Raw genomic sequence first — 56,318 nt, 5'->3', positions numbered from 1 at the left:
GGGCCGGGAGCGCGCGACGCTGGAGGCCAGCCTGGAGGCGCTCGGCGTCGAGCACGTGGACCTCTGGCTGATCCACTGGCCGCCGTCGTCGCCGGGGGACAGCATCCCGCTCTGGCGCGAGCTGCTCGCCGCCCGCGACGAGAACCTGGCCCGGGCGGTAGGGGTGAGCAACTACAGCACCGCGGAGATCGACGAGCTGATCCAGTCCACCGAGGAGAACCCGGCGGTCAACCAGATCCGGTGGAGCCCGTCGCTGTACGACCGGCAGCGGCACGCCGAGCACCGGGACCGGGGCGTGGTGTTGGAGGGGTACAGCCCGTTCAAGACCAGCGACCTCAGTGACCCGGTGCTGACCAGGATCGCCGGCGCGCACGGCGTGTCCCCGGCGCAGGTGGTGCTGCGGTGGCACATCGACCACGAGATCGTGGTGATCCCGAAGTCGGTGACCCCGGAGCGGATCACCGCCAACTTCGACGTCTTCCACTTCTCGCTCACGGCGGAGGAGATGCGCGACATCGACGCGCTCGGCGAGGTCTGAATCGGCGAATTCCTTCAACCCGTGAACCGGCAATGAAGGGTATCGACATCGACGTACGTGACGGTATAGCGTCCCCGTCATCACGTTCGTCGATCCGTTCGTACCCGCCGTCGCTGGAGGATCGCCATGGCCCGAACCCCGTCCATCCGTCTGCCCCGCCGTGGGGTGCTCGGCATCCCCGCCCTGGTGGTCGCCGCGCTGACAGTCGTCGCCCGACCCGCCGCCGCGAGCGCCGCGCCGAAGGCCGAGTGCCTCGCCGACCTGCTTCAGGACGCCTGATGGCGACCATTCCCTGGCTGGTGGACGTGCTGCGCGCCGCCGGGGTCCAGGTAGTGGTCGAGGGGGACTGGCTCAACCGGATGCGGCCCGGCTCGTTCGACCCGATCGGGGTGCTCTGGCACCACACCGCCTCGACCTCCAGCGCCAGCAACCCGCACCCGGCGCTCGGCATCTGCATCAACGGCCGGTCCGACCTGCCGGGCCCGCTGTGCCAGGCGCTCGTCGACTACAACGGTGTCTTCCACGTCATCTCGGCCGGCCGGTGCAACCACGCCGGGGTCAGCGGCGGCAGCGGGCCGATCCCGGCCGGTGACGGCAACACCCTGATGGTCGGGTGGGAGATCGACTACAACGGCGTCAACCAGGAGATGACCGCCGCGCAGTACAACGCGTCGCTCGCCGCCACGGCCGCGGTGCTCACCCGGCTCGGCCGGGACAGCAGCTACGCCCGGGGCCACCGGGAGACCAGCACCAGCGGCAAGATCGACCCGTCCTTCATCGACCTGAACGTCATGCGCGCCGACGTGGCGGCGAGAATGGCCGGCGGCGGCACGGCCTGGTCCTCCACTGTCGACAACACCACCAGCGGTCGGTTCACCGCCAGCGCCAACTGGGGCGTGTCGTCGTACTCCAGTCAGCGCTACGGCGCCGACTACCGCTACGCGGACCCGGTCGCCGCCAGCGACGTCGCGTGGTACCGGTTCAACGTCCCGGCCACCGCCAGCTACCGGGTCGAGGCCTGGTGGCCGGCGAACTCCGGCTACAACAGCGCCGCCCCGTACATCGTCGCCACCAGCGCCGGCAATCAGACCGTCCGGGTCGACCAACGGGCCACCGGTGGGCAGTGGCGGGTCCTCGGCACGTTCACACTCCCGGCCGGTGACGCCAACCGGGTGGGCGTGAGCCGGTGGAGCAACGCCACCGGCCTGGTCGTCGCCGACGCCGTACGCCTCACCCGCGTCTGACGACGGTTCTGGTTTCACGGAACCCGAGGGTTTGCGAGGGACGGTGCGACGTGCCCATGCGCATCCGAAGACTGGCGACCCCGAGCCACGCACGGGGAGGTGCGTTTGCCGGTACCGAGCCCGTCGGTGCCCGCACGGTGCAACCACGAGCCGTGTACCTCGTCGACCTGGACGGTGCCGCCGGACCGCGTGTAGGACGCCTGCCAGTCGCGGATGGTCTCGTAGGCGCCGTGGTCGAGATAGTCCAGGTGTAGTTCGAGGACGACGTGCTGCCCCGGGGGCAGGGCGGCGAGCCGGCGGGTGAGTCGTCCGGAGGCGACGAAGGCGAGTGTTCCGATGATCGACACGAGCCAACTGCCGGAGTTCGGCTCGGTGACGTGGATCTCGCACCGGGCAAGCCGCCACAACATGAAGAGCACCGCCGTCGCCATGCCGAGCCCGACCCCGATGAGCAGGTCGGTCGCGGCAACGCCGACCGCGGTGATCACGTAGATGGGCAGTTCCCGGTGCCGGGCGTACGTGCGGATCTGGGCGAGGCTCACCAGTCGCAGGCCGACCACCACGAGGACGGCGGCGAGCACGGCCATCGGGATCATTTCCAGCAGTACGGCGCCAGCCATCACGAACCCGGCGATCCAGACTCCGTGCAGGATGGCCGAGGCGCGGGTGCGTGCCCCAGCCGCGACGTTGGCTGAGCTGCGCACGATGACGCCGGTGACCGGGAGGCCGCCGAGCGTTCCGGACACGGCGTTCGCGGCGCCCTGAGCGATGAGTTCGCGATCGAGGTTCGCCCGTGCGCCGTGGTGCATGCGGTCGACGGCCACCGCCGAGAGAAGAGATTCCACGCTCGCCACCAGGGCGATGGTGATGACTGCCGGGAGGACCTCCCACAGCGGTGAATCGGGCCAGCGGGCGAAGGTGAGCGCGTTCAAGGGGTTGGCGGGCAGGTTCACCCGCTCCACGTCGGCACCGAGGGCCGTCGCGACCACTGTGGCAACCACCACCGCCACCAGGGTCGCCGGCAGCATGGTGGTCTTGACCAGCCGTGCCCAGACCAGCAGCAGGGTCATGGTCAGCGCGCCGAGCAGCACGGACACGCTGTGGTAGTCGGCGACCTGGCCGGGTAGGTCGCGGAGATTCGCCCACGCCGAGCTCTGGGGCGCGCCGCCGAGCGCTACGTGGACCTGGCTCAGCGCGATGACCAGGCCGATGCCGGCCAGCATCCCGTGTACGACAGTCGGCGACAGGGCGAGCGCGGCCCGCCCGAGGCGGGTGATGCCCAGCAGGATCTGCAGCAGCCCGGCGAGGGTCACGATCGCGGCGGTGCCGGCGAAGCCGAACTCGGCGATGGTGCCCGCGACGATCACGGTGAGCCCAGCCGCCGGTCCGCTGACCTGGAGCGGCGCGCCGCTGAGCGCGCCGGCGACTATCCCGCCCACGACGGCGGCGATCAGCCCGGCCAGCAGGGGTGCTCCGGAGGCGGCAGCGATGCCGAGGGACAACGGGATGGCGATCAGGAAGACAACGATCGACGAGGGGACATCGTGCCGAAATAGGGCTTTGACCGACATGTTCGGAAGGTACTCAAATAATATTAATGCATAGTTAAGCGTGATTCTTTCACCCGCGACCAACGACGTGCGGGGGCGTGACCGACCAGGTCACGCCCCCGCACATCGTGGTGTCGGCTCAGTTGCGGGAGCAGGTTGCCCCGTTGAGCGAGAAGCTGGTCGGCGACGAGTACGAGCCGCTCAGCGTCCCCTGGTAGCCGAAGCTGGCCGTGCCGCCGGGTGCTACCGATCCGTTGTGGCCGGTGTTGCGGGCGGTCACCGTCGACCCGCTCTGGCTCACAGTGGCGTTCCAGGCGTTGGTGACCTGCTGCCCACCGGGCAGGCTGTAGGCCAGCGTCCAACCGTTGATCGCGCTGGACCCGGTGTTGGTGATCTGCACGTCGGCCGTGAAGCCGTTGTTCCACGAGTTCGCCGTGTACTTCACGGCGCAGCTCGCGCCACCGCTCGGCGGCGGGGTCGTCGGGTTGGTCGGCGGCTGGCCGCCACCGTTGACGTTTGCCGAGAACGAGGTCACCGCGAGGCCGGCGCCGCCCTGCCACGGCTCGAAGCCGGCCTGGATGCTGGTCAGGTACCAGGAGTTGGTGATCGCACCCCGGTTGCGGGTGTCGTTGATGAAGTCCAGCACGCTGAAGTTCAGGCTGGAGATCGCCGACGACGCGACGTAGGAGATGACGTTGTTGGAGCCGTTGCTGCCCCGCCAGACCTCCCAGGTGCGGCCGGCCAGGTTCGTGGTGCCGACGACCGATCCGATGGGCTGAATCGGGCCCTGCCGGTTGAGCCAGATCATGATCTCCATCTGGTTCACCCCGTCCCGCTTCGGCGACGGGTCCAGCCAGATGTCGTACGACGCGTTGTACGTGGCGCCGCTGACGTAGCGGTAGGAGATGCTGCTGGTGGCGCTGCTGATCTGGCTCACCTGGATCGGCAGGTTCGTGCCGGGGGAGCAGTTGGTGTAGTGACAACCGAGGAACACCGAGGGGTACGCCGTGGGCGCGCCGTTGGTGGGGCTGCTGCCGTTCTGGGTGATGATCTCGAAGCCGTTGTTGGTGGCGTTGATGCACTGCTGGGCGGTGGTGCCCCAGCGGTTGTTCTGCACCACGTAGCGGCCCCCGATGACTGTCGAGCCGTACTGTTCGCAGATCTGCGTGTCGGCGGAGGCGCTGCCTCCGAGGGCTACTGCCACCAGCGAACTGGCGACCAGCAACCCGGCGGCGGCCAGGGCCCGAAGTTGACGTTTCATGACACTCCTCGACTCGGCGCGTGCCGGGCGCCGGATGTGGTGGGGCAGTGCGGGAGCGCTCCCACGCTCAACGACACATTTACATGTCTGAAACTGCTGCGCAACCGTCCGCGTCGAACTGGTGAATTGTGAGGATTGCCATGCCCCGCCGGACGGCTGGCCACGGACGGCCAGCCAAGCGGCGCGGGCCACCGACGAGCGGCGGGGTGCGGGCCGATTGGGCCTGGTGTGCGCCGATCGCTCCGAGTAGCGTGTTGCCTCCAACGCGTGCCGCTCCCCCTCCGGAGGCGTACACCACCATGGGTGGCTCCCCCCTGCGCATCCTCGTCGTCGGCGCGGGCATCGCCGGCCTGGCCGTAGCCCGGGCGCTGCGCCTGGCGGGCTTCCGGCCCGACGTCACCGACAAGCTGCCACCTGGGGAGTCCACCGAGACCGGTCTCTACCTGCCCGGCAACGCCGCCCGCGCCCTACACCGGCTCGACCTGCACGACCCGGTCCGGCCGATCGGGCAGGTGATCCGCCGGCAGCGGTTCTTCGACGCCGCGGGCGCGCAACTCTGCGAGGTCGACCTCGACGCACTCTGGACCGGCGTCGGCGAATGCCGGGCGCTGCCCCGGGCCGACCTGCACCGGGTGCTGCTCAGTGGTGCCGGTGGCGCCGTCCGGCACGGCGCCGAGGTCCGCACCCTGGACCTGCTCCCGGGCGCTGTCGGCGTCACCTTCACCGATGGCACCACCAGCGAGTACGACCTGGTCATCGGCGCCGACGGGCCACGCTCCTCGGTCCGCGCGCTGGCCGCGCTCGGCGGGCCGCCGCGCCCGGTGGGGCAGGTGGTCTACCGGGCCGTCCTGCGCGACGGTCCACCGGTCACCGAGTGGACCGCACTGCTCGGCCAGCGCTCCGGGTTCCTGATGGTGCCGATCGGTGCCGGGCGGCTGCACCTCTACGCCGACGAGGCCGGCACCGAGGAACCCGCCGACCCGCTGGCCCGACTGCGGGACCTCTTCGCCGACTACCGCGGCCCGGTACCCGAGGTGCTGGCGGCCCTCGACGAGGTGCACGTCGGGATCACCGACGAGGTGGAGTTGGGCCGCTGGTACCGGGGGCGTGTCCTGCTGGTCGGCGATGCCGCGCACGCCACCGCGCCGACGCTGTCGCAGGGTGCGGCCATGGCCTTGGAGGACGCCGTGGTGCTGGCCGAGTCGCTGCGCGCCGCCAACAGCGTGGAGGCGGCGCTCGTGGCGTACGAGAGTCGTCGCCGTCCGCGTACCCGATGGGTGCGGGACCGGACCCGGGACCGCAACCGCACCAGGGACGTCCCGCCGGCGCTGCGCGACCCGTTGCTGCGCGGACGCGGCGACCGGATCTTCGGGGAGCACTACCGGCTCCTGCTCGGCCCGCTGTAGGCCCGTAGTAGATCGTGTCACGCCACCCCACGCGGCGCTGCGACCTGCCGGGGACTATCCTCCTTGCGGATGACGGCCCGCCGATAAACAGCGTGTGCCGAGCGGGACAACCGAGAACCGGAGGCCACTCGTGACCACCGTCGCACCCAAGCCGGTCGTGACCCGGCCCTGGCCGGTCCGGGAGCCGGTCAAGGGGTCGGCCATCGCGCGGCTGCTGCGAACCACGGACGCGAAGCAAATCGGGATCATGTACATGATCACCGCGTTCGCGTTCTTCATGATCGGTGGCCTGATGGCTCTGGTCATGCGTGCTGAGCTGGCCCGACCCGGGCTGCAGTTCCTGTCGCCGGAGCAGTACAACCAGCTCTTCACGATGCACGGCACGATCATGTTGCTGTTCTTCGCGACGCCGATCGTGTTCGCGTTCGCGAACTACATCGTGCCGATCCAGATCGGCGCGCCCGACGTCTCCTTCCCCCGGCTGAACAGCTTCGCCTACTGGCTGTACCTGTTCGGCGGGACGATGGCGACCGCCGGATTCATCACCCCGGGCGGCGCCGCCGACTTCGGCTGGTTCGCGTACGCGCCGCTGAGCAGCGTCGAACACTCGCCTGGCGTCGGCGCGAACATGTGGATCATGGGTCTGGCCATCTCCGGCCTGGGCACCATCCTCGGCGCCGTGAACATGATCACCACTGTGCTGACCCTGCGCGCGCCCGGCATGACCATGTTCCGGATGCCGATCTTCACGTGGAACATCCTGGTCACCAGCCTCCTGGTGATCCTGGTCTTCCCGCTGCTGGCCGCCGCGCTGTTCGCGCTCGCCGCGGACCGGATCCTCGGCGCGCACGTGTACGACCCGGCAACCGGTGGGCCGATGCTCTGGCAGCACCTGTTCTGGTTCTTCGGGCACCCCGAGGTCTACATCGTGGCGTTGCCGTTCTTCGGCATCATCAGCGAGGTCATCCCGGTCTTCTCCCGCAAGCCGATCTTCGGCTACAAGGGTCTGGTCGCCGCGACCGTCGCGATCGCCGCGCTCTCCATGAGCGTCTGGGCGCACCACATGTTCGCCACCGGCCAGGTGCTGCTGCCGTTCTTCAGCTTCCTGAGCTACCTGATCGCCGTGCCGACCGGTATGAAATTCTTCAACTGGATCGGCACCATGTGGCGGGGCCAGATCAGCTTCGAGACCCCCATGCTCTGGGCGGTCGGCTTCCTGGTGACCTTCCTCTTCGGTGGTCTCACCGGTGTGCTGCTGGCCAGCCCGCCGATCGACTTCCACGTGTCGGACTCGTACTTCGTGGTGGCGCACTTCCACTACGTGCTCTTCGGCACCATCGTGTTCGCGGTCTTCGCGGGCATCTACTTCTGGTTCCCGAAGATGTTCGGCCGGATGCTCGACGAGCGCCTGGGCAAGGTGCACTTCTGGCTCACCATGATCGGCTTCCACACCACGTTCCTGGTGCAGCACTGGCTCGGCAACGAGGGCATGCCCCGTCGGTACGCCGACTACCTGCCCAGCGACGGCTTCACCACGCTGAACACGATCTCCACGATCGGCGCGTTCATCACCGGTATCTCCACGCTGCCGTTCATCTACAACTGCTGGAAGTCGTACAAGACCGGCCCGGTGGTCGAGGTGAACGACCCCTGGGGTCACGGCAACTCGCTGGAGTGGGCGACCAGCAGCCCGCCGCCGCTGCGTAACTTCGACCGGATGCCGCGGATCCGCTCCGAGCGGCCGGCGTTCGACGCGAAGTTCCCGGAGTTGGCGGCCGGTGGTCAGAGCCTGGCCGGCCCGCCGGAGGGTGGCGCCAAGCCGCTCACCAGCGAGTCGGACGGCGGGGCCAGCTACCGCGAGGACACCGCGAGCGACGCCGACAGGCACTGACGCTCAGCTCAGCAGTACGACGGGCGCCGCCCCCGGGACACCGGGAGCGGCGCCCGTCGCCATGCCCAGCCCACTGTCACTCGCGCGTCTCGCCGCGTTCCAGCCGCTCCGCGTCGCTCACCGGCGGGCTGTCTACCGCAGTTCCGCCTGCCCGCCTGCCCGCCCTGCCCGGCCTGGATCGGCCCTGCCCGCCCTGCCCTTGCTTGGCGCGGCTGGGCTGCGGAGCATTTCCCTGATGACCCTGACGGCTGTATAGCCTCGGCTCCAGTCCGCCAGGCCGGCCTGACTCGGCCAGCCCGGCTTGGGTCCGTCTAGCCCTGGCCTGGTCCCGCCGGTTGGCCTGCTTCGGCTGGATCCGCTTGGCCCTGCCGGCCGGGCCCGCGTGGCACCAGCGTGGCCGGATCTCCAGGTGACGGTAGTGCTGACGAGCGATATACCTGTGAGTCATAAATATGCCTCACAGGTATATCTGCCGTCAGCATGTGTGCCGGCTGTCGGTGCGGTCGAGGTGGATCGCCTACCAGTGTGGCAATGCGTCGTTCCGGCAGAGCAGGGACGCCGACCTTCAGCTTCGCGCGACGGCGGGGTGGTCAGCGGGCGGCGGGGGAGAGGTCGGCCTCGGCGGGCGGCGGGGTGGCCGCCTCGGCGATGCGGCGGCGGCGCAGCTCGATCGGGAGCACCACCACAGTGACCAGCGCGCCGAGCGCACCGGTCACCACGAAGCCCCAGAGTGGCGCGCTGGCGTCGATCACCGCGCCGGCGAGCGGCGCACCGACCGCGATGCCGACGGTGACGGCGGAGCCGTGCAGACCCATCGCCTCACCGCGTACCTCGGCCGGAACCAGGCGGCTGACGGCGTCCGAGCCGGCCGCGATGGTCGGCGCGCAGAGCGCTCCGGCGGGGATCAGCGCCAGGCACAGCAGCCACCAGTGCGCGCCGCCCAGCCCCACCGGAATGGTGCACACTGCCAGCGCGGCGGTCAGTGCCAGCGGGGAGAACGAGCGGTGTACGGCCCCGTACGCGAAACCGCCGGCCAGCGAGGCGACCGCCCAGATGGCCAGGACCGCGCCGGTCCACCCGACCTCGCCGCTGGCCCGCAGAACGGCAACCACCGCCACGTCGGTGCCCCCGAGCACCAGGGTCGCCGCGGCGCTGAGCGCCAGGACGGCGAGCAGCCGGGGGGTCAGCCACTCCCGGCGCGGCACGCGGCGTTGTGGGCCGGTGGGCTCGGTGGCCTCCCGGATGGGTGGGTTGACCACCCACAGGGCGATCCCGGCGGCGACGATGCCGCCACCGACCAGGTACATGGTGGTCTGCGCGGAGATCGCGGTGACCAGGGCCACCGCCAGCGCCGGGCCGATCATGAAGGACAGCTCCACCGACATCGAGTCCAGTGCGTAAGCCGGGCGGCGTTGGTCCTCGGGGACCAGCGCGGCGATCGACTGACGGACCACGGAGAAGATGGGCAGGGCCAGGGAACCGGCCACGAAGGCGGCAGGCAGGAGCACCGGGTACGCCAGCGTCGGCGCGGTGGACCAGAAGATCGCCTCGGCGATCGCGGTGAGCACCAGGACCGGGCGCAGTCCACGCCGGTCCACGAGTCGGCCGAGCAGCGGCCCGCCGATCGCCGCGCCCACTGTGACCGCCGCACCCACCAGCCCGGCCGCCCCGTAGCCCCGATCAAGATCGAGCACCACGTGGAAGGTCAACGTCACCCCGGTCGCGGTGAGCGGGATGCGGGCGAGGACGGCAACCAGTAGCAGCGACCGCAGACCGGGCAGGGCGAGCGCCCGCCGGTAAGGCTTCATGTTCACGTGGGTCCGTACCTCCGGCGCCATCTTCGACCGGCGGCGGCCCCTTGGCCAACCAATTAGCGCCTCATGCGGCCCTGATCACAGGCTGACCCTGCATGATCACCCCCGCGCCCTCCATGGCGCGCAGGGCCACGTCGGTGGTCGCCGGGGCGACGGCGGCGGTCAACTCCAGCAGCACTGTGGTGGCGAAACCCTCCCGGGCGGCGTCCAGCGCGGTCGCCCGGACGCAGTGGTCGGTGGCGATGCCGACCACGTCGACCCGGTCCACGTCGCGCTGGCGCAGCCAGTCGGCCAGGCACTCGCCGTCGTCGGCATGCCCCTCGAAACCGGAGTACGCCGCCGCGTGCTCGCCCTTGTGGAAGATCGCCTCGACCCGGGCGGTGTCCAGTTCCGGGTGGAACTCCGAACCGGTGGTGCCGACCACGCAGTGCCGGGGCCAGGACTCCACGAAGTCCGGCGGATCGCCGAAGTGGGCTCCCGGGTCGACGTGGTAGTCCTTCGTGGCGACCACATGCGTCCACCGGTCCGGCTCGGCGGCGAGCAACCGGGAGATGCCGGCGGCCACCCCTGCGCCGCCGGCGACGGCCAGCGAACCGCCCTCGCAGAAGTCGTTCTGCACGTCCACGATGATCAGCGCGTTGGCCATGGGGGTTTCCTCTCTCCGCACTGTTGGTCGGTGGTGCTCGGGGATGCCTCAGCCAGCGGGTACGACGGTGACCGGCACGGCCGGATCGCCGGCCGAAAGTTTCAGCCCTTCCCACGGGATGGAGATCAGACACTCCCGCAGGTGCTCCCGAGACTCGTCGAGGGTGGGCAGCGACACCGACTCGCCGGCGACCACGTACGACTGCTGGAGCAGGCGGTCGTTGGGCTGCCGGTCGGGAACGCCCTGCGGGACGATGACCTCCTCGGTGGCGGTGCCGGTCGGCTTGTGCCGGCGCACCGCCACCTTTCGGCCGCCGATGGTGGCCTTGTGCTCGGAGCGCTTCACCACCGGCCGTCCCTCGACCTCGACCAGTTTGTAGACCAGCCCGGCGGTCGGTGCCCCGGAGCCGGTGACAACGGCCGTGCCGGCGCCGTACATGTCCACCGGTTCGGCGGCCAGCGAGGCGATCGCGTACTCGTCCAGGTCACCGGAAACGATGATCTTGGTCTCGGTGGCGCCCAGCGAGTCGAGCAACTCCCGGGACTGCTGAGCGATCACCGCGAGGTCGCCGGAATCGATTCGTACCGCCCGCAGGTCCGGCCCGGCCACCGCGATGGCGTTGCGGATGCCCTGGCTGATGTCGTACGTGTCGACCAGCAGCGTGGTGTCCTTGCCCAGCGTGGCGACCTGCGAGGCGAACGCCGCCCGCTCGTCGTCGTGCAGCAGGGTGAACGCGTGCGCAGCGGTGCCCGCCGTCGGGATGCCGTAGCGCGCGCCGGCGGCGAGGTTGGACGTGAACCGGAACCCGGCCAGGTACGCGGACCGCGCCGCGGCCACCGCCGCCTCCTCGTGTGCCCGGCGCGACCCCATCTCGATCAGCGTCCGGCCCCGCGCCGCTGTCACCATCCGGGCCGCCGCGGCGGCCACCGCGCAATCGTGGTTGAGCACTGACAGCGCCAGCGTCTCCAGCACCACACATTCGGCGAAGCCGCCGGAGACGGTGAGGATCGGTGAACCGGGAAAGAACAGCTCACCCTCGGCGTACCCGTCGATGTCGCCGGTGAAGCGGTAGTCGGTGAGCCACGCCGCCGCCGTCTCGTCGACCACACCGGTCCGCAGCAGGAACTCGACCTCGGTGGGGTCGAACCGGAAGTCGCGGATCAGCTCGATCAGCCGGGCCGTCCCGGCGACCACGCCGTACCGGCGGCCGCTGGGCAGCCGGCGGCTGAACACCTCGAAGACACACCGGCGGTCGGCGGTGCCGTCCTTCAGTGCCGCGCTGACCATTGTCAGCTCGTAGTGGTCGGTCAGGAGCGCGGGGCGGTGGATGCTCACCGCCCCAGCCTAAGGTTCAGCTCGGGTCGCCGCCGTCGTGGCCCGGGATCGAGCGCAACGCCGCCCACAGCTCGGCCCGGCCGGTGACGCCGAGCTTGGCGTAGATCCGCTGGAGGTGGTTCTCCACCGTGCGCGCCGACAGGTAGAGCCGTTCGGCGATGGCCCGGCTGGGAGCGCCGTGCGCGGCGAGGCGCGCCACCTGCCACTCCCGCTCGGTGAGCACTGGCGCACCGGCCTGGAGCGCCGGCGTCCGGATCAGGTCACAGCGCCCGAGCAACCCGGCGAGGCGCTCCCGGGCGTCGTTGGCGGCAGCCGAGTGCTGCCGACGCAGCCGCTGGACGGCCTGGGAGGTCGCCTCGGCGGCGTACACGGTCAACTCCAGGGCGGCGTAGTCGTCGGCGACCGCGAGCAGATCGGCGGCGGAGTCGGTCACCGCGGCGCGGGCGTGCCGGGCCAACAGCGGCGGGAGCACCCCGTCGACCCGCTCGGAAAGCTCGGCGAGGCGCTGCGCGACGGTGCGCCGACCACCGTCGGAGCAGGTGGGACCGACCGCCATGCCCGCCTGGTCGAGTCGGACGAGGTCGTGCAGGACATGCACCTCGTGCCCGGCGAAGCCGTCCGAGCGCAGCCGATCCACCAGGTCACCGAGGTGTTTGACAGCGCCCGGCAGGTCGCCCGAGACGGCGAGCGACGCACCCCGGGCCTGCTCCAGCCACGGGTAGAGCACCGCCATGCCCGGCGCGTGGGTGCGGTCGGCTTCGGCCATCGCCGCAACCGCCTGCGCGGCGTCACCGCGCAGCGCCGCCGCCTGGGCGCGTTCGGCCTGGGCCAGACCGGCGTAGACCCGACTCGTGGCCAACACCGCGCAGGCGCCCAGCGAGGTCCGCATGGCCGCGTCGCTCTGCCCGCGCAGCCGGGCCGCGTACGCCTGGAGGATGGCCAGGTAACCGGTGCCGAGGCGGAAGTCGCCGGCTCCGGCGAGGTCGGCGAACTCGTCGGCCACTATCGCGTCGATCCCGGCCAGGTCGCCGGTGAGCATGAGCCGGGTGCCTCGGGCCAGCTCCAGGGCCAACTGGAGGTACGGCATGTCGGTGCGCCAGCTCGCCGCGGCCGAGTGCACCTGGGCGATCGCCGTACCGCTGCGGGCCAGCTCGCCCTGCGCGGCCTGGACGTACGCGATGGTCGATCGGGCCAGCTCGCGGGCGGCGACGCCGGCCGCCGGCCGGTCCAGTACCCGTCGGCTGAGCTGCACCGCGGTGGCCGTGTCCAGTCGGTGCAGGCGCATGATCGCCTCGAAGGCGTGCACGCGGGACCGGTCGGCGGAGTCGCTGAGCTGCTCGACGCGGCTTGCGATCTCCTCCACCGTGGACTCCCGGCTCAGCCCCCAGTAGCTGACCATGCCGCGTACGGTCAGCCAGCGGCAGAGCCGCCGCTCGTCGCCGGGTTCGGGGGTGACCGCGTCGAGGACGTCGATCGCCTCTTCGGGCCGGTCGGCGAACATCAGGATGGTGGCCAGCAGCTCCGCCGCGTCGTAGCCGCCGTCAGCGTGCAGCGCGGCCCGCGCCAGGCGGGTCGCCAGCGGCACGTCGTAGCGGGTGAACGCCTGCACCGCGGCGTCCAGCAGCAGAGCCGGATCCTGTGCGGTGCCCGAGTCGAGTCGCCAGACGGCCACCCGCAACAGGTCGTCGCGTCGGCGTTTGCCGACCTGCTCAAGCAATTCGGCGAGGTGCGCCTGAAGTCGGCGGGTGCGGCTGACCGGGCAGCGACGGCGCATCACCTCGCCGTAGAGCGGGTGCGCCAGCCGGACGTCGGTGCGCCGGTCGTGCTGCACGACGGTGATCAGCCCGCGTTCCTCGGCGGTCTCCACGTCCGACTGTTCGGCGGCCTGCCTGAGGAGGTGCAGGCCCAGTGGTTCGCCGAACGCGACCAGCTCGACGACCGCGCGGACGCCGTCGGTGAGCTTGCCGACCCGGGTGTCGATGAGGTCGGTCAGGTTGGGCGCCAGTTCCAGTCGCCCGGTCCACTTCCAGATCCCGTACGCGCGTTTCAACTCGGCGCTGCCGTTGGCGGCGTGCACCAGCTCGCGCAGCAGCAGCGGGTTGCCGGCCGACAGCCGGCCGAGCCGGTCGGCGGAGCCGGCGTCGACCGGGCCGCCCAGGATCGCCGCCAGCAGGTCGGTGGTCTCCTCCTGCGGCATCGGGGTCAGCTCGACGTGCTCGACCAGGTCGTCGGTCCAGAGTGCGCGGATCGGCAGCGGGATCTGCTCGCCGTCGCGCAGGGTGCCGACCACTGTGGCGTTTTCGGCACGGGCCACCAGATGCACAAGTGCGGCCGAGGGGGGATCGAGCAGGTGGGCGTCGTCGATGGCGAGCACGATCCGCCGGCCGGCCGCCTGCTGTTGCAGCACGTTGAGCGCCCAGCGCAGGATGCCCGCAGGGGAGAGGCCCTGGGGCTGCTCGGCGGGGAGGACCTGGACCAGCCCACCGAACGGCAGCGCCGCGGTGGTGGCGCTGGCGGCGATGGACCAGATCGCGAACCGGTCGGTGGGCAACGCGCCCACGCCCTCGCGCAGCAGACGACTCTTGCCGATGCCAGCGCTGCCGCTGAAGAAGAGCCCACGGCCGGCCTCACCGGTCACCGCCTCCAGCAGGCGGTTGAGCTCAACCGTGCGGCCGACGAACTCCCATCGACTCATTCGCGCAGCATATCGACCGGAATCCGTCCGCGCCCGTACCGTCACCGTGCGAAGTTGAGTAATCGCACAATTACCGGTGAGTATTCGAGGTGTTCCGCCCGGTTGCCAGCCCGCCCGTAGTCTTCCGACATCCGGGTTGACGTACCGGAATTTTCGCGACCGGACCCACGGTCACCTGCAATGGGAGGCACCTGATGAAGCAGGGCCCTCTCCCCTCGGTCGATTCGCCGGGCGACATGACCGGCCCGGCCGACCTACCCACCTGCGGCCCTCTGCCCACCAGGGTCGGCGTGTCGGGCGCCGCCCCGGACGAGCCGCTCGGTGTGGTCGCCGTCGGCCCGGCCGGTGCCGAGCGGCGCGCCGTGCTCGCCACCCTGCTCGGGCTCGACCCGGTCATGCTCACGGTGCCGGCGGGCAGCTGGTTGGTGGTGCGCGACGCCAAGGTGCCCACCCGCGCGGCGTTCGTGCCCGGTTACCGCCAGCCACACTCGTACGGCGCGGACCGGGACGCGGCCGGTCCGGCGTTGGCCCGCCCGCCCCGGCGTGTCGAGCTGAGCGTGCCCCAGCCGCTGCTGCGGCACTTCACCCTGGTCGACGTTCCGGACACCGCCACCCTCGGCGTGTCCGGCACCCGGGTGCTGCTCGAAGCGGCGGGCCGAGCTGGCGCGCTGCTCTTCGTGATCGCCGCCGACCAGGCCTTCACCGCCGCCGAGTTGAACCTGCTCGCCGAAGTCGCCCCGACCTCGGTGGAGGTCGTCTTCGCGGTCACCCCCGGCGCGGCGGGGTGGGCTCCGGTGTCCGACGGCACGGCGACTACGGAGGGCGCGGGGGCGTCCGTCCCGCCGGTCGGGGGTGCGGAGACCGAGGTGGACGCGGTCGCGGTGACGGTGGAGGCGCATCGGGCGGCCCTCCTGGCCGCGGTGCCGGCGCTGGCCGGCGCGCGGTGGTTCCCGGTCGACGGCGCCGACACCGCCGCCGACCCGCGGCGGGCGTTGGTGGGTTGGGCGTCGCGTGAGGGGTTGCGGCGGGCCAGCGTCGACCCACCGGTCCTGCCGGGCCAGCAGGGCCGCGTCGCCGTGGCCGCCGATCCGGGTGACTGGTCCGAGCGGCTCGACCGTCAGGCCCGCTCGTGCGCTCAGCGGATCCGCCAGCACCTCGCCCTGGAGTTGGCGAACATCCACCTTCGGGCCGTTCAGGAGATCGTGTTCGGCGTCGGCTGTGTCGGCCTAGCGGATCTCCTCGACCGGGAGATGGCGGCGTTGTCGTTGTTGGCCACCGCGCAGTGCGACCAGGCGGTGCGCGGCATCATGACCGACGTCGCGTCCCAGGTGCTCGGCGCGACGCCGGACGAAGGCGTGCGACGCCGGATCGCCACCGCGGTGCAGTTCGGCCTGGCCGATCACCGGCCCGGCCACGAATTGGACAAGGTGCTGTTGATCACCAGCACGGCCGGCGTGGCCGAGTTGACCGGCCTGGAGGCGATCGACGCCGCCGCCAGCTATCCGGTCGCTTACCGGGACGAGGTGCTTCCGCCCATTGCGGTGGCTCTCTCCGGCGGGTGTTGGCAGCAGTGGCGTACGCCCGGCAACGGCGACCACAGCGCGGCGCGGGCCTGGTCACAACGGGCGGTGCGCGAGGTCGAGTTGGGGTTGTCCAGGGAGATCTCCCGACGGTTCGAGGTGATCCGCCTCTCGCTGGGCGTGGTGCTCTCCGATGCAGTCGATCACGGCATTCTGCTCGCCTGACGGCGCGCCCACCGGTTGGTCCGGGTCCGGGCCGGACCCCACCTCCGATGGCGTCCGGGGCGGGTCGGGAGGGCCCGGGGTGGGTGATCCGCGCCGGGCCGGCGTTCCGGTTCCTCGGTTCCGGGAAACCGGTGGCACGATGGGGGGCATGGCGGCTCCGCAGGTTGCACCGGTCGAGACGCCGGACACTGACGAGGTGCCGGCGTCCGACCGGCAGTGGGTGACGATCGTGTGGGACGACCCGGTCAATCTGATGACGTACGTGACCTGGGTCTTCCAGAAGCTTTTCGGCTACAGCCGGGAGAGGGCCGAACAGCTGATGCTGGACGTGCACCACAAGGGCCGTGCCGTGGTCTCCACCGGCGCCCGCGAACGGATGGAGCACGACGCGTCGCAGCTGCACGCGTACGGGCTGTGGGCGACGGTGGACAGATCATGAGCATGTTCCATCGCCAGGCGGGTCACTACGTCGCCGTCTTCGCCGTCGACGAGGTGCGGGTGCTGCGTAAGGTCGCCTCCGAGGTGGTGGGTCTGCTCACCGATGGCTTCGACCACACCGACCCGGTGGTCGGTCGGCTCTTTCCGGCGGTCTACCCACAGGACGCCCCGGGCACCGCCGAGTTTCGCCGCTACACCGAGGGCGACCTGAAGACCGCGAAGATCGATCAGGCGGGGGCGATCCTGGCAGCGTTGCCGGACGACGCCGGTGGCGAGGTGCGGCTGGACGCCGAGGCCGCCGAGGCGTGGTTGCGGGCACTGAACGACGCCCGGCTCGCGATGGGCGTCCGCCTGGAGATCAAGGACGGCACGGATCTGGGCGAGGAGTTGGACGACGCGGTCGCCGAGGACCCGGGTTCCAGCCGGGTGTTCCAGCTTTCGGTCTACGCCTATCTCGGGTATCTACAGGAGTCGCTGCTCAACGCCTTGATCGACTAGGGGTGACCGGCACCACTTCGGCCCGTGCCCGGCAGGCGTTAGGCTGGTGCACGTGCTGAGCATCGACCGGTCGATCATCGACGCGATCGTCGCCCACGCGCGCCGGGATCACCCTGACGAGGCGTGCGGCGTGGTCGCCGGTCCCATCGGCAGCGACACCCCGACCCGGCACATCCCGATGGACAATGCCGCGCGGTCGATGACCTTCTACGAGTTCGACTCGATGGAGCACCTGCGCGTGTGGCGGGAGATGGACGACCGGGACGAGGAGCCCGTCGTCATCTACCACTCGCACACCGCCACCGAGGCGTACCCGTCACGGACTGATGTCTCCTTCGCCGGTGAGCCGGGGGCGCACTACCTGCTCGTCTCGACCCGTGAGCCCGACTCGGAGGAGATCCGGTCGTTCCGGATCGTCGACGGCGTGGTCACCGAGGAGCCGGTCCGTGTCGTGGAGGCCGGTGTCGACCCGCACGCCGTCCAGTCCTACATGTTCGGGCAGAGCCCGGCGACGGTCGATTACGAGTGTTCCGGCCGCTGACTTGTCAGCGCCGCAGCCGTCTCGTCCCGTCACCGTAGGCACACCCGATCGAGGAGTTCCCATCATGGCCATTGAGGTTCGCATCCCCACCATCCTGCGCAGCTACACCGGCGGCGCCAAGGTCGTCGACGGCTCCGGCGACACGCTCGCCGATCTGCTCACCGACCTGGATTCCCGGCACGGCGGTCTGCGCGGCCGGCTGATCACCGACGCGGGCACGCTGCACCGCTTCGTCAACGTCTACGTGAACGACGAGGACGTCCGCTTCCTCGGCGCGCTCGACGCGAAGCTCTCCGACGGCGACAGCGTCACCATCCTGCCGGCGGTGGCAGGTGGCGCGTTCGGCTTCGCCGCCGCAGCGGCGATCAGCTCGCACAGCGCGGCGGCAGCGGCGATCAGCTCGCACAGCATCAGCTCGCAGAGTGTCGCCGCCGCGGTGGCTCGCGACGCCGTCGCGGCTCGCTGAGGTCGGCCGCCATGGCGCGGTACGACAGCCTGCTTGACGCCTGTGGGGGTACGCCGCTGGTCGGCCTGCCCCGACTCTCCCCGACGGTGCCCGACGGGGCCCCTCCGGTGCGGCTCTGGGCCAAGTTGGAGGACCGCAACCCCACCGGCAGCATCAAGGACCGGGCGGCGCTGTTCATGGTCCGGGCGGCGGAGGAGGCTGGCCGGCTCCGCGCCGGTGACACCATCCTCGAGCCGACGAGTGGCAACACCGGCATCTCGTTGGCCATGGTGGCGAAGCTGCGCGGCTACCGGCTGGTCTGCGTGATGCCGGAGAACGTCTCCACCGAGCGGGTGCAGCTGCTCCGGATGTACGGGGCCGAGATCATCTTCTCGCCGGCGGCGGGTGGTTCCAACCAGGCGGTCGCCACGGCGAAGCAGATCGCCGTGGAGCACCCCGACTGGGTGATGCTCTACCAGTACGGCAACGAGGCGAACGCGCGGGCGCACTACGAGACGACCGGGCCGGAGCTGCTGCACGACCTGCCCAGCATCACGGATTTCGTGGCCGGGCTGGGCACCACCGGCACCCTGATGGGCACCGGGCGTTACCTGCGGGAAAAGGTCGAGGGCATCCAGATCGTGGCCGCCGAGCCGCGCTACGGCGAGTTGGTCTACGGCCTGCGCAACATCGACGAGGGGTACGTTCCGGAGCTCTACGACGCCTCGGTGCTCTCCCGGCGGTTCTCGGTCGGCACCAGGGACGCGGTGTTGCGCACCCGCCAGCTCGTGGAGGTGGAAGGCATCTTCGCCGGGTTCTCCACCGGTGCGATCCTGCACGCCGCGCTGGCGGTGGCGCACGAGGCGGTGCGCGACGGCCGGCGGGCCGACGTGGCCTTCGTGGTCTGCGACGGCGGGTGGAAATACCTGTCCACCGGCGCGTACGGCGGCACACTCGCCGATGCCGAGGACGCCCTGGAGGGGCAGCTCTGGGCCTGACCGATCTGGTCTGCCGACTACGGGCCGTCGACATTCGTCGGCGGCCCGTACGCATCGCGGCGTACCGCGAGCGTGTGTCACGTTCGTGACAACTTCCGTTGGATGATTCTTGCTGCCGGGTGCGCCAGCGTAGGCTGCGCAGCGTGGCGTACGCGTCGGTAGAGATCATGGCCGGGACCATCGCCGGTGCGGGTGCTACTGATAGTGACAGCGAGACCACTCGATGCGACTGACCGTTCTGGGAAGTGCCGGCAGCTTCCCTGGCCCCGAGTCGCCCTGCTCGGCCTACCTCGTCGAGGCCGACGGCTTTCGGCTCCTGGTCGACTTCGGCTCGGGGTCGCTGTCCAGCCTCCAGCGGTACGCGGGGCTGCACGCCCCGGACGCCATCCTGCTGACCCACCTGCACTGCGACCACATGTTCGACGCCGTGCTGTACGTGGTGGTGCGCCGGTACGCCCCGGACGGCCCGTACCCGGCGCTGCCGGTGTACGCGCCCGCCGGCGCTCCGGACCGGCTCAGCGCCGCCTACGGCGACGACGGTTCGGTGGAGGACGTGTACCAGTTCTACGCGCTCCAGCCGGGCACGTTCCCGATCGGTCCGTTCGCGGTCACCGTCGACCGGGTCAATCACCCCGTCGAGACGTACGGTGTGCGGCTGGAGCACGACGGCCGTTCGCTGTGCTACTCGTCGGACACCGCGCCCTGCGAGTCGCTGCTGCGGCTGGCCCAGAACGCCGACGTGTTCCTCTGCGAGGCCAGTTACCTCGACGGCATGGACAATCCGCCGGATCTGCACCTGACCGGTCGGGAGGCCGGCGAGGCGGCGACCAAGGCAGCGGTGGGTCGGCTGCTGCTCACCCACCTGGTGCCCGCCTGGGGCAGCGAGGCGCACACGTTGGAGTCGGCCGCTTCCGCGTACACCGGGCCGCTCGAGGTGGTTCGGCCCGGCGCCAGCTACGAGGTCTGACGCAGCACGCCCGGTTCACCGAGGCCGGGCCGCGGTCGCCGGGTTCCCCGGTGTGTGCGGCGCGGACGTTCCCCGGGGCACCGCGAGCGAGGTGGATTGCCGTACCGCATAGGGTGCAGGCATGGCGCGACCTGACGGGCGAGGGCCCTCTCAACTTCGACCGGTGACCCTGACCCGAGGCTGGAGCACCCATCCGGAGGGCTCGGTGCTCGTCGAGTTCGGCGGCACCCGGGTGCTCTGCACGGCGAGCGTCACCGAGGGGGTGCCCCGCTGGCGCAAGGGTTCCGGGCTCGGTTGGGTGACCGCCGAGTACGCGATGCTGCCCCGGGCCACCAACACCCGCTCCGACCGGGAGAGCGTCAAGGGTCGGGTCGGTGGCCGTACCCACGAGATCTCCCGGTTGATCGGCCGTAGTCTGCGGGCCAGCATCGACCTCAAGGCGCTCGGCGAGAACTCGATAGTGCTCGACTGCGACGTGCTGCAGGCCGACGGCGGCACCCGCACGGCCGCGATCACCGGCGCGTACGTCGCCTTGCACGACGCGGTGGGCTGGCTTGCCGCCCGCAAGTCCTTGGCCGGCAAGCCGGACAAGGTGATGCACCGCTCGGTGGCCGCGGTCAGCGTGGGGATCATCGCCGGGGAGGCCCGGCTCGACCTCTGCTACGAGGAGGACGTCGCCGCCGAGGTGGACATGAACGTGGTCTGCACAGGTGCGGGCGACTTCGTCGAGGTGCAGGGCACCGGCGAGGCGGGCGTGTTCGCCCGCGACCAGCTCGACGCCCTGCTCGATCTGGCCGTCGCCGGCTGCTCCGAGTTGGCCGAAGCCCAGCGGAAGGCACTCGCATGAACAAGGTCCTGCTCGCCACCCGTAACCGCAAGAAGCTCATCGAGCTTCAGCGGATCCTGGACGGCGCGCTCGGCGCGCACCGGATCGCCCTGCTCGGGCTGGACGACATCGAGCAGTACGCGGAGCTGCCGGAGACCGGCCTGACCTTCGGCGAGAACGCGCTCATCAAGGCGCGGGAGGGTTGCCGGCAGAGCGGCCTGCCGACCATCGCCGACGACTCCGGGCTCGCTGTGGACGCGCTCAACGGGATGCCGGGGGTGTTCAGCGCCCGCTGGTCGGGCCAGCACGGCAACGACCAGGCCAACCTTCAGCTGGTGCTGGACCAGATCGGCGACGTGCCCGACGAGCAGCGGGCGGCCTCGTTCGTCTGCACCGTCGCGTTGGTGCTGCCGGGCGGCAAGGAGCATCTCGTCGACGGGCGGCAGTCCGGGCGGGTGCTGCGCGCGCCTCGCGGTGACGGTGGGTTCGGCTACGACCCGATCTTCCTGGGCGACGGACAGGACCGGACCAACGCGGAGCTGACCCCGGCGGAGAAGGACGCCATCAGTCACCGGGGCAAGGCGCTGCGCGAGCTGGCGAAACTGATCGCCAAGGTGCTGCCGCCCGCCGCCTGACGGGCGTACCAGGTGCTGTCGCCCGCCGCCTGACCCGCGGCGGACGACAGCGACCCGCCGGAGATCAGCCCAGCGGGCCGACCTCCCGTTCGATGGCGGCGCGCAACTCCGGCCCGGCGACGACGGCACGGGCCGCCTCCATCACCGGGGCGAGGAACACGTCCGGGCCGGGCTCGCCGGCTGCCGCACCGAGCGCGGCGACGGCCGCCCGACCGGCCGGAGACGGCTCCAGCGGGGCGCGCAGCTGGAGGCCGCGTACGCCGGCCAGCAGCTCCACCGCGAGCAGGCTGGTCAGGTTGTCCAGGACGGTACGCAGCTTCTTGGCCGCCGCCCAGCCCATCGAGACGTGGTCCTCCTGCATTCCGCTGGTGGGCAGCGAGTCCACCGAGGCGGGGGCGGCCAGTCGACGGTTCTCGGCGACGATCCCGGCCGCCGTGTACTGGGCGATCATCAGCCCGGAGTTCACCCCGGCGTCGGGGGAGAGGAACGCCGGCAACTCCCGGGAGCGGGTGACGTCGAGCAGCCGGTCGACCCGCCGCTCGGCGATCGCGCCCACCTCGGCGGCGGCGATGGCGAGGAAGTCCGCGGCGAAGCCGAGCGGTGCGCCGTGGAAGTTGCCTGTCGACTCGACCCGGCCGTCCGGCAGCACCACCGGGTTGTCCACAACGGACACCAGTTCCCGGCCGGCGACGGTGCGGACGAAGTCCAGGGTGTCGCGGGCCGCGCCGGCCACCTGCGGCGCGCAGCGCATCGAGTACGCGTCCTGCACGGCGTGCGCCAGGTCGTCGCGGTGCGAGTCCATCACCCGGGAGTCCTGCAACAGGCGGTGGATGTTCGCCGCCGACGCCGCCTGTCCGGGGTGTGGCCGGATCGCGTGCAGCTCGGGCAGGAACGGCCGCTCCGAGCCGAGCATCGCCTCGATGGCCAGCGCCGCCGTCACGTCGGCCATGGCGAACAGGTGCGCCGCGTCGTGGATGGCCAGCAGCAGCATGCCGAGCATGCCGTCGGTGCCGTTGATCAGCGCCAGCCCCTCCTTGGCGGCCAGCTCGATGGGCTTGAGCCCGGCGGCGGTCAACGCGTCCGCCGCGTCCTGCCGCTCGCCGGCCGGGCCGAGCACCCAGCCCTCGCCGAGCAGCACCAGCGCGCAGTGTGCCAGCGGCGCCAGGTCACCGGAGGCGCCCAGCGAGCCGTGCTCCGGCACCCAGGGGGTGATGTCGTGGTTGAGCAGGTCGACAAGGGCCTCCGCGACCAGCGGCCGGACCCCGGATCGGCCCAGGGCGAGGGACCGGACCCGCAGCAGCATCATGGCCCGGACCACCTCGCGCGGCATCGGGGCGCCCACCCCGGCGGCGTGCGAGCGGATCAGCGCGTGTTGCAGCTCGGCCCGCCGCTCCGGTGCGATGAAGGTGTTGGCCAACGCGCCGAACCCGGTGGAGACCCCGTAGACGGGACGGCCCGACGACTCGATGCCGTCCACGATGGCCCGGCTGGTCGCCATCGCGTCGATGGTGGCCGGAGCGAGGACGACAGTGGCGGTGCCGCGGGCCACCGCGAACACGTCGTCGGCGGTGATCCCGGTGGGCTGGATGGTCACGTGCGTCATTGCGGAACTCCGTTGCGTATTACCTGGCGGATCAGGGGGACACCGGGCCGGTAGGCCAGGTGCAGGTACGACGGCGCGTCGAGGACGACGAGGTCGGCCCGCGCGCCGGGGGTGAGGACACCGACGTCGTCGCGGCGCAGCGCCCGTGCGCCACCGGCGGTGGCGGCCCAGACCGCCTCCGCCGGGGTCATCCGCATCTCGCGGACCGCGAGGGCCACGCAGAACGCCATCGACGAGGTGTACGACGAGCCCGGATTGCAGTCCGTCGCCAGCGCCACCGTGACACCGGCGTCGAGCAGCCGGCGGGCGTCCGGGTACGGCGAGCGGGTGGAGAATTCCGCGCCGGGCAGCAGTGTCGCCACCGTGCGGGTGCCCGATCCGTCGCTGTGGGCCGTGTCGGCCAGCGCGGCCACGTCGGCGTCGCTCAGGTGGGTGCAGTGGTCGACGCTGGCCGCGTCCAGCTCCACGCCCAGCTGCACCCCGGGGCCGGGGCCGAGCTGGTTGGCGTGCAGCCGTACGCCCAGCCCGGCGGCCTGACCGCAGGCCAGGATGGCGCGGGCGTGGTCCACGTCGAAGGCGCCCCGCTCGCAGAACACGTCGATCCACTTCGCGTACGGGGCGGCGGCGGCCAGCATCGGCCCGCAGACCAACCCCACGTAGTCGTCGGGGCGGTCGGCGTACTCGGCGGGCACCACGTGCGCGCCCAGGAAGGTGGTCTCGGTGCTGGTCTCGGCGGCGATCCGCAGCGAGCGGGCCTCGTCGGCGACGGTCAGGCCGTACCCACTCTTGATCTCCATGGTCGTGGTGCCCTGGCGCAGCGCCTCCCCGCGCAGCCGCCGCACTGTGGCCCGCAACTCCTCGTCGGTGGCGGCCCGGGTGGCACCGACGGTGGTCCGGATGCCGCCGCCGGTGTAGGGCTGACCCGCCATCCGGGCGGCGAACTCGGCGGCCCGATCCCCGGCGAAGACCAGGTGGGCGTGGCTGTCCACGAAACCGGGCAGCACGGCGGCCCCACCGGCGTCGACGTGATGGTCGGCGGCCGGCGCGTACGCGGACGGCCCGACCCAGACCACCCTGCCCTCCTCGACCAGCACCGCGGCGTTGCGGCGGATGCCGAGCGGGCCGTCGCCGGCGCCGTTGGTGACCAGCTCACCGATGTTGTCGACCAGCAGACTGCCGCTCATGCGGGTGTCACCGCCTCGATCGCGGACGACAGTTCGGCCGGCACGTCGACTGTCAGGTGTCGGCCCTCGGCCACCACCACCCGGCCGTCCACCACCACCTGCTCGACGTCCGCCGCGCCGGCGGCGAAGAACGCGCCCACCGGCGGCACCCCGGCGGTGCGGGCGCTGTCCAGGCGTACCGTCACCAGGTCGGCGCGGGCACCCACCGCGATCCTCCCGGCGTCGGCCCAGCCCAGCGTGGCGTGCCCGGCGACGCTGGCCGCCTTCAGCAGGTCGAGTGGCGCGAAGTGACCGCGCCGGCGGGTACGCAGCCGCTCGTCCAGCTCGACCGCCCGAGCCTCCTCGAAGAGGTCGATCACGGCGTGGCTGTCGCTGCCGAGGCTCAACCGGATGCCCGCGTCGGCCATCAGCCGGGCCGGGCCGATGCCGTCGGCGAGGTCCCGCTCGGTGGTCGGGCAGAGGCACACAGCGGTCTGGCTGTCGGCGAGCACTGACAGGTCCGCGCTGGTGGGGTGGGTGGCGTGGACGGCGGTGGTGTGCGGCCCGAGCACGCCGTGCTCGGCGAGCAGCCCGGTGGGCGAGCGCCCGTGCACGGCCCGGCACTCGTCGTTCTCGGCGGGCTGCTCGGAGAGGTGCACGTGCAGCGGCGCCTGCCGCTCCCGGGCCCAGTCGGCGACAGTGTGCAACTGATCGGCCGGGACGGCCCGCACCGAGTGCACGGCAGCGCCGACCCGGGCGTGCGGGTCCGCCGGCTGGAACGCCGCGGCCCGCTCGGCCCAGCGGGCCGCGTCACCGTCGCCGAAGCGGCGCTGCGGGCCGGTGAGGGGCCGACCGTCCACGCTGGAGGTCAGGTAACAGGTGTCCAGCAGTGTGAGCCGGATCCCGGCGTGCGCGGCGGCCTCCACCAGCGCCGCGCCCATCGCGTTCGGGTCGTCGTAGGCGCTGCCGTCCGGTCGGTGGTGCAGGTAGTGGAACTCGCCAACGCAGGTGATGCCGGCGAGCGCCATCTCGGCGTAGACGGCCCGGGCCAGCGCGAGGTAGGTGTCCGGGTCCAGCCGGTCCGCGACGGCGTACATCTGGTCCCGCCAGGTCCAGAAGTCACCCCGCCCACCGTGGGTACGCCCGCGCAGCGCCCGGTGGAAGGCGTGCGAGTGCCCGTTCGCGAGACCGGGCACTGTGAGGCCGGGCAGCGGCACCGCGTCGGCGTACACCTCGACCCCGGCCGGTGGTCTGCTGCCGGGGGTCAGCGGCGTCACCGCGGCGATCCGGCCGTCCTCGACCTCGATGAGCACGTCGGGCGTGGGCTCGGCGTGCTCGGGCAGCCAGGCGTATTCAGCGAGCCAGCGGGCGGTGGTCATACTCCTCGCCTCCTTTGGAGCTGAATCGTCTGCGACATCAGCGGCCGTGGTGACACCGGCGGCCGGGGTGACACCGGCAGTTGGGGCGCTTCGGCTGATTCGTTTACGACATCAGCTCCAAAGGACGACAACAGGAGATGCGGCACCTCGCCACGCCGGAGACTCCGCACCCACCGACGCCGCGGCTCCGTGCCGTCCGAGGGGCGGCTCGACACGTCGTTCACCGGCATGTCAGCTCCTCCAGCACCCGGGCCAGCGCCCGCACCCCGGCAGCGCAGTCGTCGTCGGTGGCGGCCTCGGCGGGGGAGTGCGAGACGCCGGTCGGGTTGCGCACGAAGAGCATCGCGGTGGGCAGGTACGCGGCGAGCACTCCGGCGTCGTGCCCCGCGCCGGTGGGCAGCACCGGCGCGTCGAGCAGTGTGGCCAGGCGGTTGGCCAGCCCGCCGTCGAAGGCGACCACCGGGGTGGCCGACTCCTCGGTGACCGTCACCGTCGTACCGTCGCGGCGGGCCCGCTCGGCGAGCTTGCCGCGTACCGCGTCGACCAGCCCGGTCAGCGTCTCCGGGTCGGCCGCCCGGGCGTCCAGCCAGCCGGTCACCCTCGACGGGATTGCGTTTGTGGCGTTGGGTTCGACGGCGACCCGGCCCACAGTGGCGTGCGCGCCGCGCAGCCGGGCCTCCTTGTTGGCCGCCAGCACGGTGAAGGCGTAGGTCAACATCGGGTCGCGGCGGTCGGCCATCCGGGTGGTGCCCGCGTGGTTGCCCTCGCCGACGACGTCGAAGCGCCACCGGCCGTGCGGCCAGATCGCGCTGGCCACCGCGACCGGCGCGTCCGTGTCGACGAGCGCGCGGCCCTGCTCGACGTGCAGCTCCACGAAGGCGCCGAACCGGCCCAGCAACTCCGGGCGGGCACCCGCCGGCCGGTCACCGAGCGCCTCGGCGAAGCTCACCCCGGCCGCGTCGCGCAGGCCGGCCGCCCGTTCGGCCGACAGCGCCCCGGTGAGCAGCCGCGACCCCAGACACGGTACGCCGAAGCGCGCCCCCTCCTCCTCGACGAAGGCAGCCAGCACCAGGGGTCGGCCAGGGGTGACGCCCGCGGCGCGCAGCTCGTCCACGGCGAGGAACGCGCTCACGATGCCGAGCGGCCCGTCGTACGCCCCGCCGTGCGGCACCGAGTCGAAGTGGCTACCGGTGAGCACCGCGTCGGACGCTTCCGGGTCACCCCAGTGGGCGAAGAGGTTGCCGTTGCCGTCCTCGGTGACCGGCATGGCACGGCGCTCGGCCTGCGCCCGGAACCAGGCGCGCAGCTCCCGCTCCGGCTCGGTCAACGCGTACCGCAGATAGCCGCCGCTGTCGGCGTCCCGCCCGACCGGCGCGATCTCGTCCCACAGCGCCCGGAACCGGGCGGAAAGGTCGTCCGTCACGCGGGTCCCTCCGTCATGGGGACCCGGACCCCGGTGCGGTCGGCGACCTCGCGGGCGCTCTCGTAGCCGGCGTCGACGTGCCGGATGACGCCCATCGCCGGGTCGTTGGTGAGCACCCGCTCGATCTTCTGCCCGGCGAGGGCGGTGCCGTCGGCCACGCACACCTGCCCGGCGTGGATCGACCGGCCGATGCCCACCCCGCCGCCGTGGTGGATGGACACCCAGGAAGCCCCGCTGGCCGTGTTGACCAGGGCGTTGAGCAGCGGCCAGTCGGCGATGGCGTCGGAGCCGTCGGCCATCCCCTCGGTTTCCCGGTACGGGCTCGCGACGCTGCCGGTGTCCAGGTGGTCCCGGCCGATCACCACCGGGGCGGAGAGTTCGCCGGAGGCGACCATGTCATTGAACCGCACGCCCGCCCGGTCCCGTTCGCCCTGACCGAGCCAGCAGATCCGGGCCGGCAGGCCCTGGAACGCGACCCGCTCACCGGCCAGCTTTATCCAACGGGCCAGCGACTCGTTCTCCGGGAACAGGTCGAGGATGGCCCGGTCGGTGGCCGCGATGTCGGCCGGGTCGCCGGAGAGCGCCGCCCACCGGAACGGACCCCTGCCCTCACAGAACAACGGCCGGATGTACGCGGGCACGAAGCCCGGGAAGTCGAAGGCGCGCTGATAGCCGCCGAGCTGCGCCTCACCCCGGATCGAGTTGCCGTAGTCGAACACCTCGGCGCCGGCGTCGAGGAAGCCGACCATCGCCTCCACGTGCGTCGCCATCGACGCGCGGGCCCGGTCGGTGAACTCGGCCGGCTTCGCGGCGGCGTAGTCCCGGGCCTCGGCCAGCTCCACTCCCACCGGCAGGTAGGCCAGTGGGTCGTGCGCGCTGGTCTGGTCGGTCACGATGTCGATCTCGACGCCCCGGTTCAGCAGCTCCGGGAAGACCTCGGCGGCGTTGCCGACCACGCCCACGCTCAGGGCGCGGCGCTCCCGCTTCGCGGCGCGGACCCGGGCGATCGCGTCGTCCAGGGAGTCGGCGACCTCATCCAGGTAGCGGTCGTGCACCCGACGGTCGAGCCGGGTGCGGTCCACGTCCACGATCAGGCAGACGCCGCCGTTCATGGTGACAGCGAGTGGCTGCGCGCCGCCCATGCCGCCGCAGCCGGCGGTCAGCGTCAGCGTGCCGGCGAGGGTGCTGTCGAACCGTTTGGCGGCCACCGCCGCGAACGTCTCGTAGGTGCCCTGGAGGATGCCCTGGGTGCCGATGTAGATCCACGAACCGGCAGTCATCTGCCCGTACATGGTCAGGCCGAGCTGTTCGAGGCGGCGGAACTCCGGCCAGGTCGCCCAGTCGCCGACCAGGTTCGAGTTGGCCAGCAGGACCCGGGGCGCCCACTCGTGGGTGCGCATCACCCCGACCGGGCGGCCCGACTGCACCAGCATCGTCTCGTCCTCGCGCAGGTCGGTCAGCGTGCGGACCAACGCGTGGTACGACGGCCAGTCCCGCGCCGCCTTGCCGGTGCCGCCGTAGACCACCAGGTCGTCGGGGCGTTCGGCCACCTCGGGGTCGAGGTTGTTCATCAACATCCGCAGGGCGCCCTCCTGCTGCCACCCGCGGGTGGTGAGCTGGCTGCCCCGTGCGGCACGAATGGGCTGGGTCATCTCTGGTTCTCCTCCGGTCAACCGAGGAACAACTGTCGGCGGGCCGCGGAGGCTTCGAACGCCTCCAGTCGGCGCTGGGTGTCGGCCGGGGTGGCGTCGCAGATCGCCTGCAACAGCACCATGGCCAGGGTCATCGGGGCGGTGTGCAGGTCGAAGACGAGTTGCGCGCCGACCGCGGCGGCGAGCACCACGTCGGCGTGCTCGGTGGCCGGGCTGACCGGGGAGTCGGTGATCGCCACCACTGTCAACCCGGCGTGGCGGGCGTCGCGCAGCGCGTCCAGGGTTTCCCGGGGGTAGCGGGGCAACACGAAGGCCAGGACGGCGGACGCCCCGGCCTCGGCCGCCTGCTCCAGGCGGTCGGTGAGCAGGCTGCCGCCGTCGTCGAGGACCCGTACGTCCGGGTGCACCTTCGCCGCGAAGTAGGCGAAGTACGCGGCCAGCGGCGCGGCGGCGCGCAGGCCGAGCACCGGCAGTGGGCGACTCTCGGCGAGCAACCGTCCGGTCTCGGCGATCCGGTCCCGGTCGGCGAGCTGACCGGCCAGTCGTTCCAGGTTGCCCATCTCCGCGCGCACCGCCTGCTGGAGTTCATTGCCGGCGTCCGTCGATCCGCCCGGAGTCGAGCCGGTGAGGTCTCGCAGCCGGCGGCGCAGCGCCGGATAGCCGTCGTGGCCGAGCGCGACGGCGAACCGGGTGACCGACGGCTGACTCACGCCGGCCAGCTCGGCGACCTCGGCGGCGGACAGGTATGCCACGCCGGGGGCGTGCTGCACCAGACAGTGCGCGATTCGGCGCTGGGTGGGGGTGAGTCGCACCCCTTGGAACAGGTCGAGCACCCGGTCAGCGGGTGCCGCGACAGCTCCTTCATTCATGAGCTGACTCTATGCATAGAAACTTTCATAGACAACCACCTCGGGTCACCCCCGCCCCCCGCTCAGCCGTCACGACTCGTAACATGCGGGCGTCCAGCGCGAGCAGGATCGCGCCAGCGAGAAGGAGCGTCGTGGTCGCAGTCGAGGACGCCCCGCCCATTCGCGTCACGCCGCCGGCACCCGCCCGGCGCGTCCGGGCGACGGTCGGTGAGGCGCTGCCGATCATCGCTCTCGTCGGGGCCTTCTTCGTCGTCAACGACATCCGGTCGTGGCTCACAGCCCAGTACTGGGGCGACGAGGCGTGGGTCGCGCTCTCGGTCCGCTTCCCCCTCGCCGATCTGCCGGTGACGACCTCATCGAGCCCGATCGGGTGGAGTTTCCTGCTCCGACTGGTCCCGGACATCGACCACCTCCGGGTCGTACCCCTGGGTTTCCAACTGCTGACAGTCGTCGCGGCCTACCTTCTGGGCCGCTCGCTGGCGTCCGAACGCGCTCGGGGCATCCTCATCGGCGTCGTCACCGGGCTCGCCGTCCTGCTCCTGCCGGTCCAGCAGACCCGCCACGACCTGAAGCAGTACACAGCGGACGCCGCCGTGGCGGTCTGCCTGCTCGCCCTGGCCACCTGGACGGAACGCTCCTGGTCTCGGCGACGACTCGCTGTGGTGGTGGCCGCGGTGGGCCTGGGCATGCTGCTGAGTCACACCACCGCCATCGTCGCGGTCTGCGTCCTCGGAGGGCTGCTGCTCTCCGTCGCCGTGCGCCGGGAGTGGGCGAGGACGGCCGAGGCGACCGTCGCCGGCCTGGTCGCCGGCGTGCTCGTCGCCGCCGTCTACTTCGGAGTGTCCGCCCGGGGCAACAACGACGCCATGCGGGACTACTGGGACGCCTTCCTGCCGAGCGTCTCCGAACTGCCCGCACACCTCGTGCGGCAGGCCAAGGCCCTGTCGCCGATGCTCGGCGCACCAGTGCCGATCCTCGCCGTCCTCCTCGTGCTCGGCGTCCTCACGCTGTTCCGACGCGGACACGCCGCCCCGGCGATCGCCGTCCTCCTGCTGCCGGTGGCGGCCATCGGGCTGGGGGTCGCGGGGATCTACCCCCTGCTCGACCCGCGCACGTCCCACTTCCTGATCGTGGTGGCGGGCCTGGTGGCCGGCATCGGCATCATCGGTCTGGCCGATCTGACCGTCGCCGTGGTCCGCCGCGGGCTGCCCCGGCTACCACCGGGCGTGGTGGCCGCCGTTACCTGCGCCGTCCTGCTCGCCAGCTTCGCCGCCGTCAACCACCGCTGGTACCGCACGGACGGCGACGAACCCGGGGTCTGGCGGGCACACCAGGCCATCACCGACATCGGATCGTCGACCCGGTACGTCGCGGCTCACAAGGGACCACACGACCTCGTCGTGGTCAGTGGGCCCGCCTGGTTCGGGTTCACGCTCTACTCCGACCAGGACCCGCTGAAGCTGGTCGCGCCGGTCACCGGCACCGTCGGTTGGACCCTCACGATGCCCACCCGCGCCGATGTGATCCTCCCGAAGCCGGCCGCCGCCGACGAGCAGTCCATCAAGGACGCACTCGACGAGATTCTGGCCCAGGCCGCGAAACGGCCGCCCGGCACCCGGGTCTGGCTGGTCCGTGCGTACACCCACCCGAGTGAGCCAGTGTGGCAGGCGGCGCTCGCCGACTATCACGTGCAACGCGTCACGTCCGGACCGGAGCCAGTGGTCGTGATCAGCAAGAGGTGACGGCGGCGACGAGCTGACGGGTGACCGCCGGGCGACTGACTGTGGCACCGGTCGGTACCATGCGCCTGGCGGTCGAGCGGAGGAGTTGGCATGCAGCCGGAAGGCCCCTACAGGTTCACCCACTTGCTGGGCGGTTCACCGGTGGGCAAGGCCTGGGCCGCCATCGACGAGCAGGGCCGGTTCGTGAGCGTGGCCGTGCTGGACGCCGCCGTGGCCGCCACTCCCGGATGGCGGGACGCCTTCGCCGGGATCGCTGACGCTCTCGCCCAGTCGGCCAGCGGCCCCGCCTTCACGTACGCGGACTTCTCCGCCGCCGCGCCCTGGGTGGCATATCCCGCGGAGGCCGGGCCGGGCGCGGAGAAGCTGATCCGGGCGCTCGGCGTGGAGTACCACCCCGTGCCCGCCGCACCACCGCAGCCGGTGTCCGGCCCGCCCCAGCCCGTGTCTAGCCCGCCGCAGCCGGTGTCTAGCCCGCCGCAGCCGGCTTCGAACTCGCCGCAGTCGGTGTCTGGCCCGCCGCAGTCGGTGTCTGGCCCGCCGCAGCCGATCACCGGCATGCCGCACGCGCCGTGGGCGGTTCAGGGAACTCCTATTCCTCGCCAGCCGATCCTCTCGGATCCGCACCCGGTGTCGGGCGCGCCCACGTCGGCCTTCCCCGCGTCGGGGGTGCCTGCGTCGGGGGTGCCGGCGTCGGGAGTGCCGGCGTCGGGAGTGCCGGCGTCGGGGGTGCCCGCGTCGGGGGTGCCCGCGTCGGCCGCTCCGGCCGCGTCCGACGGTGGCCCGGCATCCGGCGAGAACCTGCAGATGTCGCCCACACAGGCCAGTCCCGCCGAGGCTCCACCGTTCAACCCGTTCGTGGCGTCGGAACGTCGAATCAAGCCCTCCGAGCCGCCGAGGCGGCCGATCGGCCTCTGGGTCGCCGTCGCCGCGCTGCTGTCGGTGGCCGCGCTCGGGGGTGGAGCGGGCCTCTGGGCCGTCTCGGCCACGACGCCCGACGAGCCGGCAGCCGCGCCCACGGCCGCCCCGACCGCCACAGCTGCGGCACCCGGGATCGAGCCCTGGGCGGCGGCCGCACCGCGCAGCCCGGATGAGCATGCCCTCGCCACCGCTGCGCCCTCGATGGTCTTCCTCGAGGTCATCATCAGCGGGTACGCGCGCAACGCGCAGGACGGCACCCTGCTGCACGCTGAGCCCTTCACCTTCAGCCGTCGCTGCAGCGGCGTCATCGTCAACCGCGGCGGGCACGTCCTCACCAACGGCCAGTGTGTCAAGCCCTCCCCGGAAACCATGCGGGACAACGCGCTCGCTGGGCTCGCCAAGAGGCTCGTCGCCGCCGGCCAGCTGAAGCCCGCGGACGTGGAGGGCTACACCAAGGGCCGTGCGGCGACCACGGTCTTCACCGGCCGCGACCGAGGCACGGAGCCCGACGCCAAGCTGTACGGACAGTTGAACGTGGCCATTGGCGACGTCACCAACGGTCCGGCGATCCCTGGCACCATCGTCCGGGCTCTCCCCCTCGCCGAGGGCAACCTGGCGCTGGTCGCGCTCGACCAGGCGGACCTTCCCGTTGCCGAACTGAACACCTCCGCCACGATCGCCCCGGATACCGCGCTGCTGATCCTCGGCTACGGCACCACCGACACCGAGTACCGCTCGGCCACCTACACCGTGCGGTCCGCACCGGTGCGGGTGACCGAAGTGGACCCCCAGTCTTCGGTCTACCGGATCAACGCGGACGTCGGGGTGTACTCGCGTGGGGGGATCGCCATCGACCAACAGGGCCGGGTGGTCGGGATGCTCGACCACGACCTGTCGCTCAGCGACGATGCGACCCGGCTCGTGGTGCCGGTTGCCACGATAAGCGGGCTGCTCGGCGCCGCCGGTATCGAGAACGGCCTCGGCGAGCCGGACCGGCTGTACCGCAGTGGCCTGGACGCCTACTTCGCTGGCGACGAGGCGAGCGCCGTGCCGCGGTTCGAGGACGTCGTGGAGCGTGTTCCCTCGAACGTCCTGGCCCGGGCGTACCGCGAGGCGGCCGCCGCGTCGGACGGCAAATCCTCCCGACCCGGCTGGGCGGTGCCGCTGCTCGTCGCCGCCGGCGTCGCGCTGGCGGGTGGGATCGGCATGCTCGTCGTGTGGCGGCGGCGCCGCAACTCCTGGTAGCGGGGGCCAGGGCCTCCGCCGGGCCGTGCCGTGCGGTCGGTCGCCGCACGGCATGGCCGACGCCCTACTGCTGTTTGGCCGCGATCTCACACACCTCATGCACGCTGCGAACGGCGCTGTCCCAGGTCAGCGACGTGCGGAAGTGGGTGACGGCACCGTGGCTCAGGCCGGCGTAGCGGTCGGAGAAGGCCAACAGGTTCGCGACCTCGTCGGCGTACTGCGCCGCCGAGGCGTCGACAGGCAGCAGGATTCCGCTGTGGCCCTGCCGAACGACATCCGGTACGCCGTCGACCGCGCTGCCTAGCGACGGGAGGGCGTACGCCGCGGCCTCGGCGAACACGATGCCGAACGGCTCGTTCCGGGTGGGGAGGACGAACAGGTCGGCCGCCCGGTACAGGCTGTCGAGCCTCGCGCTGTCCTCGGCGCTGTCCTTGTTCAGGAACCCGTGGTAGGTGACGTGGTCCCGCTGCCACGAACTGTCCGGCGGTCGGACGCCCACCACGTCGAGATGGACCGGGACGCCCCGTCGGCGCAATTCGTCGGCGATGAGCACGCACCGGTCCATGCCCTTTCGCTCCCACTCGACGCCCACGGCGAGAAGCCGGGGGAGGGCCCCGATCCGAAGCTTCGGCTGCGCCTCCGCGCCGACCCGATTGGCGCCGAAACCGATGCGGTGGACCCGGGACGGGGTGAGGCGGTACCGGGAAAGGGCGTCTTCGTACGCGACCGTCGAGGACATGATGACCGCGGCCATCTCACGCAACGACGTTCCCTCGATCGGCTCGACCTGGCGTCGGGTTCGTTCGGAGAGGCGCTGCCAGTGCGGCGCTTTGTCCATCCGCTGCGCGTAGGTGGCGTCGGTCCAGATCACGGCGGGAATGTCACCGTCCTCGACGCCCAACGTGTGCCAGCCAAGCAGAAGGAGGACGTCGGCGTTCGCCCGCCGCGCCTGCGCCTGCATCTCTCGCGTCATCCGTCGGACGAGCCACGGCTCCACCTCCCAGTTCACCTTCAACCGTGCCCGTTTCGACGCCGCCGCGACCACCTTGCCGGAACGCACGAGCAACGGCGAGGGCTCGTCGAGCACCACGCAGTCGGCGTCGAGGTCCCGCATGGTGCGGACGACGTTGGCCGGGATTCCGGACCAGGTGAGGATGTCGTCGGCGCGTCCCTCGGCCGTGCAGATGGCTATTCTCATGGCGAGGATTGTGCCGCAGGCCCTCCATCGGCCCGATGACGCCTCACGCGCCGCTTCGGCGACGTCGTCTAGTCCGCGAGGACCGGCACCAGGGCCTCCTCAAGCAGCGGTGCCAGCTTGCGGGCGTACTCCGCGGTGACGTGGTTCCGGTCCCGGCGGACGACTACCCCGCCGACGAAGATCGGGCACCGCTCGGAGACGCAGAACCAGTCCGCCGTGGCGATGTGCCACGAGCCCCGGGCGCTCCAGACGCGGCGGTCGACCCTGCCGTACGACTGATCCTCCTGGGACAGCGTCGAGATGCAATCCGGGGGTGCGGAGAGCCGGGTGATGCACGTCCTCGGGTCCAGCCCCACCGGCGGCGGTTGCAGGGCGACGATCCTCCCTGCCGCCGCCAGCCACCGTTCCCGAGCGGTACGGGTGGCCTGTTCCCACTCGGTCAGTGACGCGCGCTGACCGGCTTTGGTGAACCGTTGGTGATAGGCGTTGCTGACGACAACCAGTTCGGGTTCGAGTTTCGTGACGAGGGTCCGTACCGTCTCCCGATGGCCCGGACAGGATCGGGTGATGTCGTCGATGGGGGAGACGGTGTCCGCGGCGAGGAAGGGACAGCCGGCGTAGGTCAGGTCCCGGACCACCCACCCGGCCGGCTCGAGAGCCGCGCGGACCAGGGGAAGCCAGGCCGCACCGATGGAGTCGCCGACCACGACGGCCAACCGGCGGGGGCGCGGTGCGGTGACCGCGCAGTCGTTGCCGTCCGAGACGGCCGGCCGGCATCCCCGCCCGTCGCCATCGGTAAAGACCAGCCGATCCAATTTGCCCGGGGGAGGCGTCAACACCGGCCATTCCGCGACGTCCAGCGCCGTACGGATCTGGGCTTCCAACTGGTCCTGCGACGTGATCGCCACCGGGTGCGCGGCGACCTCCGGCGAGGGCGTGCGGACCGTCACCGTGGCGACCACAGCCACAGTGGCAGCCAGTGCTGTCAGGCCGGCGGCCCGCCGGATCAGCGTTGTGCGGGTCCGGCGGCGCGGCGATGCTGTCCGCCGGCCCTCCAACCACGACGATCTGCGGATCGGGTCCTCAACCAAGTGGTAGGAGAGCACGGAGAGCAGCGCCGTACCGCCGAGCGTGAGGATGGGTACGGTGTGCCGGCCGGCGGGCAGCGCAGCACCGATCAGAACGAACAGGGGGAAGTGCCACAGGTAGAGGGAGTAGGAGATGTCGCCGACGTACCGTGCGGCCCGGTTGGTCAAGGGAAACATCAGCCGTTGCCCACCGACGCCGCCCGCGATGACCAAGGCCGCCGAGATCACCGACAGGATGGCGCCCGGGACCGGAAAAGGGGTCTGCGCGGAGACGGTGAAGAGCGAGACGGCAAGGCCGGTCAACCCGAGCCACTGGTACGCGGGGCGAGCCGGCGCCGGTATGCGGGCCAGCAGCGGCGTCGCCACGGCGAGCAGCGCGCCGACTCCCAATTCCCAGGCGCGGGAGAAGGTCGAGAAGTAGGCGACCGTCGGGCGCTGGCCGACCTCCCAGAGGGCGAACACGATCGAGCCGACGACGACCGCGCCCAGGACCGCCCCCGTCGCCCACTGGGACGCGCTCCCGGCCCGACCCCACCGTAGGGCGGCGTGCAACACCAGCACGAGCAACAGCGGCCAGACGAGGTAGAACTGCTCCTCTACCGACAGCGACCAGTAGTGCCGTAGCGGCGAGACGGGGCCGTCGGTCTGCCAGTAGTCGGTGCCCACGGAGGCGAACCGCCAGTTGGACGCGAACAGTCCGGCCCAGAGTGCGTCCCACGCCGTGGACCGGAAGCGGTCGCCCAGGAACAGCAGCGACGAAGCGACGTACGTGCACACCAGGACCAGCACCGCCATGGGCATGATCCGCCGCACCCGGCGCCGGTAGAAGTCCGCGAAGGAGACTCGTCCCGTCCGATCGTGTTCCTTGAGCAGCAGGCTCGTGATCAGGAAGCCGGAGATGACGAAGAAGACGTCGACGCCGACGAAGCCACCGGCCGGCCAGCCGAGGACGTGTTCGAGGATCACCACCACGACCGCTACGGCTCGCAGTCCCTGGATGTCCGCGCGGAAGCCCGTGCCGGGTGTCCCGGGATGCCGAGAGGCGACACGAGGATCCGGCGTCACGAGGGGACCTGACGACATCGGGTGCTTCCTTCGTTGTGCGTCTACCGGACCCGGCGACTCAGTCTCGCGCGTCAGCCGTGGCATGACCGATGCGGTGATCGCTGGAAAGGCGGCGAAGCGCTGCCAGCGGTTCCGGTCGGTCGGCGGTCTCCACCGGTGCCTCCGTTGGTGGAGGTCCCGCCGGTGCGGTCGTTGACGTGGTCAGCATCATCGTGATGAAGATCCAGGTCAGTCCGTCGACGGAGAGCGGGTTCCAGACGACCTCGGTGAACGAGTAGATGACGAAGAGCGCCACGGGCGCCTTGGCGGAGAAGGCCCGACCGTCGGTGACCCTCCCATGCAGCAGGGCCGTCAACCAGAGGCCCCACAGGGTCAGCGCGACCAGGCCCCCGGAAAAGATGACCAGCACGTATCCCGAGTGGAAGAAGTGGTACGGCGCCTCGCCGATGTCCCTGAGGTAGTACCACTTCGAGACACCGACACCGGTGACCTCCGAGTTGGCGATGTAGTCGCGGGCGTGGACCCAGATGTTGCCGCGGTTGCTCAGCGTGGTCTTCGACGCGCTCCAGGTCAGGTAGGTGGCCATGCCGACGCATCCGACCACCACTGCCACGCAGAGCGCGAAGTTGATCTGCGGGTACGCGCGCCGCCGCTCGAGCAGCCAAGCACCGACCACCCATACGCCCACCGCGGCGATGGCCAGGTAGCTGGTCCGGGATCCGGTGGCGACGATGATCAACAGGCAGTACCCCGCCGCGGCCAACAGTCGTCTCCGGCTCAGGCTGTAGACAGCGGCGACCAGGGTGAAAGACGCGATCATGGCGACGTAGTTCTCGGAGTTGTAGAAGCTCTTGAACAGCGCCCCCGCAAGCGAGCACTTATCCAGCTTTCCGGTGGTGCAGGCCCGCCATGCCTGGTCGTAGAGGGCGGTCGGGATCGTCATTACCGACAGGACGGCCAGCCCGGTGTAGGCCATCGCCCCGATGCTCAGGGTGACCCGCGCCGCCATCAGCCACACCGCGAGCAGCACCAGCCCCGCGGCACCGTACGCGGGCAGCCGTGAGCCGTACACGCCGGCGCCGGCGAGGGCGTCGACGACGAGGCACCAGATCAGTACCGCCCCGGCCATCGCCAGACTGATCCGCTGCCAGACGCCGACGGGGCCGCGCAGCCGCCCTCGCCGCGCGACGACCAGCCACCCGAGAAGACCGAGCAGCAGCAGGCCGATGATCAAGGACGAGCGGTCCTCGGCGAGCGCCGGCGCGGCGTTGGCAAGCACCGCGAAGGCGATGAGTGCGACAGCGACCCCTTTGTCACCGAAGGCGGCGACGACCGCCCGCCGGGTCCAGATCAGCCATGCGGCCACCATGACGCCACTGATGCTCAGCAGAACGCCGAAGAGCGTGGTCACGTCATACCCCTTCCGTGCGGCGCTCGGTGCGGGTGCCGTCCGGGTCGCGTCGCAGGGCGACGACGAGGCACCCCCACAGCAGGACGGCGAGCAGAGCGTCGCACACCAGACTCGACACCACCGCACCCTGCCACCCGTACGCCGGAATCAGCCACACGTTCAGGCCGGCGTTCACCACTCCGACCGCGATCTGAGCGACGGTGCGGCGTCCCTGCATCCGGGCACCGGAAAGGGTATCGGCGGCGAGGTAGTGGATCGCCTTCAGCACCAGCAGCGCGCTCAGGCCCTGCAGGGCGAGGGTGGCGGCCTCGTACTCGGGGCCGAAGACCACCGGCATCATCCAGGCGAACGCGACGAGCAGGAGAGATGCCGGCACGCTGAACGCCAGGTAGCGCGGCAGCAACTTACGCGTGAGCCGCAGTGCGGATCGAGGGCCGTTGCGCCCCGCCTCGAAGAAGCTGGGGTACGCGACAGCACCCATCGAGCGGGCCGGCGTGTACGCGAAGTCGACAACGCGGTATGCCGCGGCGTAGATGGCCGCGCTCTCCGTGGTCCCCAGCTTGGAGAGCATCACCTTGTCGAGGTCGTTGTAGACAGTCTGGGCCGACAGACCCACGGCGAACAGCATGCCGGTCCGCGCCTGCGCCAACGATCCCCGGACCTCCAGCGGAGTCCGACCTGACCCGCGCAGGCCACCCAGGACCACTGCCACGCACACCGCCGTCGACAACAGCACCGAGGTCACGGCCCAGGCGTGCAGGGTGACTGGTCCGGCTGCCGCGGCCAACGCGATGACCCCGACCAACCGGGCGACCTGTAGCAACGCGGGGATGACGGAGGCGAGCAGAATCCGACCTCGTGCCTGCACGGACGCGCCAACGGCCTCGATGAGACGCCAGGCCACCAGATCGGCGAAAGCCAGACAGAAGAGGTCGATCAGGCTCGTCTGGGCACCCCAGATCAGCGCCCCCGCCGCAGCGATCAGCACTGTCGCGCCAGCCCCGAACATCACCGACAGCAGCAGCCCTCGGACCAGATGGCGGGCCCACTCGGCGGGCGCGTCGGCGTGGCTCTGGAAGATCAGGCTTGGTGCACCGGCCGACGCGAACGGCGAAACGACCGCCACCAGGGCCGTGATGCCGACGAAGAGGCCGTACGTGTCGATGGGCATCTCCCGCGCCAGCAGCACGAAGAGTGCCCCCTGCGCGAGGGTCCGCAGCAGGGTTCCCACGAAGAAGGTGCCGGACTTGCGCAGAAAGGCGTCACCGCGGCGGGGCGCCCGATGGCGTGGTGACGCGCTGCGATCCGGTTCGCCCGATAGATCGACTGTTCCTTGGGCGAGGGTCATCGGCGCACCGCCTCCACCCACTGTCGGCTGATCCGGGCCGGATCGAAAGCGACCGAGCGGGCGTGCCAGGCCTTCTCGAAATCGACGGGCCCGGGCCGGCCGAAGCCCGTCAGGTGCCTGATCGCCTCGGCGAGGGCGGTCGAGGTCGGGGCCGTCGTCAGCACGCCGGGCACCAGGTCCGGCACCATCTCGTCGACGGCGGACACGGGCATCGCCGCGACGGGCAGTCCTACTTCGGCTGCCTCGACGAGGCTGAAGCCGAAGGTCTCCGCCAGCGATGGGTGAACGAGCAGGTCGGCGTCGGCCAGCAGCCCGCGGACGTCAGGGATCCGGCCGAGGAACGTCACCCGATCCGCCAGGCCGCGCTCGCGCGCCCGGGTCTCCAACAGAGTCCGCTCCTCGCCGTCTCCGGCAAGCGTCAGGTGGTAGGTGGCGGGCAGTTCCGCGAGCGCGTCGATCGCGCACAGGTGGTTCTTCAGGGGGCGGAGCGCGCCCGTGGTGACCAGCCGGATCCTCGCCGGATCGGCGATTGGCCGGGGCGGGACGAACGGCACGGTCGGCACCGGGTTGGGGATCGTGACGACGCGCGACCCGGAGTGGAGATCGCGCACCGTCCGGGCCACCCCGTCGGACACGGCCACGACGAGCCGTGGCCGGAGGGCACCGAACCCGGACGCGCGGGCGAGCATCCGCACCCGACGGTCGGCCCGCATCCGCTCGGGCAGCAGCGAGTGCTCCCAGGCGATGAAGGTCCGAGATGAGCCAGCCAGAGCCGCCCCGACGGGCACGCTGCCCCACAGTCCGCTGGCGACGACCTCCACGTCCGGGGGCAGGCTCCGCAGCCGGCGGCGCAGCGGGGGCACCGCTTCCACCAGCCGGGTGAGCCGCGACCCGAGGTCCAGGGTGTCGACACGGAGGTCGTCGAGCCCGTGCGGAACTCCCCGGGACAGAACGGTCGCGGACACCTCCACGCCGTGACGTGCGAGCCCGCGCATCACCAGGACTGCGGCTCGCTCCATGCCGTAGTACGGCTCGAGCTGCGGCAGTACGAAGTGCAGACGCATCAGTGTGGCCGTTCGGTCTCAAGCGGTCGAGTGGGGCTGCTGGGGGCCTTCGACTTGCGCATGGCGACCCGTTCCAGGGTCGACCGGGGTACCAGCCCGAGCGCCGCCAGCACCGCGTTCCGGGCGGACGGAGGTGAGTTGCGGCGGATCGCCCGCACCATCTCCCGTACGCCCTCCCGGTCTCGGGCCTGGAGAGCGTAGCGGAGGGTCTGGGCCGCGATGAAGTCCGAGAAGGTTCCCGGCGCCCACACGCCCTCCCAGCGCTGGGCCCAGTGCCACGAGGTACGCCAGTCCGCGCCGGCCGAGATCGACCCGGGGCTGCCCACCGTGTAGACGGCCGTCGCCTCCTCCACCTGGACGATCTTCACCCGGGGCAGCCGGGCGACCCGAACCAACCAGTCCCAATCCTGGTGCCGGGGGAGCGTCTCGTCCCAGCGGCACTCGGTCGCCAACTCGTACGTGGTCAGGAGCGTCGACGTGGGTAGCGACTGCCGGCCGATGCCGAGGTGGCGGCGGCGGAACAGGTAGTCCTCCGGCAGCATGCCGTCGGGGATCACCTCGGCGGGAGCCGGCGTCGGCAGCGGCTCGGCGCCGTCCTTGCGTTGCAGGATCCGGGACGACACGACGGGGCGGAACCCGGCCGCCGCGACCCGCTCCAGCGCGGGCACCTGTGCCGCCAGTTTGGTCGGCAGCCAGGTGTCGTCATCGTCGAGGAACGCGACGTGGCTGCCCGGGATCGCGTGGGTGACTCCGAGGTTGCGGGCGTACGACCCGCGTCGGCCGCCGCCGGTGCAGACCACCCGGTCGATGTGCTGTCCCAGGTTCCGCACCGTCTGCGGCACCTCCGGGGTGTCACAGACGACCACGATGTGCACGGATGCGCCCTGCTGGGAGCGGGCGGAGAGCACCGCGTCGGCGATGCTGGGGCGGCCCGTAGTGGGGATCACGACGGATACGTTCGGCATTGCGTTCTCCATGCGTTGGGGGTACGACCGGCACACGGCCGCCGGGTACGGCCGACGGCCGTACCCGGCGGTGTGCCGGTGCGTGGGCGGATCAGCGGCCGCCGGCGCGGAACACCTCGGTCACCGTACGGAGCACCACCTTGACGTCGAGCCAGAGGGACCAGTTCTCGATGTAGAAGTTGTCGAAGCGGGCCCGGTCGGAAATCGGGGTGTCGCCGCGCAACCCGCTGACCTGCGCCAAGCCGGTGAGCCCGACCGGGACGCGGTGGCGCATCGCGTACTGGGGGTATTCGGCCGAGAACTTTTCGACGAAGTAGGGACGCTCGGGTCGGGGGCCGACCACGCTCATGTCGCCGCGGAGGATGTTCCAGAGCTGGGGGAGTTCGTCGAGGGAGGTCCTGCGCATGATCCGGCCGATCGGCCCCACCCGCCGGTCGTTGGCGATGGACCAGTTGGTCTGCGACTCGTGCTCGTCGACGGGGCGCATGGACCGGAACTTGATGATGTTGAAAGGTCGGCCGTGCCGACCGATGCGCTCCTGGTAGAAGAAGATGCCGGGGCCGCCGTCGATGAGCGTGGCGACCGCGCAGATGAGGAGCACCGGGCTCAGCAGGAGCAGCGCCACCGAGGCGAACGCGATGTCCGACGCGCGCTTGAGCGCGGACTGTGGGCCGGAGAGCGTGATGTCGCCGATGCTGACTACCGGGACCGCGCCAATGTGGTCGCCGTGCGAACGGGACCCCCACAGGGGGGTGGCAGCCCACAGGTCGCACTCCGCCGTCCGGGGCCGGGCCAGGATCTCCATGAGCGAGGTCTCGGAGCAGCTCGCGTCCGCGACGATCACCACGTCGCACTCGCGCAGCCGTACGAGGCTGTCGAGGTCGTCGAGGGATCCGATCAGCGGCAGCGCCGACGGGCCGTCCGGAGTGTCGACACAACCCACGAAGCGCAGGCCGTACTGGGGGTAGCGGCGCAGGAGCCGGGCGAGTTCGACGGCGGTGGGGCCACTGCCGACGATGATCGTGTTGTGTTCGACCCACCGGCGCTTGCGGGCGACGATGGCGAATTCGCGGGTGACAGCCCGCCCGAGGATGACCAGCCCCGCCGACGCGGCGACACCGCGGGTGAAGCTGAAGACGTACTCGGCGGATTCGTGACGCATCGCCGCGACGATGGCGACCGCGGACGCCGCGGCCAGCAGACGCCCGCAGAGGCTCGGCACCTCGTCGAGGAAGCTTACGTGCCGTCGTGCCCGGTAGAGGCCGCCGCTGGCGAACACGATCACGGTCAGGACCGTCATGGCCAGGGTGCCGCGCCAGTACTGCTGGGTGACCAGCAGCGGCGTCAGCAGTGCCAGGACGTCGACCGGCGCGGTCATCATCCAGGCCCGCAGCCAGCGGGTCCGGGTCGAGGCACGCGAACCGGCGTACGGCAGGACAGCGGTCGTGTCCAGGCCGGCGCGAGGCTCGTGTTCTGCAGGCGCAGGCGCAGGCGCAGACGCCGGTGCCGATGCGGGCGGTGCCGATGCGGGCAGGGTTGAGCGCCGGTCGGCGGGCGATGGGAAGGCCGGGGTCTGGTGGCCGGAAGTCTGGTAACCGGCAGGTTGGTAGCCGGGGAACTGGTAGGCGGGAGGGCGACTCCCGCCGCGGCTCCCCTCGTCGTCCCCCTCACCGTCGCCCTGGGTATCGGTGGCGTTGCCGTCGCGGTCATCGGCCGGTACCGGCCGATGCCACATGGCGGGCTGATTGGACATTGTGGACCTCCCCGTGAGGGCCGGCTGACCTGGCCGGTCCGTAACTCAAGACAAGGCGGCGGCCGGCAACAGCCACCGGCCCGGGTGTTACTTGGCGCTGGCGAGAATCTCGTCGACGGAGTCCCGGCGCACGGCATCGTAGAAGGTCTTTGCCTTCTCGGTGTTCGCGAAGACGACGCTCTCGCTGCCCACTCGGCCGGTGCCCTTCGTCGGGCTGGTGACGAAGGTGAGGTTACGGCCGCGAAGGCTCCGCAGGTCTGTCGCCATACTGACGAGCGACATCTTCTCGTCCACCGCCACGGCGCTCGAGGTCGCCTTGACGAAGGAGTTGAGCCGCCCGGGATTGGTGACGATGCCGCCGGACACGGCCTTGTCGAGGATGGCCTTGATGACCTGCTGCTGGTGACGGATGCGGGCGAAGTCGCCGTCGGCGAACTGTTTGCGCTGGCGGGAGTAGTCCAGGGCCGTCTCACCGTCCATCCGCTGCACCCCCTGCTCGAACTTGCGGAACGGCGGGTGGATCGACGTGAACGACTTCTCCGCGTTGATGTCGACGCCGTCCAAGGCGTCGATGATTTCCTTGAAGCCAGCGAAGTCGACAATCATGACGTGGTCGATTCGCACCGTGGTGAACGATTCGACTGTTTGCACCATCAGCGGAATGCCACCCCAGGCGTACGCTGCGTTGATCTTCGCATCGCGGCCGCCGTGCCCCCCGTTCTTGGCCTTCGGCACGTTCACCCAGGTGTCCCGAGGAATCGAGACGAGTTGCGCGCTGGCCCGGTCCTTCGGGATGTGCGCGACGATGATGGTGTCCGTGCGCGAGCCGCCAGTGCTCTCCGGGTCGCGGGAATCGCTTCCCAGGATCAGGATGTTCATCGCGCCGTCGGCCACCGCCTGCGGACGCCCCTCCTCCGGAACGTCGGCGAAGGCGTCCACCCGATCGATGTCCTTCTCGACCGAGCGGAGATAGAGGGCACCACCGATCATGCTGCCGCCGCCCAGGATCGCTGCGACTACCAGGCAGATGACGAGGACGCGACGCCAGCGAGGGCCACGACGTCGCCGCTTGCCCCCGGCCGGGACATCCTCCTGCGGATCGACTGCGTGTGGGTCGAAGAATTCGGTGTCGGCATCGGTGTACCGCTGAGCACCAGACATGCCGGCGATGCTACTGATCGCACGCTCCTGACGTGCACCCTCGTCCTTTCGGGTATCGCATACCTGCCGACCGGTGCGGCGAACCCGGCCCTGCGTTCGGACGGACTGCCGGTAACGCCGGCCCGGGAGCGCTTTCCAGGCCCTATTGTGCTGCCCCGGCGGGAGGGTGGAAACACCGTGACCATCGACTTTCGCGAGGACCCTCCCGCTGCCGCCCGAACCCTGCTACAACGGCACCCGTGGATCGAATCAAGCTCCGACGGGCCGTCGCGCGTACCCCACTCGCCCCGATTGCCGCCTTTCCCAAGCGGCTTCGCACGATCGCGCGGCACGACGCGAAGGTGCTGCGCCGCTCGGCGCGCTGGCTGCTGACCTCCCGCGAGCACCACAACTACACGTACGACCTCACCTCGTTGAGCCGCAACCACCTCGCCTGGTTCGTCAGCGTGGTCTGCGACATCCCGGTCAAACAGGTACGCGCGTACCTCGGCGAGATCGAGTCGGACGACAGCCTGCGCCAGCACCTCCTGGCGGCGATCGCCGCCTCCGACCGGCGCGGCCTCGCCGACAGGGAGATCCGCTACGCCCGGCGGATCGGCTGGTACGCCATCGTCCGTGCCACCCGCCCCACCCACGTCGTCGAGACCGGTGTCGACAAGGGACTCGGCAGCGTCGTCCTGGCGTCCGCCCTGCTGCGCAACGCCCAGGAGGGACACCCGGGCCGGGTCACCTCGCTGGACATCAACCCCGAGGCCGGCTACCTCGCCCGGGTCGCGCCGTGGTCGGAGGTCGTCGACCTGGTGATCGGCGACTCGATCGCCTCGATCGGCGCGCTGGACCGCCCAGTCGACCTGTTCCTGCACGACAGCGACCACAGTCGCGCCCACGAGAAGCGTGAGTTCGACGCCGTGGAGCCCAAGCTCGCCCCCGGCGCGATCCTGCTCACCGACAACGTCACCAGCACCAACGTGCTCGCCGAGCACGCCGAACGGACCGGCCGGCGGTTCCTCGCCTACCGGGAGAGCCCGGCCAACCACTGGTACCCGGGCGACGGGATCGGCGTGGCATGGTAGCCGGGTGCGGCTGACCTCGATTCACACGTACCCCATCAAGGGGTGTCACCGGCTCGACCACGACGGCGCGTTCGTGCACCAGTGGGGCCTGGCCGGCGACCGACGCTGGATGGTCGTGGACGCCGACGGGGTCGGCGTCACCCAGCGGGACACGACCCGCCTCGTCGACCTGCGCGCCGCCGTGCGCCCCGGGGGTCTGTCGCTGCGCGCCGACGGGCAACCCGACCTCGACGTGCCCGAGCCGGCCGGCGGCGACCCGGTCGCGGTCCGTACCTTCCGCAGCCGCACCTTCCCGGTCCCCGCGCTGCCGGCCGGCCAAGCGGCCGACGACTGGCTCGGCGCCCTGCTCGGCCGACCGGTCCGACTGGTCTGGCTGGCCCAGCCGACCCGCCACCTGGCCGCCGGCACCCGCGAACACGACACCGGTGACCAGGTCAGTTTCGCCGACGCCTACCCGGTGCTGCTGACGAACGTAACCTCCCTCGACGCCCTCAACGACTGGCTGGCCGAGGCGGGGGAGGCACCGGTGCCGATGACGCGGTTCCGACCCAACCTGGTCGTCGACGGTGCGCCGGCCTGGGCCGAGGACGACTGGGTGGGTCGGCGGCTGCGCATCGGCGACCGAATGTTCCAGGCCGCCGGGCCGTGCGACCGCTGCGTGGTGACCACCACCGACCAGGAGACCGGAGTACGCACCAAGGAGCCGCTGCGCACCCTCGGTCGGCACCGCAACGTCAAGCAGAAACTCCTCTTCGGACTGAACCTGGTGCCACTCGACAGCGGACCGCTGGCGGTGGACGCCCCGATCGCCGTCGCGCCCTGACCGGCCCGCCGACCAGCAATCGGCACCCCACGGTCACCGTCCGTCGATGCTGTCTTAGCTTTGGCTTAGCCCGCTTGTCGGCACCCGACCGGGTCCGGCAGCATCGCCGTCGTGACGGACGGAAGCGCTGTCGACATCAACATCGACCTGGACCATCCTCCAGAGGACCGGCCCGCGCCGTCGTCCGGCATGAAGCCCTGGCTGGTCGCCACCGGCGTCACGGTCCTCGCGGCGACGCTCGGGCTCACCCTCACCCTGCGCTCCGGCTCCACCCCGGCCTGCGCCGCCGGTCGGACGCTGGCCGCGCCGCCGACCGGCAACGCCACGCACACCGGCAAGGCCACCTTCTACGACTCCGAGGGCGCCGGCGGCAACTGCTCGAACCCGGCTGCCCCGGCCAACCGGCTCTACGTCGCGCTCGGTCCGACGGAATACTCCGCCGGTGCCGCCTGCGGCGGATTCCTCGACGTCGTCGGCCCCAAGGGAACCGTCCGGGTGCTCATCATGGACCAGTGCCCGGAGTGCGAGCCCGGCCACCTCGACCTGTCCCGCGAGGCGTTCGCCCGGATCGCCGACCCGGTCCAGGGTCTCGTTCCGGTCACCTACCGCGCGGTGGTCAACCCGCCGCTGCCCGGACCACTCACCTTCCGGATCAAGGAGGGCGCGTCGCAGTGGTGGTTCGCCGTCCGCGTCGGCAACCACGGCAACCCGCTGCGGTCCGTCGAGGTCCGGCAGCGTGACAGCGACCCCTGGCAGTCGGCCGCCCGGCAGGACTACAACTACTGGCTGATCGCCTCCGGCGCCGGGCCGGGCCCGTTCAACGTTCGGGTCACCGACGTGTACGGCAACCGGGTCACCGTCGGGGGCATCCGGATGGCGCCGGGCCAGGCGCAGAACAGCACGGTCCGGATGTACGCACCCGGGGCCGCCACACGTCGTCCGTCCGCGTCGGCGCGACCGTCGAGCAGCCGACCCGCCGTCACGCCGACGCCGACCCGTCGCTCGGTCGAGGTGGCGAGGACGAGCGCTCCGGCCACCGACGTGCCGACCACCAGCTCGGCCCGGGCCAACGCCCGGTGGTGCGAGGGCTGACCGCTCAGTCGGCCACCGTCAGATCGAGCCACATCAGAATCTCGTCCCGGTCGTCATCGGGGGCCACCCGCAACGCGCCCGGCAGCCGGCCGACCTCCCGATACCCGAGGCGGCCGTAGAACTTGTCCAACCCCAGCCCGTCGCGCACCGTGACGTGCAGCGCCTCGTGGCCCAACGCCCTGCCCAGCCGGGCGGCCTCCACCATCAGCGCCGAGCCGTAGCCGGCACCCTGGGTGTCCGGGTGGACCATCACCCGCTTCAGCACACACCAGTGCGCAGTGAGCGGAAAACGGTTGTCACTGAAGATCACCATTGCCGCCAGCCGGTCCCCGGAGTAACCGACCAGCAGCCGGTCCGGTCCGTCGGCGATGCCGGCGAAGGTCGGATCGGCGGTGACGTGCACGTCGGTGGCGGTGACCGGTGGCACGAAACCAACAGCGCCGCCGGCGTTGCTGACGTCCACCCAGAGATCGACGATCTCGGCACGCAACTGCGGGGTCAGGTCAGGATCGAGGACGAAGCGCAGACTCACGCTCGCCATCCTGACCCAACGACCAGGCCCACGACCCGTGACAGTGACGCGCCCGACAGCCGCCGCCGTTCAGCACGTGTTTCGTTGCCCTGTGCGGGAGAGGGGATTCGAACCCCCACATCCTTCCGGATACAGGTTCCTAAGACCTGCGCGGCTGCCGTTACGCCACTCCCGCCAACTCCCTGAGTTTAGAGTGTCTGGCTTCGGCGGTGTTGAGCCCGGCCTCCTTGAGGATGGCCGAGATCGTGCCGTGACCAACTCTGCATCCCCCACCAGGCAGATCGCGGAGAATGCCGGACAGGCGCTTCGGCCCGACATCCGGGTGCGCCAGCGCCTGTTCTAACACCGCGTCGCGATGAGCGATCGAACGCCAACTGCGGCTCGGACGCGGTTTCAACACGCCGTCCTGCTCAAGCCTTCGCCGAACTTTGTGCAGATAGGCCGGAGGCCAGCCCAACTGTCGTGCCGCCTCCAGGGCCGTCACCTGCTGTGCGTCGACCCGACCGAACAGGTCGACGAGGTCCGTCCGGGTGACCGGTCGACGATCAGAACCGGTCGTCCCGACGTAGCGTTCCTCCCCCTCGGTTGGCGTCGCGAGGATGGGGAGGTCGGTAGCCCGTTTTCCTCGCCCGGCGTAGGTCGCGGTCTGGCTGTGGCAGTTCGGGCAGAGGAGCCGCAGGTTCGGTGGCCGGTTGTCGAGGAAGTCCCCGCTGATGTGGTCGACGTGCAGGATGAGGGACGCGCCTTGCCACACCGGCCCTATCCCGCAGCCCTCGCACTCCTCTGGCACGCCGAGTGTGCCCAGCGCCCACTTCAACCGCACGCCGGGCGTCCGGCGGGACCCGTCGGGCAGCACAACCAGGAGCTGCGCCGATGTGGTGCGCCGTTCGCCGCGCCGCCCCTTGTTGTGGGCCTGCCTCGCGAAGTGCGACGTGTCGATGCCGAACCGCTTGAGCTGTCGGCTGATGTGCGCGTGCGAGCCACCGCTGACGCGTACGCCGAGCAACCGCATCACCTCGGTGATGTTGCGGGCGGCGGCGGCAGCGGCGGCCAGCGCTTCGGGCGTGTACTTGTATCGAACCACTGACGGACCGTAGCGGTCCGGTACGACAGGTCAGTCCAGGCCGAGGTCGCGGCGGAGCTTGGCGACGTGCCCGGTGGCCTTGACGTTGTAGAGCGCCCGCTCGACCTTGCCGTCGGCGTCGATCACGAACGTCGAGCGGATCACGCCGGTGACGGTCTTGCCGTAGAGCTGCTTCTCGCCGTACGCGCCGTAGGCGGTCAGCACCGACTTGTCCGGGTCCGACACCAGCGGGAAGGTGATGGCGTCGCGCTCGCGGAACTTCGCCAGCTTCTCCGGCTTGTCCGGGGAGATGCCGACGACCTCGTAGCCGGCGGCCTGGAGTGAGGCGAGCGAGTCGCGGAAGTCGCAGGCCTGCTTGGTGCAGCCGGGGGTCATCGCGGCCGGGTAGGCGTACAGGACGACCTTGCGACCTCGCAGGTCGGCGAGGGAGAGCTGGTCGCCGGTGTCGGTGGCGAGGGTGAACTCGGGCGCGGGGTCACCGGGGGAGAGGCGGTCGGGCGAGGTCATGGCCTCGACCCTACCGCCGCGCCGGCGAGCGGCCGAGCACCGTTGGGCTGGCGGGGTCTGACCTGGAGTGATCAAGCCCATGCGTTGTTGCCAGAGTCTGGCAACAACGATGCTTGGGAAATAGGCTGACCCACGCCGGCCCGGTTGGGCCCGCTGACGCGTGGGAGGTCGCGTGGAGACACTGGCGATGCACATCTCGAACGGGATCATCGACGGTCCCGTGGCAGCGATCTTCGCTGCGCTCGCTCTTGCCGCGCTCACCGCCTGCGTTCTGCGCGGCCGGCGTGACCTGGATGACCGGCTGGCCCCGATGGCCGGCCTGGTGGCGGCGTTCATCTTCGCCGTCCAGATGCTCAACTTTCCGATCTTCACGGCCGGTGTCAGTGGTCACCTGCTCGGTGGAGCGCTGGCTGCCATGTTGGTCGGCCCGTGGGTCGGCGCGCTCTGCGTGGCGGTGGTGCTCGTCGTACAGGCACTGATCTTCGGCGACGGCGGCGTGGCGATGCTCGGCCTCAACATCACGAACATGGCGTTGCTCGGCACCGCCGCGGCGTACGCGCTGATCGCGCTGCTGCTGCGGGTCTTGCCCCGCACGCGTGCCGGTCTGGCAGTGACCGCTTTCGTCGCCGCGACGCTCAGCGTGGTGGTGGCGTCGCAGGGCTTCGTCCTGGAGTACTGGCTGGGTGGCACCACCGACCTGGGCAACAACCTGGGTGGCCTGGCCGGCACGATGGCCGGCGTCCACCTGTTGATCGGCATCGGCGAGGGCCTGATCACCGCGACCACGGTGCTCACCGTCGCGAAGGTGCGCCCCGACCTGGTGTACGCGCTGCGTTCGCTGCGCGCGCCCGCCGCCCCCGCCGTCCCGGTCGCCGGAGGTGTCCGATGAAGAACCGCTCCTGGGCCTTCCTGGCCGGCGGCCTGCTGGTCGCCCTGCTGCTCGCCGGCGTGGTGAGCAACTACGCCTCCTCCCACCCGGATGGGCTGGACTCGTCCCTGCTCAAGGGCTGCACCGTCGACGCCGACGACAACATCGTCGGGGGCAGCTGCCCGGCCCAGCAGGCCCGTGACCACGAGTTGGCCGACAGCCCGCTCGCCGACTACGGCGTACGGGGCGTGCGGAACAGCTTCGTCTCCACCGGCCTCTCCGGGATGCTCGGGGTGCTGGTCACCTTCGCGATCGGGGCCGGCGGGTTCTGGCTGCTGCGCCGTCGAGGCGGCACACCGACCGGCGCTGACGCGGCGACGCCCACCGAGGGTGACCCCGCGACGTCCGGCGACATCCGGCGTCGCGCCGACGCGGCCAGCTGAGCAGGGGTACGCGGATGGGGGCCGGTCACGGGCACGTGCTGTACCGCGAGTCGGACTCGCCGGTGCACCGGCTCCCGCCCGAGGTCAAGATCGTGGCGATGGTGGTCTTCACCCTCGCCGTGGTGGCCACCCCACGCGAGGCGTTCTGGGCCTTCGGCGCGTACGCCGTGCTGGTGGCGGCGGTGGCGGCGCTGGCCCGGGTGGGCCCACGGTGGTTGCTCAGCCGAGCGTTGATCGAGCTGCCGTTCGTGCTGTTCGCTGTCGCCCTGCCGTTCCTCGGCAGCGGCGACCGGGTCGAGGTGCTCGGCCTGCGGCTGTCCGAGGACGGGCTGCACGGCGCGTGGAACATCCTGGCCAAGGGCACGCTGGGGGTGCTCGCCTCGCTGCTGCTGGCCGCGACCACCACCACCCGGGACCTGATCGTGGGGCTGGACCGGTTGCACTGCCCACAGGTGCTCACCCAGATCGCCACGTTCATGCTGCGCTACCTCGACGTGCTGGTCGGTGAGGCGCGGCGGATGCGGGTGGCCCGGATCTCGCGGGGCGACGACCCGCGCTTCCTGTGGCAGCTGCGCGGCTTCGCGGCCGGGATCGGGGCGTTGTTCCTGCGTGCCTTCGAGCGCGGCGAGCGGGTCTATCTGGCGATGCTGTCCCGGGGCTACACCGGGCGGATGCCCGCCGTGTGGCAGGGCGAGGGTGCGGCGAGCGCCGGTCAGTGGCTGGTCGCGGCGACCGTTCCGGTGGTGGCGGCCTCCATCGCCGCCACCGCCGTCGTGCTGTCATGATCGGTGTCGTGCAGACCGCTGTCTCGCTGGACGTTCGGGGTGTTCGTTACGCGTACCCGGACGGGCACGTCGCCCTTCAGGGGGTCGACCTGACCGTGCCGCGGGGCGACCGGGTGGCGCTGCTCGGGCCCAACGGCGCCGGCAAGACCACGCTGGTGCTGCACCTCAACGGCATCCTCACCCCGACCGAGGGCAGTGTGAGCGTCGGCGGGCTGACGGTCACCCCGGATCGGACCACCCTGGCCGAGGTGCGCCGCCGGGTGGGCATCGTCTTCCAGGACCCGGACGACCAGTTGTTCCTGCCCACGGTTGCGGAGGACGTGGCGTTCGGGCCGGCGAACCTGGGTCTGCGCGGGGCCGAGCTGGCCGCCCGGGTGGACGAGGCGCTCGCCGCTGTGGGGATGAGCGAGCATCGGGAACGGGCCCCGCAGCACCTGTCGTTCGGGCAGCGTCGCCGGGTGGCGGTGGCCACGGTGCTCGCCATGCACCCGGAGATCCTGGTGCTCGACGAGCCGTCGTCGAACCTGGACCCGGCGGCCCGTCGGGAGCTCGCCGAGATCCTGCGCGACCTGCCGGTGACCCTGCTGATGGTCACGCACGACCTGCCGTACGCGGCGGAGCTGTGCGAGCGCTCGGTGATCCTGGACGACGGCCGGATCGTCGCCGACGCCCCCACCAACACCCTGCTCAACGACGCTCCCCTGCTGGCAAGGCACCGCCTGGAACTCCCCCGAGGCTTCACCCCGCAGTCCTAAACCAACTCCCAGCGGCCGAGACCCACCCCGCCCCGCCCGCCCCGCCCCGCCCCGCCCGCGCCCCCGCCCTCGCCCCGCCGATCTTGCACTTTCTGTCCCCGCCTTTGGGGCGAAAGGCGCATTTAGCCAACCCAAAGTGCAAGATCGGCGCGGCGCGGCGCGGGGCGGCGCGGCGCGGGGCGGCGCGGCGCGGGGCGGCGCGGCGCGGGGCGGGGTTGCGGGGGTTAGGGGGTTGGGACGGTTGCGGCGGTGGTGCGGGAGGTGGCGTGTAGGCGCAGGATGCCGGCGGCTGTCGCGCCGGCGCCGGTGATCAGGAAGAGCGCCACCATCACCCGGGCGGCAGCGGGTGACCAGGGCACCGGGGCGATGGCGCGGGCGAAGACGGCGGCGTTCGACGCACCGGCGAAGAGCGCCAGGCAGGCACCGGCCAGCGCGACCACGAAGTCGGCGGCCGGGCGGCGGCTCAGCGCGTACCAACCGGCGGCGATCGCGCCGACGCCGGTGAGCAGGGACCAGATCTGTCCGGAGAGCAGCCCGACCAGCACCCCGCCCACGCCTTGGGCGCCCGCGTCCAATTCCCGTCCCACCGGGTACCCGACGGCCAGCACGCCGCCGCCGATCAGCAACACGCCGAGCGCGGACAGCGCGCGGGAGCCGGCCGGTGCGGTGGCGGCGAACAGGCCGAGCGCGCCCACCGCGAGCAGCCCCACGATGGTCGCGGCCCACCAGGTGTACGCGTCCGGCGGCGGCACCCAGTCCAGCGTGCCGCCGATCGCCAGCGGGTCGGTGCCGTCGCGCAGTGGAATGGCCCAGTCCCGGACCCGGTGTTCGCGGTCCGGTGCGGCGCGTACCGCGGCCGGTGGTGCCGACTCCTGCCACAGCGCGCGTTGGTCGTGCCAGCGCGCTGTGGTGCCGTGGTCGATCCGTTGCCAGGAGGGTGCGGCTGCCGGGTCCGCCTCGGCCGGGAGTGCGGTGTCCCCGGCGATGGTGCGGTTCAGGTATGTGGCGGGGGAGTGGCTGTTCTCGAAGACCCCGTCCGGGCCGACGCGCAGGTAGGGCTCGCCGGAGTAGCCGATGACCTCGATGGTGCGGCCGGTGCGGTTGGTCAGCTCCAGTCGGGCGCCCGCCTCGATGACGCGTACCTCAAGCCCTGGCCGCGCTGGTGCGACCCCGGTGGTCCGGGTGCGGTAGTCGGTGCCGTCCGGTGCGTCCGCGCCGTGCGCGGCGGCGGGCGCCGCGCTGATCAGCGTCACCAGGCTGGCTGCGGCGGCGACCAGGCCGGTGCGGCCCAGCAGGGTACGGATCACTTGCCGGCCGCCGCCACGGCTGCGGTGAGAGCGTCCGGGGTGGGGTTCTCGACGGGTTGACCGTTGACCTTGACGGTCGGCGTGCCGGTGACGTTGCTCTGGCTGGCGTCCTCGGTGACGTGTTCGGTCCAGGTCCGGTACGTCTTGTCCTTCACGCAGCTTCCGAAGGAGCCCCGGTCGAGGCCCACGCTGGTGCCGATGTCGATGAGTTTGTCGTCGGTGAGCCCGGCGCTGCCCTCCGGCGGCTGCTGGGCGAAGAGCGCCTTTGCGTACTCGTGGTACTTGCCGCCCGCGGCGGCGCAGCCGGAGGCCGCCGAGGAGCGGGTGGAGTAGTCGGTGGTGGAGAAACGGTTGAGGTACGCGACCGGGTGGTAGACCACCTTCGCCTTGTTCTCGGCCACCAACTGTTCGAGCGTCGATCCGCTGGTCTGCTCGAACTGTTTGCAGGCCGGGCAGAGGAAGTCCTCGTAGACGTCGACGGTGACGGGCCCGCCGCCGGTGACGATGCCGGTGCCGGCCGCGTTGGCGCCGGGCGGGGTGGTGAAGCTGTCGGAGCGCTGGCTGGACCAGACGGCCCAGCCGATGCCCCCGGCGATGACCAGGACGAGGACCGCGGCGGCGGAGACCCAGATCGTGCGGCGGCGGCGCCGCTCGCGGGCCAACTGCTCGCGAACCACCCGGGCGGCGTCCCGCTGCCCCTTACGACTACTCATCCTCGTCCTCCACAACGGGTTCGCCGGACAACCACCCGTCCACCGATACCGGCGTACGCGGCCAGATCAGCAGAAATCCGGCCAGAACCAAGAATCCCAGGTCCCGGAGGATCTCCGGGAGGTAACTGGGTGCCTGCCCTGCGGCCAACTGCCCGCCGCTGCCGAAGCAGCCGCAGTCGATGGCCAGCCCACGCGCCCACGCCGAGGCGATCCCCACGATGAAGACCACCAGCAGCGCTGCGGACACCCCGGCGATGAGCCGGGTGGCCAGCCCGAGCAGCAGCAGCACGCCCAACGCCAGCTCGACGAAGGGCAGGGCCGCGCCGATCACTGTCGCCACGTCGTACGGCATCACCTGGTACGCGTTGACCGCCCGCCCGGAGGCGGCGAGATCGCTGACCTTCGACGCGCCGGCGACCAGCCACACGGCGGCGAGGCCGAGTCGGGCCGCGATGCCGAGCCACGGGCGGACCATTGGCCAACGGCCGAAGCGGGTGGAAGGTGCTGTCACGCTCATTTGTCGTCCCGTCCGCGCCGGAAGTTCCGGGTTCAGCCGGTCAGGGCGTCGCCGACCGCCTCGACCAGGTCGTCTCGGGCCCGGGCGACCCGGGACCGGATGGTGCCCACCGGCACCCCTTCGACGGCCGCGGCCTCGGCGTACGACAGGCCGAGCAGTTGGGTGAGCACGAACGCTGAGCGCCGCTCGGGGCCGAGGCGACGAACGAGGTCGGCGGCGCCGAACTGGCCGGCCGGGTCCGGGTGCGGCCGGTCGGTGTACGCGTTCGCCGCCAGGCGCTCGTCGAGTCGCCGACGCCTGATGACAGTGCGCAGGTGGTCGGCGCAGGCCCGGCGGGCGATGCCGAGCAGCCAGGTGCGGACGCTGGAGCGACCCTCGAAGGCGGGGAGTGCCCGGAACGCCCGCAGGTAGGTTTCCTGGGTCAGGTCGTCGGCGCTGTCCGGGTCGACCAGGGCGGCGGCGAACCGCCAGACCTCGGCCTGGGTCAGCCGGACGAACGCGGCCTGGGCGGTGGGGTCACCGTCGCGGGCGGTCAGCGCCGACTCGGTTGCCGGGTCCCGGGCGACCTCGTCGACCGGCTCTGCCGGACCGGCGGCACCGGAGTCACGCGGGACAGGGATCACGACACACCAGGTTACGCGGCAGTCGGCGGCGCGTCAGTGTCGTTCGGCCCTTGGATGGTCTGCGACACGTCGGGAACTTTTCCCCGACCCGGGCCGACTACCAGTTCATGACGTGCGACCACAGAAGCGACCACCCCCCTCGGGTCGCCGAATGGGACACCCATCGGCGACCATGGCCGGCATGACTGTCGCCCCCCGCCGCTGGGCCGCCAGGCTGGCCGCAGCCGCCGGCCTCCTGGTCACCGTCGTCGCCTTGTTGATCGCGCCAGCCACCTCCGCCAGCGCCCACGCGGTGTTGGAGAGCAGCAGCCCGGCTGCCGCCTCCATCGTGCCGAGCGGGCCGTCCGAGGTGGTCCTCACGTTCAGCGAGTCGGTCCGTAAGGTGCCCGGCAAGATCCGGATCATCGCGCCGGACGGTTCCCGGGCCGACCGGGGTGAACCGTCGTTCAGCGGCGGTGTGGTGACCATCCCGGTGGACCCGGCCGGCGCCCGCGGCACCTACCTGGTCAGCTTCCGGGTGATCTCCGCCGACAGCCATCCGGTCTCCGGGGCGTACACCTACTCGGTCGGCGCACCCTCGACCCCACCCGTCGACTCGGGCACTGACAGCCGCGCCAACCCGGTGGTGGAGACGGCGGTGAAGGTGGCCCGCTTCCTCGGCTACGCCGGCCTGGTG

General features: G+C 71.3%; 51 protein-coding genes and 1 tRNA gene (2 of these 52 cut by a window edge). 24 read left to right on the top strand and 28 right to left on the bottom strand.

Translation table 11 applies throughout. The features are described from left to right. From OG992_RS15085 to OG992_RS15075, 3 genes are all read left to right on the top strand, one after another. On the top strand, nt 1-538 hold the 3' portion of the coding sequence (locus OG992_RS15085) for an aldo/keto reductase (protein WP_238683425.1). 251 nt of this gene lie to the left of the window's left edge; only the last 538 of its 789 coding nucleotides appear in the window; its start codon lies beyond the left edge, outside the window; it ends in the stop codon at nt 536-538. A gap of 126 nt (nt 539-664) precedes the next feature. After that, on the top strand, nt 665-817 hold the full coding sequence (locus tag OG992_RS15080) for a hypothetical protein (protein ID WP_238683424.1): 153 nt from the start codon (nt 665-667) through the stop codon (nt 815-817). Continuing rightward, nucleotides 817-1,782, top strand: coding sequence for an N-acetylmuramoyl-L-alanine amidase (locus OG992_RS15075; protein WP_266303544.1), 966 nt, complete (start codon nt 817-819; stop codon nt 1,780-1,782). The genes OG992_RS15080 and OG992_RS15075 overlap by 1 nt, the downstream gene beginning before the upstream one ends. A 14-nt stretch (nt 1,783-1,796) precedes the next feature. On the opposite strand, the gene OG992_RS15070 is transcribed toward OG992_RS15075, so the two are convergent. Both OG992_RS15070 and OG992_RS15065 read right to left on the bottom strand, forming a co-directional pair. Next, a complete protein-coding gene (locus tag OG992_RS15070) occupies nt 1,797-3,353 on the bottom strand; it encodes a SulP family inorganic anion transporter (RefSeq protein WP_266303543.1) in 1,557 nt (518 codons plus the stop codon). 118 nt (nt 3,354-3,471) lie between these two features. After that, nucleotides 3,472-4,593: a cellulose binding domain-containing protein gene (locus OG992_RS15065; RefSeq protein WP_266303542.1), complete on the bottom strand. Its 1,122-nt coding sequence runs from the start codon at nt 4,591-4,593 to the stop codon at nt 3,472-3,474. Nucleotides 4,594-4,892: 299 nt separating this feature from the next. On the opposite strand from OG992_RS15065, the gene OG992_RS15060 reads away from it, so the two are divergent. Both OG992_RS15060 and ctaD read left to right on the top strand, forming a co-directional pair. Further along, nucleotides 4,893-5,999 (top strand): FAD-dependent monooxygenase, encoded by a 1,107-nt coding sequence (locus OG992_RS15060; protein WP_238683420.1) that lies wholly within the window; start codon nt 4,893-4,895, stop codon nt 5,997-5,999. 130 nt (nt 6,000-6,129) lie between these two features. After that, the gene (gene ctaD, locus OG992_RS15055; RefSeq protein WP_238683419.1) at nt 6,130-7,890 is read left to right on the top strand and encodes a cytochrome c oxidase subunit I; all 1,761 of its coding nucleotides are present in this window, start codon (nt 6,130-6,132) and stop codon (nt 7,888-7,890) included. Nucleotides 7,891-8,480: 590 nt separating this feature from the next. Here the strand turns inward: ctaD and OG992_RS15050 are convergent. Genes OG992_RS15050 through OG992_RS15035 form a run of 4 tightly spaced genes read right to left on the bottom strand, consistent with a single transcriptional unit; the run spans nt 8,481 to nt 14,380 of the window. Next, the gene (locus tag OG992_RS15050; RefSeq protein WP_238683418.1) at nt 8,481-9,728 is read right to left on the bottom strand and encodes an MFS transporter; all 1,248 of its coding nucleotides are present in this window, start codon (nt 9,726-9,728) and stop codon (nt 8,481-8,483) included. 40 nt (nt 9,729-9,768) lie between these two features. Continuing rightward, nucleotides 9,769-10,350: an isochorismatase family protein gene (locus OG992_RS15045; RefSeq protein ID WP_112638522.1), complete on the bottom strand. Its 582-nt coding sequence runs from the start codon at nt 10,348-10,350 to the stop codon at nt 9,769-9,771. Between the two features lie 48 nt (nt 10,351-10,398). Beyond that, entirely contained in the window at nt 10,399-11,685 is a 1,287-nt protein-coding gene (locus OG992_RS15040; protein WP_266303541.1) for a nicotinate phosphoribosyltransferase, read from the bottom strand. A gap of 16 nt (nt 11,686-11,701) precedes the next feature. Next, nucleotides 11,702-14,380: a LuxR C-terminal-related transcriptional regulator gene (locus OG992_RS15035; RefSeq protein ID WP_238683416.1), complete on the bottom strand. Its 2,679-nt coding sequence runs from the start codon at nt 14,378-14,380 to the stop codon at nt 11,702-11,704. Nucleotides 14,381-14,574: 194 nt separating this feature from the next. Here OG992_RS15035 and OG992_RS15030 point away from each other — a divergent pair, with 194 nt between their 5' ends. The 9 genes from OG992_RS15030 (at nt 14,575) to rdgB (ending at nt 21,473) form a co-directional block, all read left to right on the top strand. Next, nucleotides 14,575-16,125 (top strand): hypothetical protein, encoded by a 1,551-nt coding sequence (locus OG992_RS15030; RefSeq protein WP_266303540.1) that lies wholly within the window; start codon nt 14,575-14,577, stop codon nt 16,123-16,125. A gap of 148 nt (nt 16,126-16,273) precedes the next feature. Beyond that, entirely contained in the window at nt 16,274-16,564 is a 291-nt protein-coding gene (clpS, locus tag OG992_RS15025) for an ATP-dependent Clp protease adapter ClpS (RefSeq protein ID WP_088946433.1), read from the top strand. Then, nucleotides 16,561-17,061, top strand: coding sequence for a DUF2017 domain-containing protein (locus OG992_RS15020; protein WP_091393575.1), 501 nt, complete (start codon nt 16,561-16,563; stop codon nt 17,059-17,061). Before clpS ends, OG992_RS15020 begins: the two co-directional genes overlap by 4 nt. A 52-nt stretch (nt 17,062-17,113) precedes the next feature. Further along, a complete protein-coding gene (locus OG992_RS15015) occupies nt 17,114-17,602 on the top strand; it encodes a M67 family metallopeptidase (protein WP_308193634.1) in 489 nt (162 codons plus the stop codon). A 64-nt stretch (nt 17,603-17,666) separates the two neighbouring features. After that, nucleotides 17,667-18,068 carry a MoaD/ThiS family protein gene (locus OG992_RS15010; protein WP_238683414.1) on the top strand — a complete coding sequence of 134 codons (402 nt, stop codon included), beginning with the start codon at nt 17,667-17,669 and terminating at the stop codon, nt 18,066-18,068. Nucleotides 18,069-18,079: 11 nt separating this feature from the next. Next, on the top strand, nt 18,080-19,045 hold the full coding sequence (locus tag OG992_RS15005) for a PLP-dependent cysteine synthase family protein (protein WP_238683413.1): 966 nt from the start codon (nt 18,080-18,082) through the stop codon (nt 19,043-19,045). 223 nt (nt 19,046-19,268) lie between these two features. After that, the gene (locus OG992_RS15000; protein WP_238683412.1) at nt 19,269-20,012 is read left to right on the top strand and encodes an MBL fold metallo-hydrolase; all 744 of its coding nucleotides are present in this window, start codon (nt 19,269-19,271) and stop codon (nt 20,010-20,012) included. Between the two features lie 121 nt (nt 20,013-20,133). After that, nucleotides 20,134-20,859, top strand: coding sequence for a ribonuclease PH (gene rph / locus OG992_RS14995; RefSeq protein ID WP_238683411.1), 726 nt, complete (start codon nt 20,134-20,136; stop codon nt 20,857-20,859). Beyond that, nucleotides 20,856-21,473, top strand: a complete 618-nt coding sequence (gene rdgB / locus OG992_RS14990) for an RdgB/HAM1 family non-canonical purine NTP pyrophosphatase (protein ID WP_266303539.1) — start codon at nt 20,856-20,858, stop codon at nt 21,471-21,473. The genes rph and rdgB overlap by 4 nt, the downstream gene beginning before the upstream one ends. 64 nt (nt 21,474-21,537) lie before the next feature. Here rdgB and hutH read toward each other — a convergent pair whose 3' ends face one another. The 6 genes from hutH to OG992_RS14960 all read right to left on the bottom strand — a co-directional run bounded on the left by hutH (nt 21,538) and on the right by OG992_RS14960 (nt 29,562). After that, nucleotides 21,538-23,076, bottom strand: coding sequence for a histidine ammonia-lyase (gene hutH, locus OG992_RS14985; protein WP_238683409.1), 1,539 nt, complete (start codon nt 23,074-23,076; stop codon nt 21,538-21,540). Continuing rightward, nucleotides 23,073-24,260, bottom strand: a complete 1,188-nt coding sequence (gene hutI / locus OG992_RS14980) for an imidazolonepropionase (RefSeq protein ID WP_266303538.1) — start codon at nt 24,258-24,260, stop codon at nt 23,073-23,075. Before hutI ends, hutH begins: the two co-directional genes overlap by 4 nt. Then, nucleotides 24,257-25,618 (bottom strand): formimidoylglutamate deiminase, encoded by a 1,362-nt coding sequence (locus OG992_RS14975; RefSeq protein WP_266303537.1) that lies wholly within the window; start codon nt 25,616-25,618, stop codon nt 24,257-24,259. The genes hutI and OG992_RS14975 overlap by 4 nt, the downstream gene beginning before the upstream one ends. 220 nt (nt 25,619-25,838) lie before the next feature. Next, the gene (locus OG992_RS14970) at nt 25,839-27,041 is read right to left on the bottom strand and encodes an allantoate amidohydrolase (protein ID WP_266303536.1); all 1,203 of its coding nucleotides are present in this window, start codon (nt 27,039-27,041) and stop codon (nt 25,839-25,841) included. Next, nucleotides 27,038-28,693: a urocanate hydratase gene (gene hutU, locus OG992_RS14965; protein ID WP_238683405.1), complete on the bottom strand. Its 1,656-nt coding sequence runs from the start codon at nt 28,691-28,693 to the stop codon at nt 27,038-27,040. The genes OG992_RS14970 and hutU overlap by 4 nt, the downstream gene beginning before the upstream one ends. A 17-nt stretch (nt 28,694-28,710) precedes the next feature. Further along, nucleotides 28,711-29,562, bottom strand: a complete 852-nt coding sequence (locus OG992_RS14960) for a MurR/RpiR family transcriptional regulator (RefSeq protein WP_238683404.1) — start codon at nt 29,560-29,562, stop codon at nt 28,711-28,713. Nucleotides 29,563-29,693: 131 nt separating this feature from the next. Here OG992_RS14960 and OG992_RS14955 point away from each other — a divergent pair, with 131 nt between their 5' ends. Further along, nucleotides 29,694-31,304, top strand: a complete 1,611-nt coding sequence (locus OG992_RS14955) for a DUF6541 family protein (RefSeq protein ID WP_266303535.1) — start codon at nt 29,694-29,696, stop codon at nt 31,302-31,304. A 90-nt stretch (nt 31,305-31,394) separates the two neighbouring features. Continuing rightward, nucleotides 31,395-33,467, top strand: coding sequence for a trypsin-like peptidase domain-containing protein (locus OG992_RS14950; RefSeq protein WP_266303534.1), 2,073 nt, complete (start codon nt 31,395-31,397; stop codon nt 33,465-33,467). A gap of 64 nt (nt 33,468-33,531) precedes the next feature. Here OG992_RS14950 and OG992_RS14945 read toward each other — a convergent pair whose 3' ends face one another. The 8 genes from OG992_RS14945 to OG992_RS14910 all read right to left on the bottom strand — a co-directional run bounded on the left by OG992_RS14945 (nt 33,532) and on the right by OG992_RS14910 (nt 44,298). After that, nucleotides 33,532-34,665, bottom strand: a complete 1,134-nt coding sequence (locus OG992_RS14945) for a glycosyltransferase family 4 protein (protein WP_266303533.1) — start codon at nt 34,663-34,665, stop codon at nt 33,532-33,534. Nucleotides 34,666-34,733: 68 nt separating this feature from the next. Continuing rightward, entirely contained in the window at nt 34,734-36,836 is a 2,103-nt protein-coding gene (locus tag OG992_RS14940; RefSeq protein ID WP_266303532.1) for an acyltransferase family protein, read from the bottom strand. A gap of 40 nt (nt 36,837-36,876) precedes the next feature. After that, complete coding sequence (locus OG992_RS14935) at nt 36,877-38,229, bottom strand: O-antigen ligase (protein ID WP_266303531.1); 1,353 nt, start codon at nt 38,227-38,229, stop codon at nt 36,877-36,879. A gap of 1 nt (nt 38,230) precedes the next feature. Further along, nucleotides 38,231-39,577 carry a lipopolysaccharide biosynthesis protein gene (locus OG992_RS14930; RefSeq protein WP_266303530.1) on the bottom strand — a complete coding sequence of 449 codons (1,347 nt, stop codon included), beginning with the start codon at nt 39,575-39,577 and terminating at the stop codon, nt 38,231-38,233. Next, entirely contained in the window at nt 39,574-40,641 is a 1,068-nt protein-coding gene (locus OG992_RS14925) for a glycosyltransferase (RefSeq protein ID WP_266303529.1), read from the bottom strand. Before OG992_RS14925 ends, OG992_RS14930 begins: the two co-directional genes overlap by 4 nt. Continuing rightward, nucleotides 40,641-41,606 (bottom strand): glycosyltransferase family A protein, encoded by a 966-nt coding sequence (locus OG992_RS14920; RefSeq protein ID WP_210780971.1) that lies wholly within the window; start codon nt 41,604-41,606, stop codon nt 40,641-40,643. Before OG992_RS14920 ends, OG992_RS14925 begins: the two co-directional genes overlap by 1 nt. 91 nt (nt 41,607-41,697) lie before the next feature. Further along, nucleotides 41,698-42,987, bottom strand: a complete 1,290-nt coding sequence (locus OG992_RS14915; protein ID WP_238684409.1) for a sugar transferase — start codon at nt 42,985-42,987, stop codon at nt 41,698-41,700. 459 nt (nt 42,988-43,446) lie between these two features. Continuing rightward, entirely contained in the window at nt 43,447-44,298 is an 852-nt protein-coding gene (locus OG992_RS14910; RefSeq protein WP_308193664.1) for an LCP family protein, read from the bottom strand. A gap of 461 nt (nt 44,299-44,759) precedes the next feature. Here OG992_RS14910 and OG992_RS14905 point away from each other — a divergent pair, with 461 nt between their 5' ends. The 3 genes from OG992_RS14905 (at nt 44,760) to OG992_RS14895 (ending at nt 47,508) form a co-directional block, all read left to right on the top strand. Then, nucleotides 44,760-45,593, top strand: coding sequence for an O-methyltransferase (locus tag OG992_RS14905; RefSeq protein ID WP_238684408.1), 834 nt, complete (start codon nt 44,760-44,762; stop codon nt 45,591-45,593). Between the two features lie 4 nt (nt 45,594-45,597). Further along, complete coding sequence (locus OG992_RS14900) at nt 45,598-46,416, top strand: MOSC domain-containing protein (RefSeq protein WP_266303528.1); 819 nt, start codon at nt 45,598-45,600, stop codon at nt 46,414-46,416. A gap of 111 nt (nt 46,417-46,527) precedes the next feature. After that, the gene (locus OG992_RS14895) at nt 46,528-47,508 is read left to right on the top strand and encodes an expansin EXLX1 family cellulose-binding protein (RefSeq protein WP_266303527.1); all 981 of its coding nucleotides are present in this window, start codon (nt 46,528-46,530) and stop codon (nt 47,506-47,508) included. A gap of 4 nt (nt 47,509-47,512) precedes the next feature. On the opposite strand, the gene OG992_RS14890 is transcribed toward OG992_RS14895, so the two are convergent. From OG992_RS14890 to bcp, 4 genes are all read right to left on the bottom strand, one after another. Further along, nucleotides 47,513-48,040 carry a GNAT family N-acetyltransferase gene (locus OG992_RS14890; RefSeq protein WP_238684405.1) on the bottom strand — a complete coding sequence of 176 codons (528 nt, stop codon included), beginning with the start codon at nt 48,038-48,040 and terminating at the stop codon, nt 47,513-47,515. 92 nt (nt 48,041-48,132) lie between these two features. Continuing rightward, a tRNA-Leu gene (locus OG992_RS14885) sits at nt 48,133-48,215 on the bottom strand. Next, on the bottom strand, nt 48,201-49,055 hold the full coding sequence (locus OG992_RS14880) for a hypothetical protein (RefSeq protein ID WP_266303526.1): 855 nt from the start codon (nt 49,053-49,055) through the stop codon (nt 48,201-48,203). Before OG992_RS14880 ends, OG992_RS14885 begins: the two co-directional genes overlap by 15 nt. A 99-nt stretch (nt 49,056-49,154) precedes the next feature. After that, on the bottom strand, nt 49,155-49,631 hold the full coding sequence (gene bcp, locus OG992_RS14875; protein ID WP_091393498.1) for a thioredoxin-dependent thiol peroxidase: 477 nt from the start codon (nt 49,629-49,631) through the stop codon (nt 49,155-49,157). 172 nt (nt 49,632-49,803) lie between these two features. Between bcp and OG992_RS14870 the strand changes: the two genes are divergently transcribed. From OG992_RS14870 to OG992_RS14855, 4 genes are read left to right on the top strand one after another with little or no spacing between them, the layout of a single operon-like run. Then, complete coding sequence (locus OG992_RS14870) at nt 49,804-50,520, top strand: energy-coupling factor ABC transporter permease (protein WP_112582195.1); 717 nt, start codon at nt 49,804-49,806, stop codon at nt 50,518-50,520. Next, nucleotides 50,517-50,942: a PDGLE domain-containing protein gene (locus tag OG992_RS14865; protein ID WP_266303525.1), complete on the top strand. Its 426-nt coding sequence runs from the start codon at nt 50,517-50,519 to the stop codon at nt 50,940-50,942. Before OG992_RS14870 ends, OG992_RS14865 begins: the two co-directional genes overlap by 4 nt. Before the next feature lie 14 nt (nt 50,943-50,956). After that, nucleotides 50,957-51,727 (top strand): cobalt ECF transporter T component CbiQ, encoded by a 771-nt coding sequence (cbiQ, locus tag OG992_RS14860; protein ID WP_266303524.1) that lies wholly within the window; start codon nt 50,957-50,959, stop codon nt 51,725-51,727. Beyond that, complete coding sequence (locus OG992_RS14855) at nt 51,724-52,482, top strand: energy-coupling factor ABC transporter ATP-binding protein (protein ID WP_238684401.1); 759 nt, start codon at nt 51,724-51,726, stop codon at nt 52,480-52,482. The genes cbiQ and OG992_RS14855 overlap by 4 nt, the downstream gene beginning before the upstream one ends. Nucleotides 52,483-52,706: 224 nt before the next feature. Here OG992_RS14855 and OG992_RS14850 read toward each other — a convergent pair whose 3' ends face one another. The 4 genes from OG992_RS14850 to OG992_RS14835 are packed head-to-tail and all read right to left on the bottom strand — an operon-like array spanning nt 52,707 to nt 55,642. Beyond that, nucleotides 52,707-53,789, bottom strand: a complete 1,083-nt coding sequence (locus OG992_RS14850) for a hypothetical protein (RefSeq protein ID WP_266303523.1) — start codon at nt 53,787-53,789, stop codon at nt 52,707-52,709. Beyond that, a complete protein-coding gene (locus tag OG992_RS14845; RefSeq protein WP_266303522.1) occupies nt 53,786-54,502 on the bottom strand; it encodes a thioredoxin domain-containing protein in 717 nt (238 codons plus the stop codon). Before OG992_RS14845 ends, OG992_RS14850 begins: the two co-directional genes overlap by 4 nt. Beyond that, nucleotides 54,495-55,019 carry a MauE/DoxX family redox-associated membrane protein gene (locus tag OG992_RS14840; protein WP_266303521.1) on the bottom strand — a complete coding sequence of 175 codons (525 nt, stop codon included), beginning with the start codon at nt 55,017-55,019 and terminating at the stop codon, nt 54,495-54,497. Before OG992_RS14840 ends, OG992_RS14845 begins: the two co-directional genes overlap by 8 nt. A gap of 32 nt (nt 55,020-55,051) precedes the next feature. Then, nucleotides 55,052-55,642: a sigma-70 family RNA polymerase sigma factor gene (locus OG992_RS14835; protein ID WP_238684749.1), complete on the bottom strand. Its 591-nt coding sequence runs from the start codon at nt 55,640-55,642 to the stop codon at nt 55,052-55,054. A 172-nt stretch (nt 55,643-55,814) separates the two neighbouring features. Between OG992_RS14835 and OG992_RS14830 the strand changes: the two genes are divergently transcribed. After that, a protein-coding gene (locus tag OG992_RS14830) for a copper resistance CopC/CopD family protein (RefSeq protein WP_266305208.1) crosses the window boundary here: on the top strand, nt 55,815-56,318 show its 5' end (the start). 1,164 nt of this gene lie beyond the right edge of the window; the window shows 504 of its 1,668 coding nt (coding positions 1-504); its start codon is at nt 55,815-55,817; its stop codon lies off the right edge, out of view.

The sequence above is a fragment of the Micromonospora sp. NBC_00362 genome, assembly GCF_026342155.1.
Lineage (GTDB): Bacteria > Actinomycetota > Actinomycetes > Mycobacteriales > Micromonosporaceae > Micromonospora > Micromonospora hortensis.
Note: the sequence above shows the minus strand (reverse complement) of the source record. Positions and strands in the feature narration are given on the sequence as shown.

What these genes read in the sequence shown, in the direction of transcription:
- OG992_RS14940 (WP_266303532.1), bottom strand. Translation starts at nt 36,836, where the DNA reads ATGTCGTCAGGTCCCCTCGTGACGCCGGATCCTCGTGTCGCCTCTCGG.
- OG992_RS14920 (WP_210780971.1), bottom strand. Translation starts at nt 41,606, where the DNA reads ATGCCGAACGTATCCGTCGTGATCCCCACTACGGGCCGCCCCAGCATC.
- OG992_RS14945 (WP_266303533.1), bottom strand. Translation starts at nt 34,665, where the DNA reads ATGAGAATAGCCATCTGCACGGCCGAGGGACGCGCCGACGACATCCTC.
- OG992_RS15070 (WP_266303543.1), bottom strand. Translation starts at nt 3,353, where the DNA reads ATGTCGGTCAAAGCCCTATTTCGGCACGATGTCCCCTCGTCGATCGTT.
- OG992_RS15005 (WP_238683413.1), top strand. Translation starts at nt 18,080, where the DNA reads ATGGCGCGGTACGACAGCCTGCTTGACGCCTGTGGGGGTACGCCGCTG.
- hutI (WP_266303538.1), bottom strand. Translation starts at nt 24,260, where the DNA reads ATGAGCGGCAGTCTGCTGGTCGACAACATCGGTGAGCTGGTCACCAAC.
- OG992_RS15030 (WP_266303540.1), top strand. Translation starts at nt 14,575, where the DNA reads ATGAAGCAGGGCCCTCTCCCCTCGGTCGATTCGCCGGGCGACATGACC.
- OG992_RS15000 (WP_238683412.1), top strand. Translation starts at nt 19,269, where the DNA reads ATGCGACTGACCGTTCTGGGAAGTGCCGGCAGCTTCCCTGGCCCCGAG.
- OG992_RS14865 (WP_266303525.1), top strand. Translation starts at nt 50,517, where the DNA reads ATGAAGAACCGCTCCTGGGCCTTCCTGGCCGGCGGCCTGCTGGTCGCC.
- OG992_RS15060 (WP_238683420.1), top strand. Translation starts at nt 4,893, where the DNA reads ATGGGTGGCTCCCCCCTGCGCATCCTCGTCGTCGGCGCGGGCATCGCC.
- OG992_RS15075 (WP_266303544.1), top strand. Translation starts at nt 817, where the DNA reads ATGGCGACCATTCCCTGGCTGGTGGACGTGCTGCGCGCCGCCGGGGTC.
- OG992_RS14840 (WP_266303521.1), bottom strand. Translation starts at nt 55,019, where the DNA reads ATGAGCGTGACAGCACCTTCCACCCGCTTCGGCCGTTGGCCAATGGTC.
- OG992_RS14915 (WP_238684409.1), bottom strand. Translation starts at nt 42,987, where the DNA reads ATGATGACCGCGCCGGTCGACGTCCTGGCACTGCTGACGCCGCTGCTG.
- hutH (WP_238683409.1), bottom strand. Translation starts at nt 23,076, where the DNA reads ATGACGCACGTGACCATCCAGCCCACCGGGATCACCGCCGACGACGTG.
- OG992_RS15080 (WP_238683424.1), top strand. Translation starts at nt 665, where the DNA reads ATGGCCCGAACCCCGTCCATCCGTCTGCCCCGCCGTGGGGTGCTCGGC.
- OG992_RS15035 (WP_238683416.1), bottom strand. Translation starts at nt 14,380, where the DNA reads ATGAGTCGATGGGAGTTCGTCGGCCGCACGGTTGAGCTCAACCGCCTG.
- OG992_RS15065 (WP_266303542.1), bottom strand. Translation starts at nt 4,593, where the DNA reads ATGAAACGTCAACTTCGGGCCCTGGCCGCCGCCGGGTTGCTGGTCGCC.
- OG992_RS14975 (WP_266303537.1), bottom strand. Translation starts at nt 25,618, where the DNA reads ATGACCACCGCCCGCTGGCTCGCTGAATACGCCTGGCTGCCCGAGCAC.
- OG992_RS15010 (WP_238683414.1), top strand. Translation starts at nt 17,667, where the DNA reads ATGGCCATTGAGGTTCGCATCCCCACCATCCTGCGCAGCTACACCGGC.
- OG992_RS14950 (WP_266303534.1), top strand. Translation starts at nt 31,395, where the DNA reads ATGCAGCCGGAAGGCCCCTACAGGTTCACCCACTTGCTGGGCGGTTCA.
- OG992_RS15020 (WP_091393575.1), top strand. Translation starts at nt 16,561, where the DNA reads ATGAGCATGTTCCATCGCCAGGCGGGTCACTACGTCGCCGTCTTCGCC.
- OG992_RS15050 (WP_238683418.1), bottom strand. Translation starts at nt 9,728, where the DNA reads ATGGCGCCGGAGGTACGGACCCACGTGAACATGAAGCCTTACCGGCGG.
- OG992_RS14855 (WP_238684401.1), top strand. Translation starts at nt 51,724, where the DNA reads ATGATCGGTGTCGTGCAGACCGCTGTCTCGCTGGACGTTCGGGGTGTT.
- clpS (WP_088946433.1), top strand. Translation starts at nt 16,274, where the DNA reads ATGGCGGCTCCGCAGGTTGCACCGGTCGAGACGCCGGACACTGACGAG.
- OG992_RS15045 (WP_112638522.1), bottom strand. Translation starts at nt 10,350, where the DNA reads ATGGCCAACGCGCTGATCATCGTGGACGTGCAGAACGACTTCTGCGAG.
- rdgB (WP_266303539.1), top strand. Translation starts at nt 20,856, where the DNA reads ATGAACAAGGTCCTGCTCGCCACCCGTAACCGCAAGAAGCTCATCGAG.
- OG992_RS14845 (WP_266303522.1), bottom strand. Translation starts at nt 54,502, where the DNA reads ATGAGTAGTCGTAAGGGGCAGCGGGACGCCGCCCGGGTGGTTCGCGAG.
- rph (WP_238683411.1), top strand. Translation starts at nt 20,134, where the DNA reads ATGGCGCGACCTGACGGGCGAGGGCCCTCTCAACTTCGACCGGTGACC.
- OG992_RS14960 (WP_238683404.1), bottom strand. Translation starts at nt 29,562, where the DNA reads ATGAATGAAGGAGCTGTCGCGGCACCCGCTGACCGGGTGCTCGACCTG.
- hutU (WP_238683405.1), bottom strand. Translation starts at nt 28,693, where the DNA reads ATGACCCAGCCCATTCGTGCCGCACGGGGCAGCCAGCTCACCACCCGC.
- bcp (WP_091393498.1), bottom strand. Translation starts at nt 49,631, where the DNA reads ATGACCTCGCCCGACCGCCTCTCCCCCGGTGACCCCGCGCCCGAGTTC.
- cbiQ (WP_266303524.1), top strand. Translation starts at nt 50,957, where the DNA reads ATGGGGGCCGGTCACGGGCACGTGCTGTACCGCGAGTCGGACTCGCCG.
- OG992_RS14930 (WP_266303530.1), bottom strand. Translation starts at nt 39,577, where the DNA reads ATGACCCTCGCCCAAGGAACAGTCGATCTATCGGGCGAACCGGATCGC.
- OG992_RS14925 (WP_266303529.1), bottom strand. Translation starts at nt 40,641, where the DNA reads ATGCGTCTGCACTTCGTACTGCCGCAGCTCGAGCCGTACTACGGCATG.